This window comes from Actinoplanes utahensis, from assembly GCF_016862455.1.
Taxonomy (GTDB): Bacteria; Actinomycetota; Actinomycetes; order Mycobacteriales; family Micromonosporaceae; genus Actinoplanes; species Actinoplanes utahensis.
The window spans coordinates 114,824-172,494 of record NZ_BOMZ01000089.1; the positions used below are offsets into that span (position 1 = coordinate 114,824).

43 protein-coding genes are annotated in these 57,671 nt (G+C 71.8%); 30 read left to right on the forward strand and 13 right to left on the reverse strand.

Annotated features, from left to right (window positions below):
• Positions 1–201 precede the first annotated feature (201 nt).
• Positions 202–1,413, forward strand: a complete 1,212-nt coding sequence (locus tag Aut01nite_RS31765; protein WP_043525085.1) for an alkaline phosphatase family protein — start codon at positions 202–204, stop codon at positions 1,411–1,413.
• 68 nt (positions 1,414–1,481) lie between these two features.
• Here the strand turns inward: Aut01nite_RS31765 and Aut01nite_RS31770 are convergent, their stop codons facing one another.
• Positions 1,482–2,705 (reverse strand): 3-deoxy-7-phosphoheptulonate synthase, encoded by a 1,224-nt coding sequence (locus Aut01nite_RS31770; protein ID WP_052163717.1) that lies wholly within the window; start codon positions 2,703–2,705, stop codon positions 1,482–1,484.
• A gap of 696 nt (positions 2,706–3,401) precedes the next feature.
• On the opposite strand from Aut01nite_RS31770, the gene Aut01nite_RS31775 reads away from it, so the two are divergent.
• Positions 3,402–4,121 (forward strand): helix-turn-helix domain-containing protein, encoded by a 720-nt coding sequence (locus Aut01nite_RS31775; protein WP_052163718.1) that lies wholly within the window; start codon positions 3,402–3,404, stop codon positions 4,119–4,121.
• A gap of 191 nt (positions 4,122–4,312) precedes the next feature.
• On the forward strand, positions 4,313–5,872 hold the full coding sequence (locus tag Aut01nite_RS31780) for a S1 family peptidase (RefSeq protein WP_043525086.1): 1,560 nt from the start codon (positions 4,313–4,315) through the stop codon (positions 5,870–5,872).
• Positions 5,873–5,921: 49 nt separating this feature from the next.
• Here Aut01nite_RS31780 and Aut01nite_RS31785 read toward each other — a convergent pair whose 3' ends face one another.
• Positions 5,922–6,941, reverse strand: a complete 1,020-nt coding sequence (locus Aut01nite_RS31785) for an LLM class flavin-dependent oxidoreductase (protein ID WP_043525088.1) — start codon at positions 6,939–6,941, stop codon at positions 5,922–5,924.
• A 679-nt stretch (positions 6,942–7,620) separates the two neighbouring features.
• Between Aut01nite_RS31785 and Aut01nite_RS31790 the strand changes: the two genes are divergently transcribed.
• From Aut01nite_RS31790 to Aut01nite_RS31810, 5 genes are all read left to right on the forward strand, one after another.
• Positions 7,621–8,655 (forward strand): cysteine peptidase family C39 domain-containing protein, encoded by a 1,035-nt coding sequence (locus Aut01nite_RS31790; RefSeq protein WP_152628696.1) that lies wholly within the window; start codon positions 7,621–7,623, stop codon positions 8,653–8,655.
• Complete coding sequence (locus Aut01nite_RS31795; protein WP_043525090.1) at positions 8,652–9,794, forward strand: ACP S-malonyltransferase; 1,143 nt, start codon at positions 8,652–8,654, stop codon at positions 9,792–9,794. The genes Aut01nite_RS31790 and Aut01nite_RS31795 overlap by 4 nt, the downstream gene beginning before the upstream one ends.
• A 15-nt stretch (positions 9,795–9,809) precedes the next feature.
• Positions 9,810–10,646, forward strand: coding sequence for an ACP S-malonyltransferase (locus tag Aut01nite_RS31800; RefSeq protein WP_043525091.1), 837 nt, complete (start codon positions 9,810–9,812; stop codon positions 10,644–10,646).
• A 49-nt stretch (positions 10,647–10,695) separates the two neighbouring features.
• The gene (locus Aut01nite_RS31805) at positions 10,696–14,346 is read left to right on the forward strand and encodes an SDR family NAD(P)-dependent oxidoreductase (RefSeq protein ID WP_052163720.1); all 3,651 of its coding nucleotides are present in this window, start codon (positions 10,696–10,698) and stop codon (positions 14,344–14,346) included.
• A 105-nt stretch (positions 14,347–14,451) separates the two neighbouring features.
• Positions 14,452–15,786, forward strand: coding sequence for an MATE family efflux transporter (locus tag Aut01nite_RS31810; RefSeq protein ID WP_236642702.1), 1,335 nt, complete (start codon positions 14,452–14,454; stop codon positions 15,784–15,786).
• Between the two features lie 52 nt (positions 15,787–15,838).
• Here Aut01nite_RS31810 and Aut01nite_RS31815 read toward each other — a convergent pair whose 3' ends face one another.
• Positions 15,839–18,037, reverse strand: coding sequence for an MMPL family transporter (locus Aut01nite_RS31815; protein WP_236642699.1), 2,199 nt, complete (start codon positions 18,035–18,037; stop codon positions 15,839–15,841).
• A 136-nt stretch (positions 18,038–18,173) separates the two neighbouring features.
• Between Aut01nite_RS31815 and Aut01nite_RS31820 the strand changes: the two genes are divergently transcribed.
• Positions 18,174–21,635, forward strand: coding sequence for a PQQ-dependent sugar dehydrogenase (locus tag Aut01nite_RS31820; RefSeq protein ID WP_063958770.1), 3,462 nt, complete (start codon positions 18,174–18,176; stop codon positions 21,633–21,635).
• Positions 21,636–21,745: 110 nt separating this feature from the next.
• Positions 21,746–23,284 carry an FG-GAP repeat domain-containing protein gene (locus Aut01nite_RS31825; RefSeq protein ID WP_043525144.1) on the forward strand — a complete coding sequence of 513 codons (1,539 nt, stop codon included), beginning with the start codon at positions 21,746–21,748 and terminating at the stop codon, positions 23,282–23,284.
• Between the two features lie 9 nt (positions 23,285–23,293).
• On the opposite strand, the gene Aut01nite_RS31830 is transcribed toward Aut01nite_RS31825, so the two are convergent.
• The 7 genes from Aut01nite_RS31830 to Aut01nite_RS31860 form a co-directional block, all read right to left on the reverse strand.
• Positions 23,294–23,953, reverse strand: a complete 660-nt coding sequence (locus Aut01nite_RS31830; RefSeq protein ID WP_083998970.1) for a pentapeptide repeat-containing protein — start codon at positions 23,951–23,953, stop codon at positions 23,294–23,296.
• Entirely contained in the window at positions 23,946–24,755 is an 810-nt protein-coding gene (locus tag Aut01nite_RS31835; protein ID WP_043525093.1) for a hypothetical protein, read from the reverse strand. Before Aut01nite_RS31835 ends, Aut01nite_RS31830 begins: the two co-directional genes overlap by 8 nt.
• Positions 24,752–26,641, reverse strand: a complete 1,890-nt coding sequence (locus tag Aut01nite_RS31840; RefSeq protein ID WP_043525094.1) for an anthranilate synthase family protein — start codon at positions 26,639–26,641, stop codon at positions 24,752–24,754. The genes Aut01nite_RS31835 and Aut01nite_RS31840 overlap by 4 nt, the downstream gene beginning before the upstream one ends.
• A complete protein-coding gene (locus tag Aut01nite_RS31845; RefSeq protein WP_043525095.1) occupies positions 26,638–27,288 on the reverse strand; it encodes an isochorismatase family protein in 651 nt (216 codons plus the stop codon). Before Aut01nite_RS31845 ends, Aut01nite_RS31840 begins: the two co-directional genes overlap by 4 nt.
• 40 nt (positions 27,289–27,328) lie before the next feature.
• Positions 27,329–28,099, reverse strand: a complete 771-nt coding sequence (locus tag Aut01nite_RS31850; protein ID WP_043525096.1) for a 2,3-dihydro-2,3-dihydroxybenzoate dehydrogenase — start codon at positions 28,097–28,099, stop codon at positions 27,329–27,331.
• A gap of 27 nt (positions 28,100–28,126) precedes the next feature.
• The gene (locus Aut01nite_RS31855; RefSeq protein ID WP_052163722.1) at positions 28,127–29,335 is read right to left on the reverse strand and encodes a 3-deoxy-7-phosphoheptulonate synthase; all 1,209 of its coding nucleotides are present in this window, start codon (positions 29,333–29,335) and stop codon (positions 28,127–28,129) included.
• Between the two features lie 102 nt (positions 29,336–29,437).
• Entirely contained in the window at positions 29,438–30,661 is a 1,224-nt protein-coding gene (locus tag Aut01nite_RS31860) for a glycosyltransferase (protein WP_152628698.1), read from the reverse strand.
• Between the two features lie 214 nt (positions 30,662–30,875).
• Here Aut01nite_RS31860 and Aut01nite_RS31865 point away from each other — a divergent pair, with 214 nt between their 5' ends.
• The 7 genes from Aut01nite_RS31865 to Aut01nite_RS31895 all read left to right on the forward strand — a co-directional run bounded on the left by Aut01nite_RS31865 (position 30,876) and on the right by Aut01nite_RS31895 (position 38,189).
• Positions 30,876–31,415: an NADPH-dependent FMN reductase gene (locus tag Aut01nite_RS31865; RefSeq protein ID WP_307837532.1), complete on the forward strand. Its 540-nt coding sequence runs from the start codon at positions 30,876–30,878 to the stop codon at positions 31,413–31,415.
• Positions 31,416–31,467: 52 nt separating this feature from the next.
• Positions 31,468–32,655, forward strand: a complete 1,188-nt coding sequence (locus tag Aut01nite_RS31870) for an IS701 family transposase (protein ID WP_052163723.1) — start codon at positions 31,468–31,470, stop codon at positions 32,653–32,655.
• Positions 32,656–32,679: 24 nt separating this feature from the next.
• A complete protein-coding gene (locus tag Aut01nite_RS31875) occupies positions 32,680–33,657 on the forward strand; it encodes a glycosyltransferase (protein ID WP_043525099.1) in 978 nt (325 codons plus the stop codon).
• Position 33,658: 1 nt separating this feature from the next.
• Positions 33,659–34,936: an MFS transporter gene (locus tag Aut01nite_RS31880; RefSeq protein WP_052163724.1), complete on the forward strand. Its 1,278-nt coding sequence runs from the start codon at positions 33,659–33,661 to the stop codon at positions 34,934–34,936.
• A gap of 81 nt (positions 34,937–35,017) precedes the next feature.
• Entirely contained in the window at positions 35,018–36,070 is a 1,053-nt protein-coding gene (locus Aut01nite_RS31885) for an NADPH:quinone reductase (protein ID WP_083998976.1), read from the forward strand.
• The gene (locus Aut01nite_RS31890) at positions 36,067–36,606 is read left to right on the forward strand and encodes an SRPBCC family protein (RefSeq protein ID WP_043525101.1); all 540 of its coding nucleotides are present in this window, start codon (positions 36,067–36,069) and stop codon (positions 36,604–36,606) included. The genes Aut01nite_RS31885 and Aut01nite_RS31890 overlap by 4 nt, the downstream gene beginning before the upstream one ends.
• Before the next feature lie 23 nt (positions 36,607–36,629).
• Entirely contained in the window at positions 36,630–38,189 is a 1,560-nt protein-coding gene (locus Aut01nite_RS31895; protein ID WP_043525102.1) for a class I adenylate-forming enzyme family protein, read from the forward strand.
• 8 nt (positions 38,190–38,197) lie between these two features.
• Here the strand turns inward: Aut01nite_RS31895 and Aut01nite_RS31900 are convergent, their stop codons facing one another.
• Positions 38,198–39,031, reverse strand: a complete 834-nt coding sequence (locus tag Aut01nite_RS31900) for a helix-turn-helix domain-containing protein (protein WP_052163725.1) — start codon at positions 39,029–39,031, stop codon at positions 38,198–38,200.
• A 100-nt stretch (positions 39,032–39,131) separates the two neighbouring features.
• A complete protein-coding gene (locus Aut01nite_RS31905; protein WP_043525104.1) occupies positions 39,132–40,898 on the reverse strand; it encodes a glycoside hydrolase family 35 protein in 1,767 nt (588 codons plus the stop codon).
• A gap of 135 nt (positions 40,899–41,033) precedes the next feature.
• On the opposite strand from Aut01nite_RS31905, the gene Aut01nite_RS31910 reads away from it, so the two are divergent.
• The 12 genes from Aut01nite_RS31910 to Aut01nite_RS31965 all read left to right on the forward strand — a co-directional run bounded on the left by Aut01nite_RS31910 (position 41,034) and on the right by Aut01nite_RS31965 (position 54,532).
• Complete coding sequence (locus tag Aut01nite_RS31910; protein ID WP_236642700.1) at positions 41,034–42,239, forward strand: MFS transporter; 1,206 nt, start codon at positions 41,034–41,036, stop codon at positions 42,237–42,239.
• Positions 42,240–42,299: 60 nt separating this feature from the next.
• Positions 42,300–43,334: a ParB/RepB/Spo0J family partition protein gene (locus Aut01nite_RS31915; RefSeq protein WP_275409732.1), complete on the forward strand. Its 1,035-nt coding sequence runs from the start codon at positions 42,300–42,302 to the stop codon at positions 43,332–43,334.
• A 114-nt stretch (positions 43,335–43,448) separates the two neighbouring features.
• Complete coding sequence (locus Aut01nite_RS31920) at positions 43,449–44,432, forward strand: glycosyltransferase family 2 protein (protein ID WP_043525105.1); 984 nt, start codon at positions 43,449–43,451, stop codon at positions 44,430–44,432.
• A 117-nt stretch (positions 44,433–44,549) separates the two neighbouring features.
• A complete protein-coding gene (locus Aut01nite_RS31925; RefSeq protein ID WP_043525106.1) occupies positions 44,550–46,598 on the forward strand; it encodes an aldo/keto reductase in 2,049 nt (682 codons plus the stop codon).
• A 30-nt stretch (positions 46,599–46,628) separates the two neighbouring features.
• A complete protein-coding gene (locus Aut01nite_RS31930; RefSeq protein ID WP_152628699.1) occupies positions 46,629–46,988 on the forward strand; it encodes a DUF4286 family protein in 360 nt (119 codons plus the stop codon).
• A 57-nt stretch (positions 46,989–47,045) separates the two neighbouring features.
• Positions 47,046–48,173 carry a sedoheptulose 7-phosphate cyclase gene (locus tag Aut01nite_RS31935; RefSeq protein ID WP_236642701.1) on the forward strand — a complete coding sequence of 376 codons (1,128 nt, stop codon included), beginning with the start codon at positions 47,046–47,048 and terminating at the stop codon, positions 48,171–48,173.
• On the forward strand, positions 48,170–49,276 hold the full coding sequence (locus Aut01nite_RS31940; RefSeq protein WP_043525108.1) for a sugar phosphate nucleotidyltransferase: 1,107 nt from the start codon (positions 48,170–48,172) through the stop codon (positions 49,274–49,276). The genes Aut01nite_RS31935 and Aut01nite_RS31940 overlap by 4 nt, the downstream gene beginning before the upstream one ends.
• Positions 49,273–50,337 (forward strand): ROK family protein, encoded by a 1,065-nt coding sequence (locus Aut01nite_RS31945; protein WP_201775514.1) that lies wholly within the window; start codon positions 49,273–49,275, stop codon positions 50,335–50,337. Before Aut01nite_RS31940 ends, Aut01nite_RS31945 begins: the two co-directional genes overlap by 4 nt.
• Positions 50,315–51,214 carry an SDR family oxidoreductase gene (locus Aut01nite_RS31950; protein ID WP_043525109.1) on the forward strand — a complete coding sequence of 300 codons (900 nt, stop codon included), beginning with the start codon at positions 50,315–50,317 and terminating at the stop codon, positions 51,212–51,214. Before Aut01nite_RS31945 ends, Aut01nite_RS31950 begins: the two co-directional genes overlap by 23 nt.
• Positions 51,211–52,239: a VOC family protein gene (locus Aut01nite_RS31955; protein WP_052163728.1), complete on the forward strand. Its 1,029-nt coding sequence runs from the start codon at positions 51,211–51,213 to the stop codon at positions 52,237–52,239. The genes Aut01nite_RS31950 and Aut01nite_RS31955 overlap by 4 nt, the downstream gene beginning before the upstream one ends.
• 26 nt (positions 52,240–52,265) lie before the next feature.
• Entirely contained in the window at positions 52,266–53,552 is a 1,287-nt protein-coding gene (locus tag Aut01nite_RS31960; RefSeq protein WP_083998990.1) for a glycosyltransferase family 2 protein, read from the forward strand.
• The gene (locus tag Aut01nite_RS31965; protein ID WP_043525111.1) at positions 53,549–54,532 is read left to right on the forward strand and encodes an isopenicillin N synthase family dioxygenase; all 984 of its coding nucleotides are present in this window, start codon (positions 53,549–53,551) and stop codon (positions 54,530–54,532) included. Before Aut01nite_RS31960 ends, Aut01nite_RS31965 begins: the two co-directional genes overlap by 4 nt.
• A gap of 70 nt (positions 54,533–54,602) precedes the next feature.
• On the opposite strand, the gene Aut01nite_RS31970 is transcribed toward Aut01nite_RS31965, so the two are convergent.
• A complete protein-coding gene (locus Aut01nite_RS31970; protein WP_052163729.1) occupies positions 54,603–56,495 on the reverse strand; it encodes a glycosyltransferase in 1,893 nt (630 codons plus the stop codon).
• 130 nt (positions 56,496–56,625) lie between these two features.
• On the opposite strand from Aut01nite_RS31970, the gene Aut01nite_RS31975 reads away from it, so the two are divergent.
• On the forward strand, positions 56,626–57,666 hold the full coding sequence (locus Aut01nite_RS31975; protein WP_043525112.1) for a glucose 1-dehydrogenase: 1,041 nt from the start codon (positions 56,626–56,628) through the stop codon (positions 57,664–57,666).
• The last annotated feature ends 5 nt before the right edge of the window (positions 57,667–57,671 follow it).

Consider the following 57,671-nt stretch of genomic DNA (forward strand, 5'->3'; position numbering starts at 1 on the left):
GCTGTAGGCCCAGCTCAGAACCGCTTTTAGGCATGAAGAAAGGATCCGCGATCGTGGGATTGCGGATCAATTCACAGCATTGAGTTGTCACGTTTTCTATGCGTTCTCCAATCGTTGCCAGCTCGGGTATAGAAGCGCCTCGGAACATGGATCCGTGGCATTTCTAAGAAGCGTGCGGATCAACACCGGCGGTGACTTCGGATGAAGCCGCTGGTGATGCTGAACCTGGCCGGCCTGAACCGGCGGCTGCTGGCGCACATGCCGCATCTGTCGGGCATGGCGGCGTACGGCTGGCAGGCCGATCTGGGCACCGTGCTGCCCGCGCTGGCCTGCAGCGCACAGACCACCTACCTCAGTGGAACCGGGCCGGCCCGGCACGGTGTCGTCGGCGACGGCTGGTACTCCCGCGACCGTGGGCGGATCCTCTTCTGGCGGCGGCGCAACCTGCTGACGCCCGTGGACCGGATCAGCGACGCGGCCGCCGGGTACCACCCCGGCCACCCCGGCCCCGCGGCCACCGGCCCCGCCACCGCGGTGATCCGGGCGGCGCAGGCGATCCTCGACGGATCCCGCCCGTCCCTGCTCCTGGCCCGGGTCGACGAACTGGACCGGGACCTGCAGCGGTACGGGCCGGACACCCCGGCGGCGGTGACGGCCGCCGCCACCGTCGACGCCGCCGTGGCCGGGCTGACCGACCGCGCCGGCAGCGGCGACATCGACCTGGTGGTGCTCAGCGAGTACGGGGTCGGCGCGGTGCGCCACCCGGTCGCCGTCAACCGACTGCTGCGCGCCGAGGGCTTCCTCGAGGTGACCACCGGCACCGCCACCGGCATGGAGTACCTGGACACCGTCGCGTCGCGGGCCTTCGCCGTCGCCGACCACCAGGTGGCCCACGTGTACGTGCCCGACCCGGCCGACCACGCGAAGGTCCGGGCGCTGCTGGAGGCGGCCGACGGCGTCGACGAGGTGCTGGACCGGCACGACCAGGGCCGGCACGGGCTGGAGCATCCGAACGGCGGCGACCTCCTGGCGATCGCCCGGCCGGACGCCTGGTTCAGCTACTACTACTGGCTCGACGACACCCGCGCCCCGCACTTCGCCCGGGGCGTCGAGCCGCACCGCAAGCCCGGCTACGACCCCACCGAGCTGCTGGCCGATCCGGCCTCGCCCGAGCTGCTGGGCCGGGCCGCGCTCATCCCGGAGCGCCGCGGCACCGGCTTCCGCTACACCATGAACGTCGTCCCCCTCGACCCCGCTGTTGTCCGCGGCTCGCACGGCCGCCTGCCCGACTCCGCCGACCGCGGCCCGGTCCTGCTCACGTCGGCGGACCGGGTCCCGGCCGTCGCCGCCGGCGGCCGGGTGGCCGCCACCGACGTCCGTCAGGTGCTGCTCGCGCTGCGCGATCCGGCCTGACCGCACGACCCGGCCCGGCGCCCCCACACGGGGCGCCGGGCCTGTCGCGTCTCCGGCTCCGGGCACGGTCACACTTCGACGCCGGCGGCCAGCTCACCCCGCCGCGGCGGGGCGAGCCTCTTCTCGAGCAGCGCCGCGACACGCGTGGCGAGCTCGATCGACTGGGCGCGGTTCAGGCGCGGGTCGCAGGGCGACTCGTACCGCTGACCGAGGTCGGACAGGCCGACCGCGCCGCCGACGCATTCGGTGACCTCCGCGCCGGTGAGCTCCAGGTGCAGGCCACCGGCCACGGTGCCGAGCGCCTCGTGCACCTCCAGGAACCCCTCGATCTCGGCGAGCACCTCGCTGACCGCGCGGGTCTTGTGCCCGCTCGGCGCGGTCACCGTGTTGCCGTGCATCGGGTCGCACAGCCAGAGCACCCGGGCGCCGCTCGCGGTGACCGCCCGCACCAGGCCGGGCAGCACCTCGCGGATTCGGTTCGCGCCCATCCTGGTGATGAACGTCAGCCGGCCCGGCGTCCGCTCCGGGTCCAGCCGGTCCAGCAGCGCCAGCACGTCGCCGGCGCTGCTGGTGGGGCCGAGTTTGACCGCGACCGGGTTCGCCACGTCCCCCGCGAACGCGACGTGCGCCCCGTCGAGCCGGCGGGTGCGCTCGCCGATCCAGAGCAGGTGCCCGGACGCCGCGTACATCCGGCCGGTGGCGTCGTCGATACGGGTCAGCGCCTCCTCGTACGGCAGGACCAGCGCCTCGTGGCTGGTGTAGAGCTCGGGCATCATCGCCCGAACCAGATTCAGCGTGGCCAGCGACGCGTGATACGCCCGGCGCAGCCGGTCCGGGTCCGGGGTGCGGCCGGCCGTCGTGAACGCCACGTCGTTGGCGATGTCGCCCCGGTACACCGGCAGGGTCACCCCGTCGCGGGTCTCGGCCGGCGACGAGCGCGGCTTGGCGTACTGGCCGGCGATGCGCCCCACGTGCACCACCGGCCGCCCGGCCGCCTCCGCCAGCGGCTGCGCCATCCGGCGCATGGTGTCCAGGGTGGCGGCGATACGGACCGGGGTGACCCCGTCGAAGGTCTCCGCGCAGTCGCCGCCCTGCAGGACGAAGGCGTCCCCGGCGGCGGCCTCCGCGAGCCGTTCGCGCAGGCGGTCGCACTCGGCGGCGAGCACCAGTGCAGGCACCAGGGCCAGCTCGTCGGTGATCCTCTGCAGGGCTTCGCGGTCCGGCCAGGGTGGCTGCTGATCCATGGGCAGACGGCGCCACGGCGCGCGGTCGCCCGGCGTGATGACGTTCATCGGTGCTGCGCCCGGCGGGCGGCGACCGGGCCGGAGCCGGGGCGGGACGGCGGACGGTGATGTTCCAGGGCCATGATCACACCAACTTCTGGGTTGTGGTGACTCGGAGGTCGGGGAGGCGGCGGAGGACCCCGCCCGGGTACGACCTCGAGCGGCTCGCCCGCACGGAAGAACGGCATCGCGCCATGCCGGCGCGATGCCGCCTACCTGATGGAGTGGTTCCGGCAGTGGTGGTCAGACGGCCGTTCGCCCGCGCCGGCGGCGGTGGCCACCGGGTCTCGCCGGTCCGGATGCGGTACGGGCCGGTGATGTGCACGGGCCGGGATGCCGGGCCGGTGCCGGGTCGAGGATCCCGCGGATGCGGAAGGTGAGTGAGTCACGCATCGCCGTCCTCGCTTCGTCGGATCGGTAGGTCAGACGAAGAAAGCATGGTGGCCGGGAGGACGCCGGAAGCCCGCGGCGGCAGGTAGCTGTCACCGTGCCCGGCGGGCGGGCAGCTTCCTGCCAGATCCGGTGGGGTGATCGCGGCGAGTCCTAGGGGGCCGCGTGCCCGGGCTACGGGTTCCGCTCCGCCCCCGCGGGCGGCACAGTGGTCATCAGGCGCCTGCCGATTGGCGCCCGCCGCCTTCGGGCCGCGTCGCAAGAAGTGAGTCGGCCTGGAAAGGACGTTGCCGCATTCTACGGAAAGGACTCGCGGTGTCTGCACCGGCAGGGTTCGAATCGCTGCGGTACCACGCCGAACAACTCATCGAGATCGCCTCCGAGCTGCACGAGGCGCCGAGCGACCCGGTCCGCGACGCCGAGCAGCTGGTGTCCCGGCTGGTCCGCCAGTCACACCGGCGCTCGCTCACCGTCCGGGCCAGCTATGGCGCCGTGCCGGTCCCGGAGGGCCTGATGCCCCTCCGGCAACTGTCGACGGGCCTGTCTCTGGCCGGCGCGAAAGCGGCCGTGCTGTTCACGCGCGACGCGATGGTCGGTGAGGAGTCCGCGCAGTGGGGCCTGCGCCTCGCCGCCCGAGGCGCCGACGTGCGGGTCGCCGGCTCCTCGCTGCCCACCATGGCCATCATGGACAACCAGGTGGCGCTGGTCGCCGTCGCCGACGGCACCCAGTTGGCGAGCGTCTTCGAGCCGGTCGCCATCCAGGCGCTGCAGGCTCTGCACACGGCCATCTGGGACAGCGCGGTCGCGTTGTCGGAGGTCCGGGAGGCCGACATGTCCTGGACCGAGGCGCCGATGACCCGCCGGGTGCTCGGGATGCTGAACTCCGGCCGGATCGACGAGGTCGCCGCCCGGGAGCTGAACCTCTCGGTCCGCACCTACCGCCGGCACGTGGCCGAGCTGATGGCCCGGGTCGACGCCCGATCCCGTTTCCACGCCGGTGTCCGCGTCGCGCGGCTGGGCCTCGATCAGGAGTGACGGCCGTGCCGGCCTGCGCGCCGGGTCCGGCCGGCGCTCCCCGCCTCGCGAAATATTGACAAGGTTTATTGACAGTTGCATGTGGCAGTGGCGAAGCTCGATGTCAGAGAGCGCTCTCAATCCCCCGTGAGTGCGTGATGCGCCCGGCCGCGCCGAGCGCCGGGCGAACCGCGCACGGAGCAAGGAGCCGCATGAAACCCTCATCCCTGAAACTGGCCGCCGCCCTCGCGGCCGCCCTCGTCACCGTCGCGGTCACCCCGCACGCCGGATTCGCCGCCGGCACGCCCTTACCGGCGGCACCCGTCCCCGGGCCCCCGGCCGCATCGCCGCGACTCGACCCGGCCCCCGGCATGCTCGCGGCGATGCGCCGCGACCTCGGACTGGACGACACCCGGATCGCCGAGCGTCTGACCACCGAGGCGGCCGCGCCGGTCATCGAGAAGCGGCTGCGCCAGCGGCTCGGCGCCACGTTCGGCGGCGCCTGGATCCCGGCGTCCGGCAGCCGCCTCACCGTCGCCGTCACCGACCGGGCCGCAGCCGCCGTCGTCCGCGCGGAAGGCGCCGACGCCACCGTCGTGAGCCGTTCGGAAGCCGCCCTCGCCGCCATCCGGGTCAAGCTCGACCGCAACAGCGCGAAAGCCACCGACCGGATCCACAGCTGGTACGCCGACCCGGCGAGCAACAGCGTCGTGATCACCGCCGCGCCGGGCGCCGAGGCGGCCGCGCGGCAGTTCGCCCGCGACAGCGGAGCCGGCCCGGTCACCGTCCGGACCACCGCCGAGGCGCCCCGCCCGATGTACGACATCCGCGGCGGCGACCAGTACGTCATCAACGGCACCACGCTGTGCTCGGTCGGCTTCGCGGTGAGCGGCGGCTTCGTGACCGCCGGGCACTGCGGCGGCGCCGGGAGCCCGACGTTCGGCTTCAACAACCAGGCGCAGGGCACGTTCGCCGGATCGTCGTTCCCCGGCAACGACTACGCCTGGGTGCGCACCAACGGCAACTGGACTCCGCAGCCCTGGGTCAATGACCATTCCGGCGGCAACGTCGGAGTCGCCGGCTCGCAGGAGGCGGCGATCGGCAGTTCGATCTGCCGGTCCGGCCGCACCACCGGCTGGCGCTGCGGCACGCTGCTCGGCAGGAACGAGACGGTCAACTATCCGCAGGGCTCGGTGTCCGGCCTCCACCGGAGCAACGCCTGCGCCGAGGGCGGCGACTCGGGCGGCGCCTGGATCTCCGGCAACCAGGCGCAGGGCGTCACCTCCGGTGGCACGGGCAACTGCGCCACCGGAGGCACGACGTGGTTCCAGCCGCTCAGCGAGATCCTTCAGGTGTACGGGCTGACGCTCACCACCACCGGCGCGGGCGGTGGCGCCGCGATCGTCAGCAACTGGAACAACAAGTGCCTCGACGTGCCGGACGGGAACTTCTCCGACGGCGTACCGGTGCAGATGTGGTCCTGCAACGGCACCGCCGCACAGAGGTGGGAGCAGGTCGGCGGGACGCTGCGGACCGGCAACGGCAAGTGCCTGGACGTGCCGTGGGGCTCCACCGCCAACGGGGTGATCCTGCAGATCGTGAGCTGCAGCGGCAACCCGGCCCAGCAGTGGGTGCTCAGCGCCGCCGGTGACCTGGTCAACCCGCAGGCGAACAAGTGCGCCGACATCAAGGACTGGAACAGCGGCGACCGGGCGCAGCTGCAACTGTGGGACTGCGCCGGCACCGCCAACCAGAAGTGGCGCCGGGGCTGACCCGCACGGGCGGGTGGGTGCCGCGTGCGCGGTCACCCACCCGCCCGCCTCAGACGGTGGCGCCCAGCACGGCCTCGGCGGTCAGCCGCACCGACTCCAGCCGGTCCTCGATCAACGACGACTGGTGGGCGACGATCAGCTCGTCGGCCTGCGCCTTCTCGGCGAACGAGACGAGATAGGAGCGCACCTCGTCCGGTGTGCCGACCGCCGTGTACGTCAGCATCGCGGCGAGCTGACGGCCGTTCGCGGTGGTGAGGAACTCGTCGATCTCGGCGTCGCTGTACTCCACCGGCGCTCCGGCGGGACGCGCCAGAAGACCGCGGACCAGGGTGCGGCGGGTGATCTCGAACTGCTGCCGGGCCGACTCGGACGAGGCGGCGGCGACCACGTTCACCCCGGCGATCACGTACGGCTGCGACAGCTGTGCCGACGGGGTGAACTCCGCCCGGTACGCCGCGACCGCCTGCTCCAGCATCCCCGGTGAGAAGTGCGAGGCGAACGCGTACGGCAGACCGTACGCCGCGGCCAGCCGGGCACCGAACATCGACGAGCCCAGAATGTACAGCGGCACGTTCGTCCCGGCGCCCGGAGTCGCCCGCACACCCGGAACCCGGGACTCGTCACCCAGGTATCCCTGCAGCTCCAGCACGTCCTGCGGGAAGCTGTCGGCGGACCCCGGGTCACGGCGCATCGCCCGCATCGTCACCTGATCGCTTCCGGGCGCCCGGCCCAGCCCGAGATCGATACGTCCCGGGTACAGCGACGCGAGTGTGCCGAACTGCTCGGCGATCGTCAGCGGCGCGTGGTTGGGCAGCATGATGCCACCCGCGCCGAGACGGATCGTCGACGTCCGGCCGGCGATGTGGCCGATCAGCACACTCGTCGCGCTGGAGGCGATCCGCGCCATGTTGTGATGCTCGGCGTACCAGACCCGCTGGTAGCCGTGTCTCTCCGCGGCCTGTGCCAGGGCGACGGAGCCCTCGAAGGCCTGCGCGACGGTTCCGCCGGGCGTGATGGGCGCGAGGTCCAGGATCGAGAGGCGCGGCTCCGCCGGGAAAGTGCTCGTCATGGGTCCTATCAACGCCCGCCGGCGCCGGATCGTTCCAGCTGGTGCGCCACGACACACCGGTGCGCCCCATGGTGAGCCGGGGCGCGGCCGGACACGGGAGGCCGGCGGGCCGGTGTCCTGCTGAACCGGTCAATTCCCGTCCGTCCGGGCGCTGGCAGCGTTGTCCAACGCGGTCCAACACTGTCCAGGTTGCTGACGGTAGTGGGAGCGTTGCTCATAGCCTTCTGTCAATTCGCTTGGCGGGGACGCGTCCTTGTGTTCCGGAAACCTGGCTCTCGGAAATGAACTCGGTTCAACGGAGGTCGCGGCCCTTTTCATCGAATTCCGGTACGGCCGGCCGGTGGGAGACGCTCGCCCGCGCCGGGAGGCCGTGGAGTCAGCGCTGACTCCCTCCGATGGCTACTGCCGAGCGATTCGATATCGCGGCGCATCGGCGATGGTGGCGTTTCCTGATCGAGGAGTTCGCTGCGGCGTCGCTGACTGAGCGAGTGGACGAGTTCGTGCTGTTCGAGCAGTTGGGAATGCCGCGTCGGCGCGGCGTCCCCTCCCGCCGGAATCCTCGAGGGCGACATCTCCGGGCAGTCGGCCCGGGACGAATGTGGAGGAGTCGAGTGGTGCAACGAGTCGATGGGAATCCCGGTGGAGAGCGGCGAGAAAATCGCCGTACAGGGGGATGCTGATGACCGATGGTAAAACAACGTCGACTTATCTGCCCGATCTGGAATCGCTGGTCAGCCAGGACGACCTCAACCAGCTCAATTGCCGTACGACGCAGATCCTCACCTTCGCTGCCAGCCGTACGCGCTGGGCGGACCTGCTCATGTATTGCTCACTGGAATGCACCCTGGACGTCTTCCGGCACTGTTATCTGCGCAACGAGTACCGTTGGTCGTACCGGACCCGGTACGTCAACGAGAACGATCTGGCGCTTCTCGGATTCGATCTGATCCACATCCCGCAATGGGACGTCGACGACTTCCGGCGCGACCTGCCCGGGATCGTCTCCGCCGGTCACGCCGTGCTGGTCCATCTGCCGCGGGGGCATTTCGCCTACTGGCGGGATTTCCTGACCCGGTTCAGCGTGCCGGTCGCCGAGCACATGGATCTGCATTCGTTCCTGGTCTGCGGAATCGATCCGGCGGGTGACCTCACCGTCGTGGACAACGCCAACCAGGCACACGCCTTCCAGCGGTACATCCTGTCGGCGGCGGAGCTCGACACCGCCCTGTCCGCGGATGCCGGCCGCTGTCTGGTGGGCAACCTCGTGGTCAAGGACCGCCGGGACGAGCCGGACATCGCCGGGCTGCTCCGCCGGTACACCGACCTGATGACCGCCTTCGACGACTCCTTCGAGATCTACGACCGGATGGCGGAGTCGCTGAGCATGGAGCGGATCACCGCCGCCGAGACCTACCAGTCCCCGGCGGTCAACAGTCTCGCGATCCTCGCCGGCTCCCGGTCGTTCTTCAGCCGTTTCCTCGCGCTGACGTCCCACAGCGTTGCGGTCAAGCAGATCTTCGCCGCGAACGCCGAGGCCATCACCCGCGTCCTCAACCGGGCGAGCCAGTATCACGCCGGCGTCGGCGGCGTCTCGATGGACGCCCTCCGCCGGCAGTTGTCGCAGCTGCGGCGCCGTGAGCGACAGGCGCTGCACCTGCTCAAGACCGATCTCGGGCGGTCCCCGATCGGGGTCGTTCCGAGGGAAGGGACGTGACGGTGCTCGATCTACCAGGACGGGACCAGCGGTCGCTGTACGTCTTCGACGGCCTCGGCGCCGGCAACCCGTCGTTGGCACACCTGCGTGAGCTCCATCGCCGCCCGGAGAACGCCCGCTTCTTCGGGGCCCTGCTGGAGGCGATCGAGTCCGCCGTCGATCACGCCGGTGACGACGCCTACCGGGCGGGTCTGCACGACGGCCTGCCGCTGCGGTCGTGGCTGACCGGCACGGGGCGGGTCTCCCGGCGGATGCTGGAGCATTCCGTCGTCACCGCCGTCTGCACCCATTTCCACCAGCTGTGCATGCTTCTCCCGCGGTCCGGCCGGTCGGCGGGGGCGAGCGGTGGCCCGGTCGCGGCCATCGGCCACAGCCTGGGTCTCTATGCCGCGGTCATCGCCGCTGTCCGGGAGCAGAGCCCGCGCCGATATCTGGAGCTGTGCCGGCGGTCGATCGCCTTCGTCGTGCTGGTGACGGTACGGGCGCACCAGATCGCCCGTCCCGACGACGTCGACCCGGCTGTCATGGACCGGTACCGCCGGGCCGGCGCGTCCATGCCGGAGCCCGGTCCGATGGCGGCGGTGACCGGGATGGCGGCCCCGGCGCTGAGGGACGTGGTGGAACGGCACAACGAGCGGCTCGGCGTGGCGGCTGTGGAGATCGGCCTGCTCAACTCGCCGATGTTCCACGTGCTGAGCGGAAGAACCGAGTCGCTCGTCGAATTCTGGCTCGAGCACCGGCGATGGATCGACGAGATGGCCGGCCGATGGGAGTTCCTCGGCAACACCGCGCCGTTCCACAGCAGCGTGCTCCGGCCGGCGATCCGCCTGATCGAGGGCGACCGGCGGTTCATCGACTACGACATCGACGCGGGCCGGCTGACGGTGCCGGTCTACGGAACCGAGTCGGCCCGGAATCTGCAGGGCTCGGCCGACCTGTTCCGCGACGTCGCCGAGCAGCCGCTCACCCGGCCGCTCGACTGGAACGCCGCCGTCCGGGGCGCCTTCACGAGCCGGCGGCCCGACGTGGTGGTGGATTTCGGGCCGGGCGCCTCGGCCGGGCTCTTCACCCGGCTCTGCCTGCGCGAGTCGGGACACCGTACGCCGTTCACCACGGTCATCCGAAAACCCGAACGCTAGGACGGAAAGGCTGAGATGCACGCCCTCGTTTTCCCTGGACAAGGAATCCAGCGCCGTGGCATGGGCGGCGATCTGTTCGAGGAGTTCCCGGAGCTCACGGCCGCAGCCGACGAGATCCTGGGGTACTCCGTCGCGGATCTCTGCTCGAACAACGGCGACAACCGGCTGAGTGACACCCGGTTCGCGCAACCGGCGATCTACGTCGTCAACGCTCTCGCGGCCCACCGGCTCGTCCTCGAGCATCCGGGCCGGTACTCCTTCTTCGCCGGGCACAGCCTGGGGGAGTACAACGCCCTGGTCGCCGCCGGTGTGCTCTCGTTCGAGGCGGGGCTGGGCCTGGTACGGCAGCGGGCCACCCTGATGTCGAAGGTGACCGGCGGCGCGATGGCGGCCGTCTCCGGGATGCCGGCCACGCGGGTCGAGAGCACCTTACGCACCGTGGGCCAGCCGCACGTGTTCATCGCCAACCGCAACTCCGACTCGCAGACCACGATCGCGGGCGACCGGATGCAGTTGCAACTGGCGGCCCGGGCGATCAAGAACGCCGGGGCCGCGAACGTCGCGATGCTCAACGTGAGCGGGCCGTTCCACACCCCGCTGATGGCCCCCGCCGAGAAGTCGTTCGCCGCGACGTTGCGCGCCTGCCACTTCGCTGCCGGCCACACCCCGGTCGTCTCCAGCGTCACGGGGTCCGTGTTCGACCCGGCTCGCGCCGCCCGGGTGCTCGGCCGCCAGATCGCGTCGCCGGTCGACTGGGTCCGGACGGTGCACACCCTGCGCGGCGCCGGGGTGACCCGTTTCGAGGAGGTCAACGGAGCCATCCTCACCAAGCTGATCGACGGAATTCGATGACCATCATCCCCTGTCCCGAGGAGCACGCACCGTGAATGGAGCCAGCGCAGTGTCGAACGACATCGCCATCGTCGGAATGTCCGTCGAGGTGCCGGGAGCGAACGACATCGACGGTTTCTGGGACATCGTCAGTTCCGGCCGCAGCCTGACCCGCTCGTTCCCCATCCCTCGGCGCGGTGACATCGAGGAGTACGTCCGATACCTGCGGCATGTCTCCGTGGTGGAGGAGCTCGACCGTTCGGTCGACTTCTACGACGGCTGCTACCTCGACGACGCCGCCGCCTTCGACCACGAGTTCTTCGACATGAACCCGAAGCAGGCCGGTACCACCGACCCGCACCAGCGGATGATCCTGCGCAACATGTACCTCGCGCTCGAGGACGCCGGCTACACCGGCGAGCGGGTCACCGGCAGCCGTACCGGTGTGTTCATCGGATTCTCCTACTCCGGCGGCACGTACCTGGACTACGTGTGCCGGGTGGACTCCAGCCTGGCGCCGATCGCGCTGACCGGCAACATCCCCACCATGCTGGCCAACCGGCTCTCCCACTTCCTGAACCTGCACGGGCCCAGCATGGTGATCGACACCGCCTGCTCGGCCTCGCTGGTGGCCCTGCACCAGGCCAAGAACGCGTTGCTGCTGGGTGACTGCGACATGGCCGTGGTGGCCGGCTCCCGCCTGGTGACGGCCCCGATCCGGCACCCCACCACCAAGATCGGCATCGAGTCGTCCGACGGCGTCACCCGCACCTTCGACGACCGGGCCGACGGTACGGGCTTCGGCGAGGGCTCCGGCGTGGTGGTGCTCAAGCGCCGTGACCGTGCCGAGGCCGACGGCGACCGGATCTACGCCGTCGTCAAGGGCAGCGCCGTCAACCACGACGGAGCGACCGAGGTCGTCACCAACCCCGACTCCGACTCCCAGGCCCGCCTGCTGACGGCGGCGTGGGAGAACGCCGGGATCGACCCGCGCTCGATCGGCTACCACGAGGCGCACGGCACGGCCACCCGGCTCGGTGATCCCATCGAGTTCGAAGGACTCCGCCGGGCCTTCAGCCGGTACACCGACGACAAGCGGTTCTGCGCGGTCGGCACGGTCAAGGCGAACATCGGGCACCTGTTCGAGGGCTCCGGGGTGATGGGCCTGATCAAGGCGGCCCTGGTGCTGAACCGGCGGGCCATCCCACCGCTGGCCAACTTCGAGGTGCCGAACACCCGCATCGACTTCGAGCAGGGACCCGTCTTCGTCCCCACCGAGCTGCAGCCGTGGCCGGCCGGCGCCACCCCGCGCCGTGCCGGTGTCAGCGCCTTCGGCCTCGGGGGCACGAACTGCCACGTCGTGCTGGAGGAGTACGTCGACGAGCGGCCCGCCCGGACCGCGGCGCAAGGCCCGCACCTGTTCACCCTCAGTGCCCGGTCCGAGTGGTCGCTGCGCCGGCTGGCCCAGCGCCACGCGACCCACCTGCGGGAGAAGGAGATCGACGCCGAGCGGTTCGCCGACGTCTGCTACACCTCCAACATCTCACGCAGCCTGCACCGGCACCGCATCGCGATCATCGCCGCCGACCCGCAGGACCTGCGAGCCCAGCTGCTCGACGTGGTCGCCGGCGGGCAGCCCACCGCCCCGGCACGACGCCCGGACGGCGCGCGCGCCGCCGTACTCGCCGACGTCGCCGCGGACTACCTCGCCGGTGGAGACCTCCGGTGGCAGACCCTGTACGAGGGTCTGCAGCCGCGCGTGACCGACCTGGTGCCGTACGTCTTCGAGGAACACCGGTGCTGGATCGACTTCCCCGCCGACTGGCGCGACCGGTGGGCCGGGGGCAGCGTCCGGCAACGGCATCCGGCCACCCACGACATCCGTTTCGAGCCGGCGCCGCTCGCCGCCGAGGTCGACACCGGCGCGATGGTGCTGGCCCTGGTCGACCCGTCCACCGATGCCGCGTCGCTGCTCGGCGAACAGGAGGCGGACATCGAGATCCTGCGGCTGACCGATGACGCAACCGCGGACGCCGCCACGCACTTCCGCAACGAGGCCGCCGAATACGAGCGCATCGCCGACCTGGTCGTCGAGGGCGGGCACACCCACGTGCTGCACGCCCTGGCCTTCGACGCCGCACCGAGCACGGACCTGGCCGCTGTCGACGAGCGGGTGCACAAGAACCTGTACAGCCTCTTCCTGCTGACCAAGGCGCTGATGGCGGCCGGCGCCCGGGTCACCCTGGTCGTCCTGACCCGCAAGGCGATCGCGGCCCGGCAGAACGAGGACGACGTGGTGACCGAGAACGCCGCCCTCATCGGGCTGGCGAAGGTGATCACCCGCGAGTACCCGTACATCCGGACCCGCATGGTGGACGTGGACGGGGCGTCGCCGGCCACGACCGTCTGCCGGGAGCTGCTCGCCGACGAGCCCGGGCTGTACGTGCTGCGGGGCGAGGAGAAGCTGCACGAGGTCTTCGCGGAGATCCCGGACCTCGCGCCGGATCCGGACCGCCGGTACCTCAAGGCCGGCGGCACCTACCTGATCACCGGCGGCACCGGAGCGATCGGCCTGGAGATCGGGCGGACCTTCGCCGCTCAGCAGTCCGGCATCAACCTCGTCCTGCTGAGCCGGTCGGGTGCCCCGCCCCGGGACGAATGGGACCGGATCATCGCGTCGAGCGACGACCGCAAGCTGCTGGACCGCCTCCGGGCCCTGCGGGAGATGGAGCGGCTCGGCGCGAAGGTGCACGTGTACGCGGCCGACGCCGGCGACCCGCGGGCGCTCACCGCGGTGTTCGGTGACCTCCGGGCGCAGTTCGGCCGCGTCGACGGGATCGTGCACGCCGCCGGTGTGCCCGGGCAGAGCATCCTGGCGTTCCGGGAGCAGGCCGACTTCGCCGCCGTCGTCGCACCCAAACTGCACGGCGCGTTCATGCTCGATCAGCTCACCCGCGACGACCGGCCGGACTTCATCCTGCACTTCTCCTCCGTCGCGGCGGTGTTCCCGGCGCCGGGGCAGGGCGACTACGCCGCCGCGAACTACTACCTGGACAACCTCGCGCGGGCCCGCAGCGGCGACGGCTGCCATGTGGTGGCGATCGACTGGGTGGCCTGGCGAGAGATCGGCATGGCGGTCGACTACGGCAGCAACGTCGACACCACGTTCAAGGCTCTGCCCACCGCACAGGCGATGGCCATTCTCGACAGCGCGCTCCGGTCCGATCACACGCGGGTCTTCGCCGGTGAGGCTCACTACGACGGTGAGCTGGTGCACCTGCTGAAGGCGTACGACATCGCTCTGGCGCCCGAGGTCGAGGAGAAGATCGACGCGGCGGTGGGCATGGCGGCGGAACGTCTCGCCGCGATGGCCGACCGGATCAAGCGGACCGTCGACGCCGTTCCGGTGACGCTCACCGGGCGCCCGGACGGCGTGTACACCCCGACCGAGATCACCGTCGCCCGCTGCTGGGCGCACGCGTTCGGTTACGACACCCTCGGCGTCGAGGCGGACTTCTTCGACCTCGGCGGTGACTCGATCATGGCGATGTCCGTGGCGGGCAACATCGCGACCTGCCTGGGTGTGCCGTTCGACGTCGCCGACCTCCTGATGGAGCGGACCGTGACGGCGGTGGCGCGGCTGATCGACTCCACGAACGAGTCCGACGACTTCGGCGCCTTCGACGACTTCGGCACCTTCGACGAGGAGCCGGTGCTGTAGAGGTCGCCGTCGCGCCGCGGAACGCGCCCGAGAGAAACGCCACTGCGGTACGGCCGTCGGCAGGACGGTCGTACCGCCCCAGCGAAGGATGTGCAATTGACCGACATGACCAAGGGAACGGTGCTGCGGACCGTGGTCGCCTTCGCGGTTCCCTTGACTCTGGCCAATCTCCTCCAGCAAGCCTATCTGCTCAGCGACAGCATCATCGTCGGGCGTTATCTCGGGGCCGGGGCGCTGGCCGCGGTGGGCGCCAGTCAGCCGCTCTACTACCTGCTCAACGCCGTCTTCCTCGGTATCGGCACCGCGTTCACGATCCGGCTGGCGCGGCTGAAGGGAGGCGGTGAGACGGCGGGAATGCCGGCCGTCATCCGCGCGCTGACCGCCTTCACCCTCGTCTGGTCGGTGGCCTGCATGGCCTTGGCGGTGCTGCTGGCCGGGCCCATTCTCGGGCTGATGGGCATTCACGGTCAGCTGGCCGAGGACAGCCACGAGTTCCTGACCGTGCTGTCCATCGGGTTCGTGCCCATGTTCGGGACCGCCGCGATCAGCGCGTTCCTGCGCGGCCTCGGCGACTCGAAGACCCCCCTCTACATCCTGACGTTCAGCAGCCTGCTCAACATCGTGCTCGTCTTCGTGTTCGTCGGGCCGATGGGCCGGGGGCTGGCGGGGGCGGCTTTCGCGACGGTGCTCGCCAGCGTGGCCTCGCTGGTGACCGGACTGGTGTTCGTGTACCGGCGGTACCCGGTGCCGTGGCGCGGCACGGACACCACGCAGAGCAGACGGGAGCTCACCGGCGCTTTCCGGCTGGGGCTGCCGCTGGCCTCGCAGCACGTCTTCCTCGCGGTCGGCATCATGTTCTACGTCGGCATCGTCAGCCCGCTCGGTGAGCCGGTCCTCGCCGGCCTCACGGTGGTGAACCGCATAGAGCTGTTCACGGCGATGATCTTCCTGGATCTGTCGGGCGCGCTCACCGCCTTCGTCGCCCAGAACCTCGGCCGCGGCGACAGCGGCCGCATCGTCCGTGCCCTGCGGGAGGTGGTGATCCTCGCCGTCGGCCTCACCGTGGTCGTCTCCGGTGCGGTGATCGTCCTGCGCACACCGGTGGCCGCGGTCTTCACCACGGATCCCGCGGTACAGACCGTGATCGTCGACTACATCCTGATCACCTATCCGTTCTTCGTCCTCTACACCGTCATGGTGGTGATCCACGGATGCCTCAACGGACTCGGCCGCACCACCGTCCCGCTGATCTGCACCGTCCTCTCCTTCCTCGTCATCCGGCTGCCGCTGTCCTACCTGGTGCGTGACGGCTACGGGGTGCACGGTGTCATGTGGGCGGTCGACGTCGGGTGGCTCGCCGGCCTGGCGTACACGCTCGTCGCGGCCCACCGCCACGTGCCCCGGCCCGCCGGCCGGCAGACCGCGCCGTCGCAAGCCTGAGCCCGCCGCGTCGCGAGCGGCACAGCCGCGACGGCCCGGGAGCCCTTCCGGGTCACCTGCCGAGGGAGGGGGACCTCCGATCCCGCCCGGGCCGGCCGGTCGCCGGGACCGGGCCGGCCGGCCCGGTCCGGCCGCCGGCGAACCAGCGGTCGTGCAGGCGGCGCAGCGGGGCCGGCGCCCACCAGTTCCACGCGCCGAGCAGGCTCATCAGAGCCGGCAGCAGCAGGCCCCGGACCACTGTCACGTCCAGCAGCAGGGCCACCGCCATCGCGAAGCCGATCTCCTTGACCGCGATCAGGTCGCCGAGCAGGAAGCCGAGGAACACCACGCCGATGCACACCGCGGCGGCGGTGACCACCGGGCCGGACCGGCGGATGCCGTCGAGGACGGCCTCGTCGCCCGGGCGGCCGGTGCGATCCACCTGCTCCTTGATCCGCGCGAGCAGGAACACCTCGTAGTCCATCGACAGCCCGAAGACGAACACGAACAGCAGCACGGGGGTGGTGACGTCGATCGCGCCCCACGACTCGAAACCGAGCAGGGTGTCGCCGACGCCCCACTGGAACACGACGACCAGGACGCCGAGGGTGGCGAGCAGGGTGAGCGCGTTCATCAGCAGCGCCTTGAGCCCGATGACGACGGAGCCGGTGAGCACGAACAGCAGCGCCACCGTGGACAGCAGCACGACCAGCAACGCGACCGGGAACCGGTCGGCGACCGAGTCCCGGTGGTCCACGAGTTCCGCGGCGGCGCCGCCGACCAGCACCGGGAACGGCGGGTCCAGTGCCCGGATCGCGCGGACGGTGTCGCGGGACGGTTCGCCGGCGGTCGCGCCGTCCGGGGTCACGTCGAGGACGGCGGCGGGCCCGGGGATGTCGGGGCGCGGCTCCACCCGTACCACCCGGTCCAGGGTGTTGATCCGGTTGAGGTAGTCCCGGAACGCCTCGCCGGCCGGGTCGGTGTCGGCCACCACGACGATGGGGTCGGCCCGGCCGGCGCTGAAGTCGCGCTGGACCACCTCGTGCAGCCGGCGGGCCTCGGCCGGCGCGGGCAGCGCACGGGCGCCGGAGTTCTCCAGGTCGACGGCCGACAGGAACGGCAGCGACAGCGCGAGCAGCCCGCCCGCGACGGCGAGCGCGACCGGCCCCGGCCGGCTCTGCGCGAGGACGGCCAGCCGCGCGAGCAACGGCGAACCGGTTCGGCGCCGGAAGAGGGTGGCCGGGATACGGCGGTGGGCGACCGCGACGAGCGCGGGCACCAGGGTCAGCCCGGCCACGGTGGCCAGCAGCACCGCGACCGCCCCGCCGAGCGCCATCGCCCCGAGCAGCGGCTCGGCGAACGCGGACAGGCCCGCCATCGCCGAGGCGACGGCGAGACCCGAGATCAGCACGGTACGGCCGGCGGTCGCGAGGGTGCGGGCGATCAGCTCCGCCACCGGGACGCCGGGTTCCGCCTCGCCCCGCGCCTCGCCTTCCGCCTCGCGTTCCGCGGCGAAGCGGGCCAGGATCAGCAGCGCGTAGTCGACGGCGAGCCCGATCCCGAGCAGGGTCACCACGTTGACGGTGAACTCGCTGACCCCGGTGACCGCGGTCAGCCCGAACAGCCCGAGCAGGGTCACCGTCACGGTGGCCAGCGCGGCGGCGAGCGGGATCAGGCCGGCCACGACACCGCCGAGCATCGCGATCAGCACCACCAGCAGAACGGCGAGGGCGACCGATTCGCCGAACGCCGCGTCGGCGACGGCCTGGTCGGCGAACGCCCGTTCCGCGAGCTTCTCGCCGCCGACCAGCACCTGCGGCGCGTCGATGCGGTGCAGCGCGGCGGCGACCGCGTCCTCCACCTGTTCGCGGCGGTCGCCGGGCAGGCCACGGTCCAGTTCGACGCGGATCAGCGAGCTCCGGTTGTCGGCGCCGATCCGGCCGCCCGGCGCGCTGTACAGGTCCTCGACCTCGGTGACGCCGTCCATCCCGCGGATCTCGCCGGTGACCGCGCCGACCGCGGCGACCAGCGCGGGGTCGTACACGTCCCGACCGCCGACGACGGCGACGATCACCGGCCCCTCGGGTTGCAGCCGGTCCACCCGCTCGTCGGCGCGGTGCGACTCGGCGTCCGGGCGCAGGCTGCCGGTGGGGGTGAGCCGGTCGAAGACCTGGCCGCCGAGGACCGCTCCGGCGGTGAGCAGGACGAGCCAGGCGCCGAGCACCGGCCACCGCAGGCGGGCACACGTACGGCCGAGCGCAGCCAACATCATCCGGACATGCAAGCACGAACGCCGCGCGCGCATCGACGGGCATCAGCCGGACGTACGACCGATTGTGACCGGTCGGCGGGCGGTCGAGTCGGACAGCCGACGGCCCGGACCCCGACACTCCTTTTAGGATCGTTCAATGTCTCGCGGGGGAAAGCGCGCACTCGGTTGGCTCCTCACCCTGATCACCGTGGTGACGATGTCGTGGTTCACCGGTTCGCCGGCCGCGACCGCGGTCGCGCTGCCGGCCGGTTTCCAGGAGCAGATCGTCTTCAGCGGCCTCAGCTCACCGGTCGACCTGGAGTTCGCGCGGGACGGGCGCGTCCTGGTCGCCGAGAAGGGCGGCCGGATCAAGGTCTTCGACGACCTCGCCGACACCACCCCCACGGTGTTCGCCGACCTGTCGGCCAACGTGCACAACCAGTGGGACCGCGGCCTGCTCGGCATGACCCTGGCGCCGACCTTCCCCGCCGACCCGTACGTCTACGTGCTCTACACCTACGACGCCCCGCCCGGCCGGACCGCTCCGGTGTGGAACGACGTGTGCGCCAACGCCAACGACGGGCGCTGCGTGGTCACCGGCCGGCTGTCCCGGCTGCGGGCCGACGGCGACACGATGACCGGCGCCGAGCAGGTGCTGCTGCACGACTGGTGCCAGCAGTTCCCCAGCCATTCGGTCGGCGACATCGCCTTCGGCGCCGACGGGATGCTGTACGTGGCGGCCGGTGACGGCGCCAGCTTCAGCGCCGTCGACTACGGCCAGTTGCCGTCCGGCGCGCCGGCCAACCCGTGCTCCGACCCGGCGAACGAGGGCGGCGCGCTGCGTTCCCAGGACATCCGCACCTCCGGCGATCCGGCCCAACTGGACGGCACCCTGCTGCGGCTGGACCCGGCCACCGGCGCGGCCGCGCCCGGCAACCCGAACCTCGGCGCCACCGACCCGAACGTGCGCCGGATCGTCGCGAACGGGCTGCGCAACCCGTACCGGATCACCATGCGGCCGGGCACCAGCGAGACCTGGATCTCCGACACCGGGTGGAACACCTGGGAGGAGGTCAACCGGGTCACCGACCCGACCGCGGGCGTCACCAACTTCGGCTGGCCGTGCTGGGAGGGCAACGCCAGGCAGTCCGGGTACGACAGCGCCAACCTGCCGATCTGCGAGACCCTCTACACCGCCCCGGCGGGCACGCACACCACCCCGTTCATCGGGTGGAACCATGCGAGCCGGCTGGTCGCGGGGGAGGCCTGCCCGACCGGCGGCTCGTCGTCGACGGGTGTGGCGTTCTACCCCGCGGCGGGCGGCTCCTACCCCGCCGCGTACAACGGCGCGGTCTTCTTCGCCGACTACTCGCGGCGCTGCATCTGGGCGGCGCTGCCGTCCACGCCGGGCGGCCTGCCCGACCCGGCGAACCTGCGGACGTTCGTCTCGGACGCGGCCGGCCCGGTCGACCTCGAGGTGGGTCCCGGTGGCGAGCTGTACTACGCCGACCTGGGCGGCACCATCCGCCGGGTGCGGTACTTCCCGGGCAACCAGCCGCCGACCGCGGTCATCGACGCCACCCCGACGCAGGGCCCGGCGCCACTGACCGTGACGTTCAACGGCACCGGCTCGGGAGACCCGGACCCGGCCGACGAGGGCCGTCTGCGGTACGCCTGGGACTTCACCGGCGACGGGGTGACCGACTCGACCTCGGCGACGGCGACGTTCACGTACACCACGGCCGGCTCGTACACCGCGCGGCTGACCGTCACCGATACGCTGAACGCCACCCACACCAGCACGATCGCCGTCACGCCCGGCAACGAGGCGCCGACCGCGATCATCGACACGCCGGCCGTCGGCGCCACCTGGAAGGTCGGCGACACGCTCGCCTTCACCGGCCACGCCACCGACCCGCAGCAGGGCGCCCTGCCCGCGTCCCGGCTCGACTGGGACCTGGTCATGCACCACTGCTCCGCGCCGGAGAACTGCCACGAGCACGCGATCCGCAGCTGGACCGGCGTGGCGTCCGGCTCGTTCGTGGCGCCCGACCACGAATATCCGTCCTATCTGGAGCTCACGCTGGTCGCGACCGACCAGGAGGGCCTGACCCACACCGTGACGCGCCGGCTCGACCCGGAGACCGTCGATCTGACCTTCACCACGGTGCCGGCCGGCCTCCAGCTCACCGTGGGTTCCACAGCGGAGACGACACCCTTCTCGCGTACGGTCATCCAAGGCTCCGTCAACACGGTGTCCGCGCCCTCGCCGCAGGGTTCGTCGACGTTCACCTCGTGGTCCGACGGTGGCGGGCAGACCCACGAGATCACCGCGCCGGCCACGGCCACCACCTACATCGCCGGCTACACGCCGCCCCCGGCGCCGCAGCGGATCGGGCACCCGCAGATCGGGGCCTCGCTCGACACCGGCGACGTCGACCACATGAACGGTTCCCGCTTCGTCACCGGCTCCGGCCCGGCGACGGTCACGTCCATGTCGGTGTACTCGAAGTCCGTGCAGGCGGCCCCGAACGACCAGTACCAGCTGGCGATCTACGCCGACGCGAACGGCTCGCCCGGCGCCCGGATCGCCACCAGCACGTCCGGCACCCTGACCGCGAACGCGTGGAACACCCGCCCGATCACCGCGGCTCTGGCGGCGAACACGGCGTACTGGCTGATGTACAACACCAACGGCGACAACAACCTCAGCTACGACGCCGGCGCCGACAACCAGGGCGCGTGGAGCGCGTCCACCCCGTTCGGCACCTGGCCCGCCACGTTCGGCGCCGCCAGCCGGTGGAACGCGAAGTTCTCCATCTACGCCACCACCGGCGCGGACACCACCGCGCCGACGGTGACCGCGACGACCCCGCCCGGCGGCGCCACCGGGGTGGCCCCGGCCACGCCGGTCACCGTCCGGTTCAGCGAGGGCATGGCGGCCGGCACCATCACGTCGGCAAACCTGGAGCTCCGCGGCCCGGGCGGCGCGCTCGTCGGCCGGGCCGTCACCTACGACGCGGCCGAGCAGACGGCGACGATCACCCCGGCCGCGGCGCTGGCCGCCGGCACCCCGTACACGGTGACGGTGCGGGCCGGCGTGACCGACGCGTCCGGCAACGCGCTCGCCGCGAACCACCAGTTCTCGTTCACCACCGCCGACCCGGCCGCCCCGCGGCTCGGTTTCGATCAGGTGGGCGGCACCGTCGACTCCGGCGCCACGAACTTCAGAAACGGTTCCCGGTTCGTCAACGGAGCCACCGCGCTGGCCGTCAGCCGGCTCTCCGTCTACCTCCGCACGGTCCAGGCGGCCCCGGCCGACCAGTATCAGGTGGCGATCTACACCGACGTCAACGGCTCACCCGGCACGCTCGTGGCGGCGAGCACGTCCGGCACGCTGACCGCGAACGCGTGGAACAGCCGTCCGGTCACCGCCACGCTGGCGGCGAACACGGCGTACTGGCTGGTCTACAACACCAACGGCGACAACAACATGAGCTACGACACCGGTACGGCCAACCAGGGCGCCTGGAGCACCGCCACACCGTTCGGGACCTGGCCGTCCACGTTCGGCGCCGCCAGCCGCTGGACCGCCAAGTTCTCGATCTACGCCTCATGAGACAGGACAGGGGCCCCAGGGGTACTCCTTTCGGATGATGGCCCGGGTATGACAGATTGATGCGGCAGGCGGGCATCAAGCGGAGGTTCGGAAACGACATGGTGCGTGTCATGAGGAAGCCGGGAACCGGCCGGCGGGTGGTGTCGGCGGTGACGCTCGCGGCAGCGGTGCTGGCCCCGGCCGCGCCGGCCCAGGCGGGCGCGGCGCCGGCCGCCACCCGGCTCGCCGGCAACGTCCCGTGCCAGGTCGGCGCGGTGACCGCGACCGACCGGGAGATCGCCGCCCAGCTGCGCCCGTCGATGACCGGCCCGCGGCTCGGCTCGGCCATCAGCGGCGACAGCATCGCCTGCGCCCGCGCCATCGTCGCCGCCGTGCAGGCCCGCGGGCTCGGCCCCCGCGCGGCGGTCATCGCCATGACCACCGCGATCGCCGAGAGCACCCTGCGCAACAGCACGGTCGCCACCGACCACGACAGCGTCGGACTGTTCCAGCAGCGGCCCTCGCAGGGCTGGGGACGTGTGGAGCAGCTGGTGAACCCGAAGTACGCCACCGACGCCTTCCTCACCTCGATGCTGCGCTTCTACCCCGGCGACCGGTGGATGACCGCCGACATCGGCACGGTCTGCCAGACCGTGCAGCGCTCGGCGCATCCGGCGGCGTACGGCCGGGAGGCGCACGACGCCGGCCTGATCGTGTCGCGGCTGTGGTACCAGCAGCCGGCGTCCGCGCCGGCCGGCGACGCCCCCGCCCCGGCGCAGCCGAAACCGCAGCCGAAACCGTCGGCGACCACGGCGCCGACCGGCCCGTACCAGAAACCGCTCGTCGTCGCCGCCACCCAGCTGGGCCCCCTCGACGGCCGGCACGAGCTGGCCCTCGCCGACTGGAACGGCGACAAGCACCCCGACCTGATGGTCGTCAAGGGCGAGGGCACCGCCACCGGCAAGACCGAGGTCCGGATCATGGACGGGGCCACCGGTTTCTCCGCGCTGCTGGTGACCGCGACCACCGCTCTCGGCGCCACCGACGACCGGCACGCCTACGCGGTGACCGACTGGAACGGTGACGGCCGCCCGGACCTGATGGTGGTGCAGAAAGCCGGTACCACCAGCGGCCGCACCGATGTGACCGTGCTGGACGGGGCGTCCTCGTTCCGGCAGATCCTGGTGGAGACCAGCACCGCGGTCCCCGGCACCGACGACCGTTTCCAGTTCGCCGCCACCGACTGGAACAGTGACGGCCGCCCCGACCTGCTGATCGCGCAGACCTCCGGCACCGTCAGCAACCGGATGGAGATCCAGGTCCTCGACGGCGCCTCCGGTTTCCAGAAGCACCTGGTCCCGGTCACCGCCACCCCCGAGTCCGTGAGCACCGCCGATCGGGTCCTGGTCGCCGACTTCAACGACGACCGCCGCCCGGACCCCGTGGTGATCCGCAAGGCCGGCACCGCCGACGGGAGGACGCGGGTGCGCGTCCTCGACGGCGCGAACCCGCGGCGTTCCCTGCAGACCGCCGACACCGCGCCGGGTGCCACCGCCCACCTCGACATGCTGATCACCCAGTGGAACGACGACAAGCGCCCGGACCTGATGATGGTCCAGAAGACCGGCACGCTGAGCGGCCGTTCCGAACTCGTCGTTCTCGGCGGCTGACCGGCCGGGTCACTCCAGGGGCGGCGCCAGCCGGATGTCGGCCGTCCCGGGTTCCTGGTCGTGGACGGTGAGAACACCGGTCGATGCGCGGTGTGACATCGCGGCGATCGCCTCCGCGGTGTCGTCCGGCCAGCGGGTCCGGTCGGTCCACCGTGCCGCCGCCAGCAGTGTGCCGCGCAGGCTGGCGCCCGTCAGGTCGGCGCCGGCCAGGTCGGCTTCGCGGAGATCGGCGCCGTCCAGGCGTGCCTGTCGCAGATCGGCGCCACGCAGATCGGCATCGCCCAGGAACGCCCCGGACAGGTCGGCGCCGTTGAGGAAGGAGCCGCTCAGGTTCGCCTCACGAAGATCCGCCCCGCGCAGATTGGCGCCGCTGAGGTCGGCCTCACTCAGCTTCGCCCAGCCCAGGAAAGCGCCGCTGAGGAAGGCCATGCCGGCATCCACGCGGCTCAGGTCGGCCGACGAGAACGACGCCCCGGACAGATCGGCGGTGCGCAGGACGGCGCCGATCAGGGTCGCGTTGGAGAAACTGATCCCCCGCAGGCCCCGCCCGGAGAGATCGGCGCCGCCGGCGTCCGCGCCGCCGAGATCCGCGCCGTGGGTGAACTCGTCCCCGGCTGTCCGCGCCGAGGCGGGCGATCGCCACGCCACTGCGTGATTCGCGTCAGGCATTGCTGCTCCTCACTTCGGGTCGGGTGTTCTCGCGGACGGCCGCGCGCACCGGGTCCTCCGCGCTCCGGCGGACCGGGCTGAGAAAGAAGGCGTCAGCGGCGGAGTGGGCCGCGGCCAGGTCGAGTTCGGACTGGAAGGGCCGGAACCGGTTGAGGGCGGTCAGATGGCCGGGGTAGCCCCGGGACCGGACGCCCAGGCTGTCGGCCAGCGTGGGAAACAGCAGCTCCGGCAGCGAGTGTGAATGCCCGGGACGCTGGTTGCGCTCGGCGAAGTCCCGCAGCCGCGGATAACGATCACTGGCGAGCAGAGCGTCGATGTAGCGCCGGCCGAAGACCTGAGCGGTGCCGAAGGCCCGGTTGACGTGCTCGATGCCCAGGATGCCGGCCAGCTCCTCGCGTTCCGCGCCGAGCAGGGTGCGGTACGGCGGCCACATCGAGATGCGGGGCACGCGGTGCCGCAGGCCGGTCGCCAGATAGTCGGTGTCCCGCAGCTGGAACGCGACGAAGTCGAGGAAGCCGGGCTTGACGAAGGCCAGCTCGGCGTCGACGTTGACGACGCAGTCGTAGTCACGGCCGGCCGCCCACTCGAAGATGTCGAAGAACGCCGGCGTCGTCTTCCAGCGTTTCAGCGGCCGGTGCGGGACGACCCGCTCCAGCCCGTCCGGGGCGTCCCGGCACCGGCCTGAGTCGTACCAGGCGACGGCCGCGCCCGGGCAGAAGACCTCGATGCTGTGGACCAGATCCTCGAAGGACTCGTCCACCACATCGCCGATGGCCACGAAGCAGGCTTTGACCGTGGTCACGACGGGCTCCTTCCATATGCCAGGTGTGCCAGCGTCTCGGCGAGGATCTCCATGCCGTCGCGGCTCAGGATCGACTCCGGATGGAACTGCAGCGAGGCGAAGGCGGGGGCCCGCAGGGCGTACACCTCCCCGGTGACCGCATCCCGGCTGACCTCCACCACATCCCCGGCCGGGGTCTCGATCTTGTCCTCGGTGCTGTACGCGGCGAACGCGTTGTAGAAGCCCACGGCGCGCCGCCGCCCGAAGATCTCCACCTCCAGCTGGATCCCCTGGTGGGGTTGGGGACGGCGGCGGACCGGGAGCCCGAGAGCCGCGCTGAGCACCTGGTGGCTCAGGCAGACCGCCAGGAACGGACGGCGGCGCCGGACCAGATCCTCCGACAGCCGGCGCAGCCGCCGGATCTTCGCCATCGAATGGTCGTCCGGAGCGCCCGGCCCCGGCCCGAGAACGACCAGGTCATAGGCGTCGGTGTCGAACTCCTCGTCGTACCGGCGGATGTCCGCCGCCCAGCCGAGCGAGCGCAGCTGGTGGCCGAGCATCGAGGTGAAGGTGTCCTCGGCGTCGACCACGATGACCCGGCCGGGGCCCTCGCCGTTCTCGCGCCGGCCGGCGAACCAGTACTGCGCCGCGGTGTCGTTGCGCCGCGCCAGCGCACCCCGCACCCGGTTGTCGTGGACCAGACCGGCCGCCGCGGGGACCGGCCTCGATGCGGGGTCCGGCTCGTGGCGCAGTGCCGAGAGCAGCGCCGCGATCTTGGTTTCGGTCTCGGCGGTCTCGGCGTGCGCGTCGGAATGGCGCACCAGGGTCGCTCCCGCGCTGATCCGCAGCCGTCCGGTGGCGCTGATCTCGGCGGTGCGGATCAGGATGGCCGAGTCGAGATCGCGACCGTGCCCGGTGTCGCGGCCGATCAGTGCCGCCACCCCGCTGTAGTAGCCGCGGCCGCTCTTCTCGTGCCGGGCGATGACCCGGCAGGCGTTCTCCAACGGGCTGCCGACCACCGTCGGCGCGAACATCGTCTCCCACAGGATGTCGCGGGGGTCGTGGTCGGTGGGCCCGGCGATGAAGTACTCGCTGTGGGCCAGCCGGGCCATCTCGCGCAGGTACGGCCCGTGCACCCGGCCCCCGCCGGCGCAGATCCGGCCCATCACCTTGAGCTCCTCGTCGAGCACCATGGAGAGCTCGTCGCGCTCCTTGCCGTCGGCGAGGAAGCCCAGCAGCCCTTCCACGGTCGCGCCCTCGGGGGGGTAGCGGTAGGTGCCGCTGATCGGGTTCATCACCGCGGTTCCGGCGTCGACGCTGATGTGCCGTTCCGGGCTGGCGCCGACGAACGTGCGGTCCCCGGTGTGGATGAGGAAGGTCCAGTGCGACCCGGACTCGCTGGTCAGGAGCCGGCGGAACAGTGAGAGCGCCTGGGCGGGGGAGTATCCGGCGAGTTCGCCGAGGAAGGACCGGCGGATCACGAAGTTGGCGCCCTCCCCGGTCGCGATCTCGTTGTCGATGACGCTGCGCACGTCGTCGGCGTACTCGTCCTCGCTCTGGTCGAAACGGCCGTGCGACAGCGCGGGGGCGACCGCGGGCAGGGCCTCGCGCATCCGGTCGAGGGCGACCAGTTCCTGCTCGTCGACGATCAGGGTGAGCAGCGGCTCGTGATCGTCGCGGCAGGCGTAGCCGCGCTCGGCGATCTGGCGGTAGGGGATGACGGCGAGGACGTCGTGCGAGCGTTCCCGCCGTCCGGTGCGCAACGGGATGTCCGCCACCGTGGGCACCGCGCGTATCTCGCCGGTGAGCACCTCCACGTGCTCGCCGTCGCCGGTGTTCGGGCGGTACACCAGCGCGTACGCCGGGAGACAGCCGTCGAGCACACGGCTCAGCAGGTCGCCGGTCATCGCGCCGCCTCCTGGAGCCTCGCCAGCAGCCATCCGGTCGGCTGGACCACCGCGCAGGTCCGGGCGGTGTAATCGAGCGCCAGCCGGTGCTGCTCGGCCGAGAAGTCGGCGACGGCGTCGGACACGACGAACGCCTGGATGTCGTTGGTGAACGCCTCCATCGCGGTCGAGAGCACGCCGACGTGGGCGTACACGCCGCAGACGATGAGCTGGTCGCGACCCTGTTCGCGGATCCGGTCGCGGAGGGCGGAACGGAAGAACGCGCTGTACCGCCATTTGGTCAGCTGCCAGTCGCCGGGGGCCGGCCGCAGCGGCGCCACGACGGCCCGGTCGGACGCCGTGGTCCGCATGCCGGGTCCCCAGAAGTCGGCGAGCAGACCGCGTTCGGCGGTGGTCATGCCACCCGGCTGGGCGGTGTAGGCGACCGGGATGCCCAGCCCGGCACAGCACTCGCGCAACCGGGTCACGTTGCCGACGAGCTCGCGGCGGGGCGAGCCGGTGGCGTCGAACGGGCGCAGGAAGTACTCCTGCATGTCGTGGATGAGCAGCACGGCACGGCGTGGGTCGGGTGTCCAGGGTGCGATGGGGGAGGGCAGATCGGCCACGGCCGGCATGGGGTAGGACGCGATCGGGGCGATTCCGGGCATGGTTTCCTCCTGGGACATCGGGGGACGGCGGGCGGTGTGCTCACGCGCCGAGCGTGGCGCCCCCGTCCACGGTGAGGTCGTGCATGGTGATGTGGCCCGCGCGGTCCGAGAGCAGGAAGACCACCGCGTCGGCGATGTCGGACGGATCCGCGATCTTCCGCAGCGGGATCCCCACCTTGTACGCGTCCGGGTCGCCGCCGATGGTGACGCTCGCGCCGTCGCCGCCGGCCCACATGCCGCGCAGCATCGGTGTGTCGGTCGAGCCGGGGGCGACCACGTTGCACCGGATCCCGTAACGGGCGACCTCGAGCGCGAGGCTCTTGGTGAACATGATGGCGGCGGCCTTGGACGCGCCGTACGCGGCCATGCCCTGCCGGGCGACGAACCCGGCGTTGGAGGCGACCGTCACCACCGCGCCGCGGCGGCGGGGCACCATCCGGCTCACCACCGCGCGGGAGACGTGCATGACGCCGGTGGTGTTGACGGCGAACGTCGACGACCAGTCCGCGTCGCCGAGGTCGAGGGCCGGTCCGGTGCGCAGCACGCCGGCCGCGTTGACGAGCAGGCCGATCGGGCCGAGTTCGTGTTCGACGGCCGCCACGGTGGCCTCGACCCGGCCGGCGTCCGTGACATCGGCGGGGAAGGCGGTGACCGGGAGGCCGCCGGCGCGGAGCCGGGCGGCCTCGGCGGCGAGGCGGTCCTCCGCGACGTCGACCGCCGCTACCCGGATTCCTTCGGCGGCGAGGGCGCGGGCCGTGGCGGCGCCGATGCCGCCGGCCGCGCCGGTGACGAGTGCTGTTCGATCTTCCACGGTGCTCCTCCTTGCCGGCGGGACGGCTCAGGCGTTCCAGGCGTCGATGACGCGCAGCGCCTGGCCGGGGTTGAGACGCGGATCGCAGAGCGACGTGTACTTGTCGCCGGCCAGGTCGGCCTGGCCGGGACACGCGACGCATTCGGTGACGTCGTCGGGGGTGGTCTCCAGGTGCAGTCCTCCGGCGGTGACGCCGTTGTCGCGCAGCGCGGCCTGGAAGTCGCGCACCTCGCGCAGGACCGTGCTGAGGAAGCGGGTCTTCGTTCCCGAGTCCGCGACGAACGTGTTGCCGTGCATCGGGTCGGTGAGCCAGATGACCGGGTGGCCGGAGTCGCGTACCGCCCGGACCAGTTCGGGGAGGCGGGCGGCGGCCTGCTCGGCGCCGAGCCGGGCGATCAGCGTGAGCCGACCGGGCCGGCGATGCGGGTCGAGCCGGGCGCAGAGCGCGAGCAGCTCCGGCACAGTCATCCGCGGACCCACCTTGCAGGCCACCGGATTGTCGACCGCCGCCAGGAGCGCCACGTGCGCCCCGTCGAGCTGCCGGGTCCGTTCACCGATCCACGGCCAGTGCGTCGAGGTGAGGAAGAGCCGCCCGGTCACGTCGTGCCGCAGCTGCGGCAACTCGTAGTCGAGCAGGAGCGCCTCATGGCTGGTCCAGACGGGCGCCCCGGCCCGCGCCGCGGCGCCGTCCGGCCATCCGAGGTGCCGCAGGACCGTGGCGGCGGCGCCGTGGCCGTGCACCAGCCGCCTCGCGTCGGCGCGGCGGCTGCGGGGATCCGGTTCCGGGCTGTTGACCAGATGGCCGCGGTAGACGGGCAGCTCCTGGCCGCCGACGGCCTCGGTGTCCTGGGTGCGGGGCTTGGCGAACTGTCCGGCGATCCGCCCGGCGCGCAGCACCGGACGCCGGGTGCGCCGTTCCATCCGGTCCGCGAGCACGTCCAGCAGAGCGGCACGGCGCATCACGTCGCCGGCGCCGCAGTCGGCCGGATCCTCGGCGCAGTCGCCGGCCTGGACGACATGGGCCGTACCGGCGGCGACCCGGGCCAGCTCCCGGCCCAGCGCTGATATGTCGGCCGGCTCGACCAGCGCCGGGCGGGTCCGGAGCTGCTCGCGTGCGACGGCGAGCCGGCCCGGGTCGGCCCAGGCGGGCTGCTGCCGGGCGGGCCGGCTGCGGATTTCGCGGACGACGTCGGATGTGCGGGCCGGTGAAAGAATGTTCGTGGAGGAGGCGGTCATTTTCGCGGCTCTCCTTCCTTGCGTTTCGGCACTTATATTCTGGCGATGAGATCATCCTTTCCCTGAATTCGGGGAGAGGACAATGAAGTGACGATGAATGTGTCAGGTGCGATCGGCGGACAATGGCGGCCGGACGGGAGATGACGCGGCCGGGCCGGTCGCCGGGCCGAGGGGCGAGGCGGCGAGCGGCAGCGCGCTCAGGTGCCGGGCCGCGGCGTCGGCCCCCTCACTACGGACGATCAGATCGCCCAGCCGCCGTGCGTTGGACCGGTACCCGGGGTCCTCGAGCAGCGCCTGCGCCGCCGCGCGGATGTCCGCCGGGCCGGCGGTCGCCGGCACGCTCACGCCGACCCGGTGTTCCTGGACGAAATCGGCGGTACGAGGCTGGTCGAACGCGACGACCCGCTGATCCTCCGCCTGGCCGGTGATGCACAGGACGCCGATGCCGTGGGTGAGGGCCCGCATGACCGTGCCGTAACCGGCGTGATTGACCACGAACGACGCCCGGCTCATCACCGGGCCGTGGGTGGCGAACGCGACGGCGCGGGCGTTGGGCGGAACGGTGATCCGGTCCGGGTCGACCGTCCCGGTCGTGGCGAGCACGTGGATCGGCAGTGTCTCCAGCGCTTCGAGGGTGCGCTGCAACTTGACGACGGAGTTCTGGATCTCGTCGGTGGTGAAGCTGACCAGCGCCAGCGGGGTGGGGTCGTCGGCGTCCCAGGGCAGCTCGTACGGCCGGCAGTGGGTGTCGTCCTCCAGGATCGGGCCGCCGTATCGCATGTTCGGCCAGGGGTTGCCGCCGCCGCCGTCGAAATCGTCGATCGTGTTGATCATGAACAGGTCGCGACCGCCGAACAGCTCGTCGAGCCCGGGCAGCGGATCGAAGCCGAGCGCCTGCCGGGTCCGGCTCTGGTGGCGCATCATCTCGTGCCAGCTCGGCAGGGTACGCCGTAGGAAGGAGTGCAGGATGACCGCGGTGGGCACGCCGAACCGCGGGGCGACGGCCAGCGCGCCGCCGAAGTTGGAGTCGATCACGACCGCGTCCGGGCGCTCGGCGGCGGCCACCGTGAGCAGTTCCTCGGCGACCGCGGGCGACGTGAGATACGCCAGCGCGCGGCCCCGGGGGTCGTCCTGGTAGCGGTCGGCGTCGGTGTACGCCTCTCGTAGCTCGACGGCGTCGAACTCGGTCGGCCCGACCTTCGCCGTCATCTCCGGGCGGCCCGCGAAGACCACCCGGTGGCCGCGGCGGGCCAGGGCGCGGGCGACGCCGAGCCCGTACGGCATGTTCCCGCCGCCGTCGTAGCAAGCCCACAGGAATGTTGCCATGTCGTTCTCCCCACCTCGGGTGACGCACGATTCAGCAAGATCGTTGATCGGTGCGCAGGGATCGAGGTACGACAATTGCCGAAGATGTCGCGGGGATGTCGTCCGGGCCTTCGAATCTGTCAGGTTTGAACGGCTGAAGGGTGGGTCAAGTCTCCGGAGTCCACTTAGAACAGTCGGAGGAATTCCCTTGTCTGAGTACCCGCTTCGCCTTGCCGTGATCATCGGCAGTGTGCGAAAAGATCGTTTCGGGCCGACCGTCGCCACGTGGCTGATGACCCGTGTCGAGGGCCGCGACGGACTGGAGACGGACGTCATCGACCTGGCGGATCTCCAGCTCCCGGCGGACCTGGGCGGCGGCGGTGACACCGCCGGCTTCCTGAAGCGGATCGACCGCGCCGACGCCTTCATCGTGGTCACCCCGGAGTACAACCACGGCTATCCCGGAGGGCTGAAGACCGCCATCGACACCGGGCGTGACGAGTGGAAGGCCAAGCCCGTCGCCTTCGTCTCGTACGGCGGTACGGCGGGCGGTCTGCGCTCGGTGGAACAACTGCGGCCGGTCTTCGCGGAGCTGCAGGCCGTGACGGTCCGCTCCGCGGTGAGCCTGCACTGGGCCGACTCGCTCTTCGACGAGCGGGGCCGGATGCTCGACCCGGAGCGGCCCGAGTCCGCCGTGGACACCATGCTGCGACAGCTCGAGTGGTGGGGCCATGTGCTGCGCGCCGGTCGTGGCCGGGGCGACTGTCCCGGCTGACCGCCGAGCCGGCGGCGCTCATGTCGAACCTATCGATGAAGAGGGGAAGGACGTGCGGGGGAACGGCAAGCACAGCGACGGAGAGTCGATACATCGGACCACCCGCCGGGGCGAGACGGGCCATGAGGTCGAACAGCTGTGCGGCACGCTGTTCGCCTCCCTGCGCCGGCGCGACCAGCGTGACAAGGCCCGCAGTTACGTCACCGGCCTGCTGCGGACGCCCGGGCGTAAGTCCGTCCGCAACATCGCCCAGATGTTCGGCGGGTCCGGCACGGAACAGAGTCTGCACCATTTCATCAGCGATTCGAACTGGGACTGGAAGCCGGTCCGCCGCGCTCTGCTGGAACACGTCTGCGCGAGCCGGCCGGTACGCGCCTGGGTGGCCGAGCCGATGGTCGTGCCGAAGACCGGTGAGCAGTCCGTCGGGGTGGTCCCGTCCTCCTTCAACGATGCCGGCCGCGTGCTGAACGTGCAGCTCTCCTTCGGGATCTGGGCCGCCTCCGAGCGGGGCAGCGTGCCGGTGGCCTGGTGGCTGCACGTACCGCGGGAATGGCTGGCCGACAGCGAACGGAGATCCCGCGCCCTGGTGCCCGAGGATCTGCGGCCGGCCACCCTCGAGGGTGACGTCGTGAAGGCGTTCCAGGCCGTGCTCGCCGACGGCGCGGACGCCGGCATCCCGTTCGTGCTCGACGCCACCCGGCTCGACGCGTCCACGGTGGCCCGCCACCTGACCGCGGCCGGCACGCCCTACCTGTTGCGCGTCGGGCAGGACACTCCGCTCGTGGTGCGCGATCCGGCGCTGCCCGGCCGGGACGGCACGGTGATGACCGCCGGGCAGATCGCGTGGGCCAGCCGATCGAGGCGTTCCCCGGTGACGTGGGCCGATCCGTGGGAGGACGGCGCCGCCCTGCACGCCAACGTCGTCGCCCCGGTCTCGGTGCGGCTGCCCCGCGTCCGATCCGGCCTGAGGCTGCTGTGCATCGGGGGAGCGCGACCGAACTCCGCCCCGAACATCTGGCTCACCAATCTCACCGAGCAGCGGCTGCCGGAGGTGATGTACTCGGCCAGCCTCGTGCGGCGGGTCCGGCAGGAGGGGCTGGAGATCGCCGAGCGGGTCGGCATCCGCGACTACTCCGGGCGGACGTTCACCGGCTGGCACCGGCACGCCACCCTCGCCTCGGTCGCGCACGCCCTGCTGGCCAAGCGCCTGCCCCGCCGTCAGCTGCGAGAAGCCGGCTGATCGCCGTCCTGAGAGGAGCCCGATATGACGACACCGATCCTGAGCGTCATCGTCCCGATGTTCAACGTCGAACCGTACCTCTCCGCCTGTCTCGCGTCTCTCACCGGCCAGCGGCTCGCCGACCTCGAGATCGTCGTCGTCGATGACGGCTCGACCGACGGCAGCCGGGCGATCGCCGACCGGTTCGCTCGCCGGGACCGCCGTGTCCGCGTGCTCGAACAGGCGAACGCCGGGCTCAGCGCCGCGCGGAACACCGGCGTCCCCCCGGCGCGGGGACGTTACCTGGCCTTCTGCGACAGCGATGACATCGTCCCGGCGGACGGCTACGCCGCGCTCGTCGGATCGCTCGAAGCCAGCGGGTCCGACATGGCCTCCGGGGACGTCCGCCGTTTCGACAGCACGGGAACACTGCCCTTCCGCTGGTACGGGGAGACCTTCGCCTCCCGGGCGGTATCGACGCACATTCGTCGCCGTCCCGCGCTGGTGCGGGACCGGATGATCTGGAACAAGGTGTTCCGCCGCTCGTTCTGGGACGCCGAGGGACTCGCGTTCACCCTGCCGGTCTTCGAGGACGCGCCGGTGACGATCCGCGCGCACATCGCGGCCTCCGCAGTCGACGTGCTCACCGATGTCGTCTACCGTTGGCGCGTCCGGGACGACGGTGAGCTCTCCATAACGCAACGGAAGTACGAGCCGGACAAGTTCGAGGCCCGCATGCACATGGTCCTCGACACCTTCGCGATCGTCTCGGCGCTCGCCCCGGAGCTCGTCGCGCCGTACGCGGACGACATGTGCCGCGGCGACATCCCGGACGCGCTGCGCGCCCTGAACCTCTACGACGATGCCCGTCTGAGCGAGGCGCTGTCGCTCGCCCGCACCTTCGTCACGAGCGTCCCCGGCGAGGTGGTCGCCGCGCTCCCGACGACGGAACGGCGGCTCCTGGCGTGCCTGGCGGGAGGCGAGACGGCGGAGTTGCGACGGCTGGTTAAGGAGTCGAACTGAAATGAGCCGTGATGTGATCGCGAGCACCCGGGCCGGCAGCCCGGGTCCCGGCCGGTCGCGCCGGTCCGTCTCCGCCTGCATGCTGGTGGTGCTGACGATCGACTCGCTGGCGGCCGGCTCGTTCGCGCCGCTCGCACTGCTCTACCTGACGGAGAGCACGGACGCGCCGGTCGCGCGTATCGGGCTCCTTCTGACCGTGGCGAACCTGATAGCGCTGCCCCTGCCGCTGTGGGTGGGCCGGCTCGTGGACCGCTGGGGCGCCAAGCCGGTGGTGCTGGTGTCGCAGGTGCTGCAGGCGGCGGCCTTCGCCGGGTACGTGTTCGCGTCCGGCACGGCGTCCGTGCTGGTCGTGGCCACCGTGATGGCGCTGGGCTGGCAGGCCTTCTGGGCCTCGATCTACGCCCTGATCAGCAACTTCACCGACGGGGACCCCGATCCCCGGGCCCGGGACCGATGGCTCGGGATCTCCGGCGCCCTGCGCGCGGGTGGTTACGGTGTCGGCGCGGCGATCGCCGGTGTCGCCCTCTCGGTCGGTTCGCTGGTCATGTACAACTGGCTCGTCGGCGGGCTCGCGACCCTGATCGTGATCGCAGCGATCCTGGTCCTGGCCGGTGTGCCCGGGTACGGCAGTGCCCCGGCGGAGGCGGTGGAGGGGCGCGGATACCGGGTCCTGCTGCACGACGGCCCGTTCCTCTCGCTGATCTCGCTCAACACGCTGTACGCGCTGTGCAACATGCTCCTGAGCGTCGGGTTCCCGCTGTACGTGGCGACCGCGATGCCCGGGTTGACCTGGGCCGTGGGACCACTGCTGGTGATGAACACGGTGGTGCAGGCGGTCCTGCAACCGGCCGTCGTGCGCTGGACGCGGCACCTGTCCCGGCACGTCCCGCTCGTGCTGGCGGGTCTGCTGTGGGCCGGTTGGAGCCTGGCCACCCTCGGCGCCCGGCACGTTCCCGCGGCCCTCGCCGTGGCCACCTGCGCGGTCGCCATCCTGTGTTACTCGGCCGCCCAGATGCTGCACGCGCCCGCCTCCACCGCGATGGCGGCGGACGCGTCCCCGGCCGACGTCCGGGGGCGCTACCTGGCCTCGTTCCAGTACTCCTTCTCGATCGCCAACATGGTCGCGCCGCTGATGTTCTCCACGCTGCTGGCGGTGGGGCCCGACGTGCCCTGGCTGGTGATCGCGACGTGCGCCGTCGCGACCGTCCCCCTGTTGATGGTCATCGCGCCGCGACTTCCGGCGGTGGCCCTGACCGGCGCCCGGCAATCGTCGCAATGACCGATGTGAATAGTGTGCGACCTGACGAATGTCCCGCCGGTGCGCTGAGGTATTCGGCGAATCCTGCCAGAATCATCACTCATGTATGCCGCCTATATCGAGGAATTGGGACCGCCCGGCGCGATCCGGTACGGAGAACTGGCCGCACCGCGTCCCGGCCCGGGTGACGTCCTCGTCGACGTCGTCGCCACCACGGTCAACAATGTCGACACGTTCGTCCGGTCCGGGGCCTGGCGCACCCCGGTCACCTTTCCCTTCGTGGTCGGGCGGGATCTGGCCGGCACGGTCGCCGTGACCGGCCCCGGCGTCGTCGGGTTCGAGCCCGGCGACCCGGTGTGGTCGAACAGCCTCGGTCACGCGGGCCGCCAGGGCGCCGCCGCCGAGCAGGTGGTGGTCCCGGCCGAGCGGCTCTATCGCCTGCCCCGGGGAGTCCGGCCGGAGGACGTGGTCGCCGTCGCGCACCCGGCCGCGACCGCGTACCTCGCGCTGTTCACCCACGGCCGGCTGCGGAGGGGCGAGACGGTGGTCGTGGTCGGCGCCGGCGGCAACGTGGGCGCGGCGGCCGTCGTGCTGGCCGTCGCGGCCGGCGCCCGGGTGGTGGCCACGGCGAGCGCCGCCGATGCCGGCTTCTGCCGCGGGCTCGGGGCGGCCGCGGTTCTCGACTACCGGGACCCCGCGCTGGCCGAGCGTCTCCACGCGGCCTGTCCGGGGGGCGCTGACCTCTACGTCGACACCGCGGGCGCGAACGACATCGAGACGGCGGTGGACCTGCTCGCCCGGCGCGGACGGCTGGTGCTCCTGGCCGGCCTGCGCAGCCGCAAGGTGCTCCCGGTGGGCCCGCTCTACTTGAAGGACTGCTCGATCGCCGGCTTCGCCATCTCGCAGGCCACCGCGGGTGAGCTGGCGGAGGCGGCCGGCGCGCTGAACCGGTTGCTCGCCGAGGGGCGGCTGCGTCCCCGGATCGCCGAGATCCTGCCGCTGAGCGCCATGGCCGAGGCGCATCGGCGGGTCGAGGCCGGCGAGACGCACGGCCGCCGGCTGATTCTGCGGACCGAGCGTGCCACCCCGCGACCTGACGGATCGTCAAGCGATTCTTTGACCCTTCCGGATTCAATAAGCAACATAGAAGTATGACGATATCAATTGTGGAGAAGTCGCCGCTGTTCGATCTGTCCGGAAGTATTGCCGTCAAGGCCGGCCCGGATCAGGTCTACGCAGTGGTCAGCGATCTGCGGCGAAGCTCCGAATGGAGCCCGGAATGCCGCGGGGGTGAATGGGTCTCCGGCGAGCCGGCCACCGTGGGCGCGATCTTCCGGGGCGAGAACCTGCGCGGCGAGGACGTGGTGGCCTGGGCGCCCCTGGTTCGCGGCGTCTGGTACACCGAGGCCCGGATCACCGCGGCCGAGCCGGGACGGACCTTCGCCTGGGCCATGCTGACGCACACCGGCGAGAACCAGCAGAGCGTGTGGGGATTCGACATGCGGCCGGCCGCGGAGGGCTGCCTGTTGACGCACCGCTTCCGGATGGACGAGCCCACCGAGGGCATCTACAAGATCGTCGCCGGCCTCGACGAGGAAGCGCGCGACCGGTTCGTCCGGGAGTGGTCGGACAAGCTGCGGCAGGACATCGCCCGGACCCTGGAGCGGATCAAGGCCGTCATCGAAGGCTGACGAGCGACGGAAAGGAACGCCTGATGTTGCTGCAGAGGATCGGAAACCGGGGCATCCGGCTGGGTACCCTCTTCGACCGCGTGGCCGGTCGCTACCCGGCCAACCTGCTCGTCCTCGACCACACCCTCGACATCGCGCCGGAGCGAGGACGCCGCCTCACCATGACCGAGGTCGCCGACCTGGTGGACGACTTCGCCTCCCGGCTGTGGGCCGCCGGCGCGCGCGCCGGCGACCGGGTGGTCATCCACAAATCCAACAGTTTCGACATCACCCTGATGGCCTGCAGCGCCGCCCGGATCGGTGCGGTCCCGGCGCTGCTGTCGCCGAAGCTCGACGGCGACACCGTCGTGGAGCTGCTGCGCCGGCTGGACCGTCCGTACCTGCTCACCGATCAGGCCAAGCTGGAGAAGGACCTGCCCGACGCGGTCTTCGACCACACCTGCCGGGTCCTGCTGGCCGCCGGCAGCCATCCCGGCGCCACCGAACTCGCCTCGTTCGCCGGCGTGCGCCGCGTGCCGCCCGCGAACCTGCCGCCCAGCCATCCGACCCTGATCACGCACACCTCCGGCACCACCGGCACGCCCAAACTGGCCGTGCACACCGGATTCACGTTCCAGTCGCGTTACCGCCCGCAGGGCGCCGTCGCCTCGCTGGTCCGCAGCCGTGAGCCGGTCGCCATCCACGTCTCCTTCGTGCACTCGCGGATGTTCACCGCGATGCCGATCGCGGTGCTCCAGGGACACCAGCTCATCGTGCTCGCCGACGACGACCCCGACTCGGTCGCCGACGTGTTCAGCCAGGCTCCGCCCGGGCTGATCGAGGCGCATCCGAACTCCTTCATGCGGTGGGAGGAGCTGATCGGGGACAAGCGCGAGCCGCTGCGCAACGTCAAGGTCTTCAGCAGCACGTTCGACGCGATCCATCCGCGTACGGTGCACCGCCTGCTCGGCGCCTCGCGCCGGAGATCGCCCCTGTTCATGCAGATGTACGGCCAGAGCGAGGTGGGGCCGATCGCCGGGCGCCCGTACAGCAGGCATCGCGGCGCGGACGCGGACGGCCGCTGCGTCGGCGTGCCGTTCCCCGGCATGACCGACGTGCGAGTGGTGAGCCGTGATGGCGCCGCGCCGTCGAAGTCCTCACCCGGCTACATCGAGGTGCGCAGCGACGGCCGCATCGTCACCTACCTCGACGAGGAGGAGCGCTACGCCCAGCAGGTCAACGACGGCTGGTGGCGGATGGGCGACGTCGGGTACCGCACACGCTGGGGCTGCCTGCACCTGCTCGACCGCGAGGTGGACCTGATCCCGGGTGTGGACAGCACGCTCGCCCTGGAGGACACGCTCTTCGCCCGGCTGTACGAACTGGTCGAGGTGATCATCGTGCCCGGGCCGGACGGCACGGCGGTGCCGGTGGTCAGCACCCGCGACGACGAGCCCCTCGACCGGGCCCGCTGGGACGCGGCCGTCGCGGGCCTGCCACGGATGGCCGAGCCGGTGCAGTGGCGGCTCGAGGATCTGCCCCAGACCGCCACCACGAAGATCAAGCGGCTCGAGCTGGCCCGCCGGCTGGCCGGTAGTTCGTGACCGGGCGATCAGGCCGGATCGGGCTCGGCGGGCAGGAGGATCGTCAGGTGGTTGCCCGGCGCCCGCTGCGGTTCCAGAGTGACCAGCTGGACCGGCTGGATCCGGCGGCGATGGCACGGCAGGCAGAGTGAGCGCCGGGCGTTGTCCGGGCGGACGTGGGCGGTCGGATGGTCCCAGAACCTCCGGGCGTCCGCGTTGCCGTGCAGAATCTCGGCGAGGACCTCGGTGAGGCGCTCGTTGCCCGGGGTGCGGGCATGCGCGAAGCGCAGCTGGGCCAGCATCTGCGGCCCCCAGTCGGTCTCCCACCGGTGCAGCTGCCGACGGGCCTCGGGCGCGGTGAAGATCCAGCGCATCACGTTGGTCTCCGGCCCGGCGACCCAGGGGAACCACTCCCGCATGTGGTCGTTGACGGCGACCAGATCCCAGGCGTCGTCGACGATGTAGGCCGGCCACGGCTGGGCGTCGAGGAGCCGGCGGACGTCGGCGGTCGCCGTCATGACCGGGTGCCGGCCGGCCATCGGTGGCTCATGGCCGGCGGCGAGCAGGAAGAGCAGTGTCTTCTCGTCCGAGCTGAGGCGGAGGGTCTCCGCGACGCGATCGAGGAAGTCGATGCTGTAGTTCTGCCGGTCGCCGCGCTCGAGGCTGCTGATCCATCCGACGCTGTAGCCGATGAGTGCGGCGGCCTGCTCCTGGCTCACCCGCTTGCGCCGCCGGGACCGCGCCGTGGGGGCGAGGTGGCCGGGCAGGTCGTCGGGGTCGAGGCGCTCGCGCCAGCAACGGACCAGGCGGCCCAGTTCCTCCCCGGGCGTGAGCGTGAGGGCCGGCAGCGGCGCTGGTGTCATCGCGTCCCCCCGATGCGGTGCCCGCCGGGCAACCATGTCGATCTACGGGTCTTTGACGGCGAAGGTAGCAGCGCCCATCCACGACTGCCGGTGTTCCCGGTCACTCCTCGAGCGGCCCCAGCCGTGGCGCGGGGACGAAATCGACCTGCGTGGTGCCGCTGGCCTGCAGCTCCAGGACGACCAGCCGGTTCCCGGAGGGGCGGAGCACCGGGCCGGGCACGTGCAGGGTCTGCTGCGGGCCGCGGGACCAGTACCGGCCGAGGCAGAACCCGTTGATCCAGACCACGCCCTTGCCCCAGGCGCTCGTGTCGAGGAAGAGGTCGCCGGGCGCCGGGAGGTCGAACTCGGCCTCGGCGAAGGCCGGGCCGGCGAGCACGGTCACCTCTTCCGGCGGCCGGGCCGCGAACGCCTCGGTTATCCCGGGGATGGTGACGAGGTCCAGGGGCCGGATCTCCCACCGGCGCAGCGGTTCGCCGTTCACCGTCACGGGCCCGATGAGTCCCTTCGGCTCACCGAGCCGGGGTCCGTAGTCGACCCGGCCCTGGTCCTCGACGAGCAGCTCCAGGACGCCGCGGGCGCCGGCGGGCAGGGCGAGCGACCGGTCCTTGTGCTCGCGTTCGAGAGTGCCCAGGGCCTGCCGGTCGAGGAAGACCTGGGCACGGTCGCGCACCTCGGCGATGTGGAGGACGCCCGGCCCGGCGAGGTCGATCTCGGTCCGGTACAGCGCGAGGCCGGCGGACTGGCCGGCCGCGTCCATCGTGGGCGGCTCGTCGTGCTCGCTGCCCTTGCCCAGCCGGTCGAGGACGTCCCAGAGCGGAAGGACCTTGCCGAGACGTACGCCGAACGCCGGTGCCGGGGCGGCGGCGGCGGGAACGTCGTCGCTCAGCGGCGCGTATCTGCCGATGACCTCCCGGTACGCCCAGTACTTCGCGGTGGGGTCGCCCGCCTCGTCCAGCGGCGCGTCGTAGTCGTAGCTGGTGGCGATCGGCCGGTAGGTGCCCTTGTCGTTGGCGCCGTTGGTGAAGCCGAAGTTGGTCCCGCCGTGGAACATGTAGATGTTGACCGAGGCGCCGCACTCCAGCAGCTCGCCGAGTTCGCGGGCGCACTGGTCGGCCGGGGTCACATGGTGCACGCCACCCCAGCTGTCGAACCATCCGTTCCAGAACTCGGAGCACATCAGCGGCCCGGTCGGCTGGTGCCGGCGCAGCGCGGCCAGCCGCTCGGCCGCCCGCGAGCCGAAGGAGGCCGTCTTGTGCAGCCCGGGGAGGCTGCCGCGGTCGAGCATGTCGTCCAACGGCTGGTCGACGGTGGTCAACGGCACGGTCACGCCGATCCGCCGGGTCAGTTCGGTGAGCTTGCGCAGGTAACTCTTGTCGGCGCCGTACGCGCCGTACTCGTTCTCGACCTGGACCAGGATGATCGGGCCGCCGCGGTCCACCTGCCGCGCGACGACCACCGGCGCCAGCTGCTCGTAGTAGCGGGTCACCGCGGCCATGAACCGGGGCTCGTCGCGCCGGATCCCGACCGCCCCGTCCCGGAACAGCCAGGCCGGGAGGCCGCCGTTGGCCCATTCGGCGCAGATGTACGGCCCGGGGCGCACGATCGCGTACAGGCCCTCGGCCGCGACCAGATCGAGGAACCGGCCCAGGTCCAGCCCGCCGGTCAGGTCGAAGTCGCCGTCGGCCGGCGCGTGCGCGTTCCAGGCGACGTAGGTCTCGATCGTGTTGAGGCCCATCTGCCGTGCCTTGCGGATCCGGTCCGCCCACTGGTCGGGGTGGACGCGGAAGTAGTGCAAGGCGCCGGAGATGATCCGGAACGGCTCGCCGTCCAGCAGGAACTCCCGCTCGCCGATGGCGAAGGACCCCACGGTCTCTCCTTCTCCGAGGAAAATGTTTACGCAAACATCGGTCCCGACCGTGGCACAGCGGCCGAATGATCGTCAAGAGGTTCGGCTACCCTGCCGTGAGCGCTCACCTGCGCGCCCACGGCCCCTGGGAGAGCGATGAATCTCGCCGAACGGCGACCGCGTCCGTCCGTCCCCGGCACGCCGGGGCGCCTGCCCGCCGGGCTGGTCGCCCTCGCGCTCGGCGGCTTCGGCATCGGCCTGACCGAGTTCGTGATCGCGGGCCTGCTGCCGCAGATGAGCGACGACCTGGACGTCTCCGTCGCCGCGGCGGGGTGGCTGATCTCGGGATACGCGCTCAGTGTGGCGGTCGGGGCGATCCTGCTGACGGCCGTCACCACCCGTTTCAACCGCAAGACCGTCCTCGTCGGCCTGGTGGCGCTCTTCGTGCTCGGCAACCTGCTGTCCGCGTGCGCGCCGAACTACGCCGTCCTCCTGGCCGGCCGGATCGTCGCCGCGCTGTGCCACGGCTCGTTCTTCGGCATCGGCTCGCTCGTCGCCCGGCGCCTGGTCGCGCCGGAGCGCGCCTCCCGGGCGGTCGCCGTGATGTTCGCCGGGCTGACCATCGCCAACGTGCTGGGCGTGCCGTTCGGGGCCCTGGTCGGTGAGCGGTGGGGCTGGCGGGCCACGTTCTGGGCGATCACCGCGATCGGCGTGCTCGCCCTGGCCGCCCTGGCCGTGTGGGTTCCGGCCGCCGCCGGGACGGTGACCCGCGCGCCCGGAGCGAGTGTCGCCCACGCCTTCCGGTCGTCGCAGGTCTGGCTCACCCTGGCCGCCACCGCCCTCGGCTACGGCGGCATGTTCGGGGCGTTCACCTACATCGCGTACACGTTCACCCGGGTGTCGGACTTCTCCGGCACGGATCTGGCCTGGCTGCTGATCGTCTACGGGGTCGGTCTCGTCGCCGGCAACATCGCCGGTGGACGGGCGGCCGATCTCGACCGCGACCGCACGCTCATGGCGGCGCTGGCCGGCCTCGCGATCACGCTCGGGCTGTTCGGACTGCTCGCGCACAGCCAGATCGCCTCCGTGGCGCTGGTCTTCAGCCTGGGCTTCTTCGGGTTCGCGAGCGTCCCGGGCATGATCACCCGGGTCACCGACGCCGCCGGCGGCGCACCCCTGGCGGCCAGCGCCAACGTCTCCGCGTCCAACGTCGGCAACGCGCTGGGCGCCTGGCTCGGGGGCCTGGCCATCAGCGCCGGGCTGGGTTACACGGCGCCGCTCTACGTCGGCGCCGCGATCGTCCTGGCCGCCCTGGCCATCATGATCATCGCCGCGCGCGCCGCCCGCTCTCACGCTCTGTGATCATCTAAGCCGCAGTGACACTGTCGGCACTGGCACTGTCTGGCCGAGGATCGTGGCCGGGTGCAGGCTGTCTCCCTGGTTCTGGTTAGTACACGTGTTCTAACGACTGGGAAGGGTGGGGCCGCCGGTTTGGCACCGACGATTTCTTCGCAGATCTTCTCCGTACCGATAGACGAGCTGGTGGACGCCGATCCGCTGCGGGCGAACGGGGTCGATCCCGAGCACGCTCGGCTACTCGCCCAGGTCGCCGGGGAGTTGCCCCCGATCCTGGTCAACAAAGCGACCATGAGCGTGATCGACGGCATGCACCGGCTCCGCGCGGCGCAGCTCAACGGCGTCTCGACGCTTGCCGTGCGGTTCTTCCAGGGCAGCGACGCCGACGCCCTCCAGCTCGCCGTCAGTGCCAACGTGACCCACGGCCTGCCGCTCTCCCTCGCCGATCGGCGGGCCGCCGTGCGCCGCCTCATCCGCGCCGAGCCGCGCCTGGCCGACCGTGCGGTGGCCACCATCGCCGGTCTGGCCCCCGCCACCGTCGCGGCGATCCGCGCCGACGTCCAGGACGGCGCCGAGATCACCGAGCGGATCGGCCGGGACGGGCGGGTCCGCCCGCTCAGCACCGCCGAGGGGCGCCGAGTGGCCGGCGAGGTCATCGCCCGGCAGCCGCAGACGCCGCTGCGGGAGGTCGCTCGCGCGGCCGGCATCTCGGTGGGCACCGCCCGTGACGTCCGCAGTCGGGTTCGCGCCGGGCGTGACCCCGTGCCGGCCGGCCAGGCGGCCCGATCCGGCCGGCTGGTGAATCGCCCGGCCCGCGCGGTGACCGGGTACCCGCCGGCCACCGCGGTTCCGGCCGACACCGGCGTGCTGCTCGAGGGCCTGCGCCGGGATCCCTCGCTGCGCTACTCCGAGGCGGGCCGGCATTTCCTGCAGTTCCTCGGCACCCGGGTGGTCGAACCCGGTCAGCTCCGGGAGGCCGCCCGTGAGCTGCCTCCACACTGCGCCATCGTGGTCGCCAGGATCGCCCGGGAGTGCGCGCGGACCTGGATGGGCATGGCCGAGGCCCTCGATCGCGAGGCGGAGCACGCCGGCCGCGGCTGACGGGCGGCGTGCAACCACTCACCTTGATCGGTTGCACACATCGGGCGGCGTGACCGGCGCGACCGAGATCGCCCGGGCCGCCGCGAATCACCACGGAGAAGGGCTTCATCGAGCATGCATCCGAAACTCAGCGTCGTGGTCCCCATGTACAACGTCGAGAGCTACCTCCCACTGCTGCTGGCCTCGATCGCGGAGCAGGATCTGACGGACATCCAGGTCATCCTGGTCGACGACGGGTCCACCGACGCCACCGGGCGGATCGCCGCCGCACAGGCCGCCCGGGACCGGCGGTTCCGCGTGATCACCCAGGACAACAACGGGCTCAGTGCCGCCCGGAACGCGGGCATCCAGCGGGCGACGGGGGAGTTCCTCGCCTTCGCCGACGCCGACGACGTCGTGCCCGCCCACGCCTACCGGGTGCTCGTCGGGTCGCTCGAGGAGAGCGGCTCGGACATCGCCTCGGGGGACGTGCGGCGGCTGACCTCGAAAGGCGTGAGCCGATACCCGGGGTACGCCGAGACGTTCGCCGTCGCCAGGCGCCGGACCCACATCACCCGGGACGAGGCGCTGATCGCCGACCGGATGGTCTGGAACAAGGTGTTCCGCCGATCGTTCTGGGACGCGCACGGCTTCGCGTTCCGGCTGCCGCAGTACGAGGACGGCCCGGTGACCATCCGTGCCCACATCACCGCCTCCGCGGTCGACGTCGTGCCGCGGGTGGTCTACCTGTGGCGGATCCGGGAAGGGGGCGAGCCGTCGATCACCCAGCGGCAGTACGAGGCCGCCAACATCGGCCGGCGCATGCGCATGATGGTCGACATCAACGAGATCATCCGGGACCTCGCTCCGGGACTGTCCGCGGCGTACGCCCGGGACATGCTGCTCGGCGACATCGGTGTGGCGATGACCGCCACCACGCGCAACAGCGCCGACTCCCTCGCCGGCACGGTGGCGCTGGTCAAGGAGTTCGTCAGCACCATCGATTCCGGCGTGCTGGGCGAATTGACCCCGGAATACCGGCGGCGCGTCTATCTGCTCGCCGACGGTCAGGTCGAGGAATTGCGTGAGGAATTGCTCGGCGACCACCGACCCCAGTAGGGTCGGAAAAGTAGCGGCGCGACGCCGTTCCCCCACCTTCCGGTAATGCCGTCGGCAGCCCGTCCGAGAATTCGCGCGGGCAGTTCCGTGCGGCCTTCGAACAGGAGGAAATGCATTATGAAACGTTTACGTCTGGCCGTTCTCGGCGCGGGGAACATGGCGCGGCGATTCATTCCGCAATTGAGCGCCAGCAAGCATTGTGAGTTGACCGCGATCGGTGACCTGACCGCGGACGGTGCCCGGACGCTCGCCGGGGAGCTCGGACCGCGGGAGCGGCCGCTGCTCTGCGGCACCTTCGACGACATCCTGGCCTCGGACGCCGTCGACGCCGTCTACATCGCCACGGTGCACACCACGCACGCCCGGATCGCGATGCGGGCGATCGAGGCGGGCAAGCACGTGCTGTGCGAGAAGCCGCTGGCGGTCAACCACGCCCAGGCGATGACGCTGGTGGACGCCGCCCGGCAGGCCGGGGTGCGACTCGTCGAGGCCATGATGTTCCGCTTCCACCCGCAGACGACCGCGGTGCTCGGCCTGGTCGCCGACGGGACCATCGGCGACCTGCGCCACGTCGACGCCGGCTTCGCGTTCTACGTCCCCAGCCGCCCGGGCGAGCAGACCGAGATCAGCCCCGGGCTGACCATCGACGCCGGCGGGCTCAGCGGCCGGCTGTTCGACCCGGCGCTGGCCGGAGGCGGCATCCTCGACATCGGCTGCTACCCGATGGCCATGGCCCGCGCGGTCGCCGGCGCCGCCACCGGGCGGGCCTTCGCGGAACCGGAGACCCTCACCGCCGCCGGGTCGATCGGCGAGTCCGGCGTCGACGAGTGGGCCACCGCCGCCCTGACGTTCGCCGGCGGGGTGACGGCCGCGCTGCGTACCGGGATCCGGATCGCCGATCGCAACAGCGTGACCATCGTCGGCTCCGCGGGCGCCATCGAGATCGAGGACCCCTGGACGCTGACCGCCGAACCGAGCATCGTCATCAACCGGGTGGGTCATGCGCCGGAGCGGCGTTCCTATCCCTGCGCGGGCGCCTACGCCATGGAGGCGGATCTGTTCGCCGCCGGCATCGGCGGCCCCGAACCGGACGCGATGACCACCGCCGATTCGCTGGGCAACGCCCGGATGCTGGACCGGTGGCGGGCCGCGATCGGCCTGCGCTACCCGTTCGAGGCCGACGGGGCCGTGATCCCGACGGTGTCGGGCCGCCCGCTGATCCTCGGTGGCGCGGCGGGCCCCGAGCCCGTCCCGGCGACCGCGCGGGGACGGGTGCCCGGCCTCGACAAGGCCGTCTCCCGGGTGGTCATGGGCTGTGACCACCCGGCCGACGCCTCGACCATGTCCGCCCTTCTGGATCAGTACTTCTCGCTCGGCGGCAACGCCTTCGACACGGCGCACTTCTACCAGGACGGCCGGGCCGAGCGGCTGCTCGGGCGATGGATCGCGAGCCGGGGAGTCCGCGAGCAGGTGGTGGTGATCGCCAAAGGGGCGCACACCCCCAACTGCGATCCGGCGTCGCTGTCCCAGCAGCTGCTGGAGTCCCTGGAGCGTCAGCAGAACGACTACGCCGACATCTACCTGCTGCACCGCGACAACGAGGACGTGCCGGTGGGCGAGTTCGTCGACGTGCTCGACGAGCACGCCGAGGCGGGACGCATCCGAGTCTTCGGCGGCTCCAACTGGTCGCTGGAGCGAGTCGCGGCGGCGAACGCCTGGGCCGCCGAACACGGGCGGCGGGGCTTCGCCGCGGTGAGCAACTACTTCGGTCTCGCCGAGCCCCGGGAACTGCCGTGGCCAGGCTGCCGGGACGCCACCGGCCCCGCCTTCCGGGAGTGGCTCACCCGGCACCGGTTCCCGCTGTTCGCGTGGTCGGCCCGCTCGCGCAACTTCTTCAGCGGGGCCGGCCGTGACGACCGGGGCAACGCCGAGCTCGTGCGGTGCTTCCACAGCGAGGCCAACCTCGAACGCCGGCGGCGTGCCGTGGAACTGGCCGCAAAACACGACGTGTCGCCGTCGGTGATCGCGCTGTCCTATGTCCTGCATCAGCCGTTCCCCACTTTCGCTCTGGTGGGGCCCAAGACCCTGGAAGATTCGCGGGAGTGCATGGGGGCTCCGCGCGTCACACTCTCGGATGAGGAGATCCGCTGGCTGGAATCGAGCTGACCGCTCATTCCGTGATGCCGGGCGATGGAAATGGACACGAATACCTCTTACGCATTGCTGGTCCGTACCAGTCCTTTTCCCGGGCGCGAGGACGAATTCGCCGAATGGTACGACGGAATCCATCTCGCCGAGGTTCTCGCCCTGCCGGGTTTCGTGAGCGCCCGGCGTTACGCCGCCCCCGCGGGCCCGGACGGGCGGCGCCGGTTCCTGGCGATCTACACGATCGCGACCGGCGACATCGAGGCCACCCTGGCCCGGTTCGAACAGGCCAGGCCGTACATGTCGACCACGCCGGCGCTGGACCCGGCGAGCGTCGAACTCGAATTCGTGACGGCGGTGACCGGCGTCGTTCTGCCGGCCGCCACCCCGCCACCGACGATGGAGGACTGACTCATCGAAACCCCGACGATCACCGAACCACGATGGCGGATCGAGGCCACGCGGCCCGTGAGCTACGAGGTCCGGCTGTGCCAGGACCTGTTCGATCACTCCAACGACCAGCTGGTGACCGCCGGCGCGGAGGACGTCCTGCCCAGCCGGCGGCGCCTGATCGTGGTGGACGCCCGGGTGCACGCCCTCTTCCGGGAGCGGCTGCGAGGGTACCTGGACGCGCGCGGCATGTCGTACCGGCTGTGCGTGCTGGAGACCACCGAGCCGGCCAAGACGATGGACGCGGTGTTCCGCGTGCTGTCGGCCATGGACGACTTCGGCCTGTCGCGGCGGCGCGAGCCCGTATTGGCGATCGGCGGCGGCGTGCTCACCGACATCGTCGGCCTCGCCGCCAGCATGTACCGCCGGTCGACACCGTACGTGCGGGTGCCGACCACGTTGATCGGCATGGTGGACGCCGGCATCGGCTCGAAGACCGGGGTCAACTTCAACCGGCACAAGAACCGGCTGGGCTCCTACCATCCGGGCGCCGTGACCCTGATCGATCCGGCCTTTCTGGCCGCTCTGCCGGCCCGGCACCTGCGCAACGGGCTGGCCGAGGTGCTCAAGATGGCGCTGATCCGCGACCGCGGCCTGTTCCGGCTGCTCGCCGCGGACGGCTCACGGCTCGTCACCGAGCGTATGCAGTCCCGTGGCAGCGCGGACGACGGGGCGGCCGCACAGACCGTGATGCGCCTGGCCATCGACGGCATGCTCAAGGAACTGCAGCCGAATCTGTGGGAACAGCGGCTCGACCGCATCGTCGACTACGGGCACACGTTCTCACCCACCCTGGAGATGCGGGCGCTGCCCGAGCTGCTGCACGGCGAGGCGGTCGCGGTGGACATGGCGCTGTCGCTCGTCCTGGCCCGGCGCCGCGGGATGCTGACCGACGACGAACTGACCGGAGCCCGTACCGTGCTGGCGAACCTCGGCCTGCCGGAGTGGCATCCGGTGTGCCGGCCCGCCCTGTTGGCCGAGGCGCTGGCCGACACCGTACGCCACCGCGACGGACGCCAGCTCATCCCGCTGACCGAGGGCATCGGCCGGGCCCGGTTCGTCGACGACGTGACCGTCGCCGAGCTGACGGCGGCGCTGGCCGAGCTCCGTCCGGCTGCGGGCGCGGCCGGGGACGGTGCCGCATGAGAGGCGTACGGGCGGTCCTGCTGGCCGGCGGCCGCGGCGTTCGGATGGGCCGTCTCGGCGCCGGCCGGTCGAAGCCGCTGATCCCGTTCGGCGGCACGGCCCGGCTGATCGATTTCAGCCTGCGCAACGCCCGTGAGTCGGGTCTCGGCGAGGTGCTGCTGCTGTCGCAGTACGAGGAACGCATGCTGATGGACGACCTGCAGCGCGTCTGGAACCGGGAACCGGGATTCCGGGTCCACTTCGGGCCGTACGACGAGGCCTACCGCGCCGCGGCGCCCGCGGCGCTGCCGGCCACGCTGCCGGACCGCCGGGGGCCCGCGGAGCGGGGGACCGCCGACGCCCTGCTCAGCAAGGAGCAGTGGGTGTTCGGCGAGGGCGTCCGGGACATCCTGGTGCTGCACGCCGACCACGTCTACGACTTCGACTACCGCGAGATGCTGGCCGGGCACCGCCGGTCCGGCGCGGCGCTGACGGTGTCGTACCAGCGCGTCGAGCGCCGCTACGTGCACCTGTTCGGCATGGTGGAGTTCGACGCCGGCAACCGCCTGACCCGGTTCGTCGAGAAACCCGCCGACCCGTCGAGCGACCTGGTCTTCGCCGCCTTCTGCCTGTTCGACGCGCGGATCCTGCGCCGCTATCTCACGCTGCTGCGGGGCACCGCCTGGCAGCACGATCTCAGCCGTGACGTCATCCCGGCCATGCTCGCCGGTGGCGAGCTCATCCGGGGGCACGAGGTGCCGGGCCACTGGGAGGACATCGGCACCGTGGACCGCTATCTGCGGGCGCACCGCCGGCTGGTCGCCGACCCGCCGTCGATCCCGCCGGCCCGGCTGCCCCGGACGCTGCGCCCGTGGGTGCGGCGCGGCATCGTCGACGCCGCCCCCGGAATCCACCGCTCGCTGATCCCGGCCGACCTGGTCAACCACGGCGAGATCACGGACAGCGTGGTCTATCCCGGGGTCCGGGTCGGCGCGGGCGCGCAGGTGTCCGGCAGCGTCCTCCTGCCGGACGCGGTCGTGCCGCCCGGTGCGGTGGTGACCGGCGCTGTCGTGCTCGAGGACGGGTCGGTGCAGGCCGGCGAGCCGGCGGAGGTGCGATCGTGAGCGGCCCGGAGTTCCTGGTCGCCGACCTCGGCGGCACGAACCTGCGGGTCGGCCGGATGGCCGCCGACGGGGACGGCCGGCCGGAGGGCGTGCGCCGGACCGCGACCGAGGGACTCGGCCGGCACCCCGGCGGCCCGCCGGCCGAGCTTCGGCGTCGGGTGCTGCGGCAGCTCGAGACGGAGCTGGCCGCGGCCCTCGCGGAACCGGCGGCCGAGGGCGTCCGGGCGGTGGGCCTGTCCTTCGCCGGCCCGGTCACGGCCGCCGGTGTCGCGCTGGCCGCACCCACCGTCTGGGGCGGCTGCGCCGAGCCGGTCCCGCTCAGCGCCCGGCTCGGCGCCTGCCTCGGACTGCCGGTCCTCGCCGTCAACGACATCACCGCGGCGGCATGGCGGTACGCCACGCCGGACAACGACGCCTTCGGGCTGTTCACCGTCAGCTCCGGGATCGGCGGCAAGATCTTCCGGCGCGGCGAGGTCCTGATCGACGACGAGGGGTTCGGCGGTGAACTCGGCCACTGGCGGGTCGATCACAGCGCCACCGCGCCGCTGTGCGACTGCGGCGGCCGAGGGCATCTCGGCGCCATCTCCTCGGGGCGCGGGGTGCTGCGAGCCGTCCGGCAGGCTGCCCGCGACCACCGGCGGGAGTTCGCCGGATCGGCGCTCGCCGTTCTCACCGGCGGCCGCGTCCAGGCCATCACCAACGAGGCCGTCGCCGCGGCGGCGAGGGCCGGTGATCCGTTCACCGACCGGCTCCTGCACGCCGCTCTGCGGCCGCTGGCCATCGCGGTGGCCGGCGTGTTCGCCGCGATCGGCGTCCGGCGCTACCTGTTCATCGGTGGTTTCGCCGTGGCGGTGGGTGAGCGGTTCGTCGAGATCCTCGGTGACGAGCTGATCGCGCTGGGCTGCTTCGGGCTCTCCCCGGCCGAGATCCGCGCGATGCTCGCGCTCGGCGCCGCCGACGACGACCACAGCCTCATCGGAGTCGGCCGGATGCTCGCCGCCGTGGTCCCCGGCCCGCGCTCAGCGAAGGAGAGAGCGTATGCGAACGCTGATCGTCGGTAGCGGATTCGTCGGCGGCGCGATCGCCGCCCACCTGGCCCGGCAGGGCGGGGAGCCGATCCTGGCCTCCCGCCGGCCGGTGGCCACCGCGACGCGGTGGACGGCGCTGGACGTCACCGACCCGGTGGCGTGCGCCGCGGTGGTGCGGCAGCTGGCGCCGGACGCCATCGTGCTGGTGCACGGTCCGTCCGACGTCACCTGGTGCGACGCGAACCCCGGCGCGGCGATGACCGGGCACCGGCTGGCCGCCCGCAACATCGCTGCTGTCGCGGGGAATCGCCGTACGGTCCTGATCTCGACGGACAACGTCTTCGACGGCGCCGCCGCCGGGAACGACGAGGCGACGGCGGCGGCGCCGCACAACGCGTACGGGCGAGCCAAGCTCGCCGCCGAGCGGGAGCTCGCCGCGGTGGCCGCCGCGACCGTCCTGCGGGTGAGCGTCGTCTACGGGTGGGAGCCGCCGGAGAGTGGCAAATGGCTGAACTTCTTCGCCGCCTGCGCGTACCGCCTGCGGGCCGGCGAGAAGGTGGTCGCGCCGGACGACCAGTGGACCACCCCGGTTCTCGTCGACGACGTGGCCGCCGTGACCGGCGCCGTCCTGACCGCCCGCGACCTGCCGCTGCTCCATCTCGGCGGGCCCGGGCGGATCTCCCGGGCAGACTGGGCGCGCCTGATCGCCGAGGGGCTGGGCGCCGATCCGGCGCTGGTGGCGGCCGAACCCCGAGCTCGGGGACGGTACGCCGGCCGGCCCGCGAACACCTGCCTGACCAGCACCCGGCTCGGCCGGCATCCGGCTACCGCCGGCCTGCGCATCCGGGACGTCCGAGCCGGGGCGCGACTGCTGGCGCCCCGGTTCACCGGATCGGAGGCACGTCGATGACGGCCGCCGGCCTTCCCGGCGCCCAGTGCGTCGATCACGTGGCGCTCACCGTCGCCGACCTCGACACGGCCGTCGCCTTCACCACCGAGGTGCTCGGCGGCGAGCTCGTCTACCGGCTCCCGCCACTGGCCCACGACGACGACTGGATGACCGGGCACCTGGACGTGCCGCCCCGGATGGCGGCGGAGATCGCCATGGTGCGGTTGGGCCGTACGACGAACCTCGAACTGTTCCACTACACCGGAGCCGGCCGGAACACCGTTCCACCGCGATGGGGCGATCCCGGGCATCAGCATCTCGGCTTCCGGGTGCCGGACGCGGCCGAGGCCGCCGCCGCGGTCGCCCGGATCACCGGCCTGTCCCGGGAACCGGTCCGGACGGCGGGAAGGACGTCGCCGCTCGCCGGCATGACCGGCGCGCGGTTGCGGACGCCATGGGGATTGTCCCTGGAGTTCCGGTCGTTCACCGGGGACGTCCCGGCCGGGCGCCATCGGGTGCCCGGACCCGGCGACGGCGACGGGCCCGGCCGGACCGCGGCTCCGGCGGTCCCCGGGCTCCGGGGAGTCGACCACATCGGTTACGCCGTCGCCGGCCTGGACGACGCTCTGGCGGTCTTCGCGGGTCCGCTCGGCGGGCGGCTGCTCGCCCGTGGCTTCGACGGCGCGGTGGAGACCGCCGTGCTGCGGTTCGGCCCGTACGACACGATCGAGTTGTACGCCCACCCACCCGCCGGGCCGGCCGCCCCACCGCGCAACTGCGATGTCGGCGGCCGGCACCTGGCCCTGCACGTGCGTGACGTGGACACCGCGGCGGCCGAGCTCGCCGCCCACGAGGGGTACACGGTGCTCGGCGGGGTGGAGACCATCGCCGCCGGGCCGATCGCCGGAGTCCGCTGGGTGTACGTGCGTACGCCGATCGGGCTGCACATCGAACTCGTCCGGGCGCCCGACGGCGACCTGCCCTACGAGAACGCCACGTCCGCGCGGCGCCGGCCCGCCGGAACCGCGCGCTGGACCGACGAATGATCACGTACCAGCCGGAGGAGGCGGAGATGACTCTCCTGAAACCCTCGAACCCCGACACGCTCGCCTCGGCCGTGGTGGACAGCCTGGTGGTCGCCGCGGATCCGCAGGCCCCCGAGTCGAGCATCTTCTACTGGGACCGCGGGGCGCCGTACACCCGGGCCGTGGTCGCCGCGGCCCGGGAGGTGGACGACCCACGGCTGCACGATCTCGCCGCGGCGGTGCTCGCCGACACCCGGGACCCGCGGGCGTACGCCGCCCTGCACGGCGCCCTGGCCGCGGTGGCCCCCGCACCGCCGACCGACCGGATCCGGAACCTGTTCACCCGCGGCTGGGAGGCCGAGTCCAACTCCCGCCTCGGCTGCCACCTCGGGGCCCGGTACGGCCGGGATCCCGTACCCCGCTGGCGGTCCTATGCGGAGTTGTCCGCGTTGCGGCCCGGCCCGGCGCAGGCCGCTCCGGAACGCGCCGAAGTGCTCGTCGTCATCCCGTTCCGCGACCGCACCCCGGATCGGGCGCGGTTGCGCAACCTGCTGGCCTGCCTGATCGCGCTGCGGGACCAGTCGGCGCCCCGCGAGACGTACCGGGTGATGGTGGTCGAGGAGGACAGCGAGCCCCGCTGCCGGGCGGTCATCGAGCCGTACACCGACGACTACCTGTGGATCCGCAAGGACGGGCTGTTCAACAAGTCCTGGGCGGTCAACGCGGGAGTGATGAACGCGCCGTTCGAGCCCGGGGTGATCTGCATCCTCGACGCGGACGTCCTGGCCGACCACGAGTTCGTGGCCCGCAACGCCCGGCGGTTCACCCGGCCCGGAACGATGGGGCACCTCAGCTACCGCGACATGTGGTGCCTGGACGCCGATGCGACGGCCTGGGCGGTGGAGCAGCGCCTCGCCCACGGCAGCGGCCGGGTCGACCCGGCACGGCTGCGGGCGTTCGTGCTGCGCAGCCCGCCGGGGTGCTGCGTGTGGGTGCGCCGTTCGGCCTTCCTGCGGATCGGCGGAATGGACGAACGTTTCGAGGGCTGGGGTGGCGAGGACAACGACTTCGCGTACCGGATGGACATCAACGCGGCGTTCCAGCGCTACGACGACCCGTTGCTGCACATGTACCACCCGTCCTCGGCGCTGCTGCGCGCGGACGGAGAACTGATCAACGCACACATCCCGGCTCTGAGCTGGAAGCCCGGGTCACCGATCGGTGACCCGGAACGTTTCGCCGGCGGATCCTCCGCGCCGGCGTACGACGGCGAGGTGCGGCCGGCGACCATGCCGTCGCACCGCGACACCGGAAAGGCGGGCAGCACCGCATGACGACCCGGATTCCCACCCTCGACCTGCACGACTGGCGATCGGCGAGCCCCGCGCGGCGGGCCGCGATCACCACCGAACTGGACGCCGCGCTGCGGCGGACCGGCATGTTCCTGCTGGCCGGCCATGACATCCCGGCCGAGACGACGGCCCGGATGCGGACGACCGGCCGCGCGTTCATGGGCCTGCCCGCCGAACGCAAGAAGGCGTACGCGGTCGGCCGTCCCTACGACAACGGCTGGCGTGGCCTCGGGGCGCTGCAGGCCGGTGCCGTCGGTGATCCGGACGGCGGGTCCGGCGCCCCGGACCTGCACGAGGCGTTCCACACGGGCCCGGAGCACCGCACCGGCGATCCGGCGTTCGACCGGCGGTACTACCCGGCCAACAAGTGGCCCGCCGAGGTGCCCGGGCTGCGGGAGGTGACCGTCGAGTACACCGCCCGGTTGAACCGGATCTCCCTCGAACTGCTCGGGGTCCTCGCGGCCACGCTCGGGATCGAGGAGGACTTCTTCAGCTCCCGGTCCCAGCGGGCGACCTGGACCCAGAACGTCAACTGGTACCCACCGCTGTCCATGGTGGGCGCGTTGCGGGAGGGGCAGATGCGGGTCGGCCCGCACACCGACTTCGGCACGCTGACCCTGCTCGACCGGCAGCAGGGCGCCGGGGGACTGGAGGTGTGGAACGCCACCGACGGCTGGTTCAAGCCGCCGTTCGTCCCCGGCACCCTGGTGGTCAATCTCGGCGACATGATGCACGAGTGGACCGACGGCCGGTGGCGGGCGCTGCGGCACCGGGTTCTCGCGCCGCCGGCCAGCGACCCCGACGAGGAGCTGGTGTCGCTGGTCTTCTTCTTCGAGGCCGACCCGGACACCGAGGTACGCCCGTTGCCCGCCCCCGTCGGCGGGGGAGCCGGGATGCCGTCGTTCGTCGCCGGTGAGCAGATCCTGGCGAAGGTCGGCGACAGCCTGACGCTGACCGACTGACCACGGCATGACAGCGAGCCACCGGGAACCCGCCCCGCGCGGGTTCCCGGTGGCTCGCTGTCATGCCGTGTCACGGGCGGGCGCCGGCCTCCACCCAGACACACCGGCCGTCGCGCTCGGTGATCAGCAGCGGAACCGGGCCGGCGGCCACCGGCGCGACGCCGGTGAACGTGCCGTGCCCGTCGCCGCGCAGCGCGACCACCCGCACCGGATCGGTCGCGACGACCATCTCGATCCGGTCCGCCCCGGGATGGCGCCACCGCACCTCGACACCCTCCGGCCCGGTGGTCGCTGTTCCGCTGCCGGTGGCCGCCGCTCCGTCGCCGGCCGGCCCGGTCTTCGTGCCCGGCGGTCGCCCGGCCACGCAGGCCGAGAAGATCTCCAGGAACCGGTCGGCCGCGTTCGACCAGGTGAACTGCCGGGCGGTCGCGACGGCGCGGGCCCGCAGCGTCTCGATCAGCGGGGAGCCGGCGTGCACCAGGTCGAGCATGTGGGCGAGCCCGTCGTGCACCGCGGCGGTGAGCTCGGGGTCGGCGACCCGGAACGAACGGCGTACCGCCAGGCCGGTGGCCGTGGGATCGTCCAGGCGGAAGGCGTGCCCGAAGTGACGCATGCCCTGCTGTGCGGTGGCCACCGGCACGGCTCCCGCAGCCATGGCCTCGCCCATCGCCATCAGGAACGTGTCCATCTCGAACTTGGCGGGAAAGACACAGAGGTCGCTGGAGGCGGCCCAGTCGATCAGGTGCGCGGGGCGTACCGCGCCGGTCCGCACCCGAACCAGCTCCGGGTGGTCGCGGGCGAGCGCGTCGAGGTCGGCGTCGTGCAGGATGTGCGGTGTGAGCACGTGGAACAGCACGTTGAAGCGCCGGCCGGCGTCGAGCAGCCGCCGCACGGCCTGGAACAGCTCCCGCAAGCCCTTGTGCTCCACCGAGTAGCGGCCGTTGTGGTAGATCGTGGGCAGCGCCGGGTCGAGCCCGAGACCGGTCAGGGTGCGCCGGCGCCGCTGCGGGGTGCGCTCGACGGCCAGCCATTCGTCGCCGATCGCGCAGCCGCCCACCGTCATCCGGTCGATGTGCCCGTGCAGCACCCGGCGCACGGCCAGGTCGGCGAAGAGCTGGGCGAACGGGGTGCCGCCCTGGGTGAGCACGTGCTCCAGCTGCCCTTCGGACAGGAAGTCCACCGCGGCGGCCGAGCGGGTGACCAGGGCGAGCGCGCTGACGCGGTCGTGACCGGGCCGGCCCGGGTCGTCGCGGTGGAGCCGGGTCCGCGGAAGGTAGGCGCGCATGGCGCGTTGCAGCGGGGAGTCCAACGGCGGGTCCTCGAGCCCGTCGGCGACCGACGGGTCGGCGCCGAGATCGCGAAGCAGCGCGCGGACGGCGGGGGCGTACACCTTCGTGTCGACCGGCAGGTTCGTCTGCACCGTCGAGACCACCCGGTAGCCCTGGGCGCTCAGCGCCGCCGGCAGCAGGTGATGGAACACCGGCTCGTGCAGGTGCACCACGGTGTCCGTGGTGTCCCGGCCGGCCAGATAGCGGGCGGCGAGAAACTGGAAGACCAGCGGCTTCAGGTACGTCAGATCGCGGCCCTCCGCATCCTCCGGTGGATAGAGGGACGCGGAATGCGTGTCGAGCATGTCATTTTCGATGAGGATCACCTCGATACCCTCGACGACCATTCGGTAGGCCGCGGCGGAACCGTCGACGACCACTGTCCGCGGATGGTCAGGCCATTTATCCGGGTCCAGCGGAATCGTGATCTTCCCCGTCAGCCGCCAACCCGTGTCGGTCACCCGGAACTGCTCCCGAAGTGCCGGGAGCAGGCCATGCGACGCGGTCAGCGTGGTCACCCGGTGTCCCCGGTCCCGGAACTGCCGGACCAGGTTCCACAGGTAGACAGAGGTTCCGGCGCGAACCAGCCGATGGTCGAATCCGGTGCATTCGAAGTGGCATTCGATGATGTGCACTTGCGATTCCCTTCGCATTCCTGCGAGCATTCACCTCGCTCGGGACGGACGTTACCGCGTAGGGCGCCCCGGACGCCATGCCGATAAACAGAACATATTCCGGAATGGATTTCGACAATGCGGAGGACTCATGCGAGCATTGACCGTGGTTCCCGGCGTGCCCGGCAGCCTGGCCCTGCGGGACATCGCCGACCCCGCCGCCGGCGACGGCGACATCCTGGTGGAGACGCTCGCGGTCGGCCTGTGCGCCACCGACGCCGACATCGTGGACGCGGAGCTCGGCGAGGCGCCGAGCGGCTCGCGGCGCCTGGTCATCGGCCACGAGAGCCTGGGCCGGGTGCTGTCCTCCGGCGATTCCCGGCTGCGGCCCGGCGACCTGGTCGTGGGCATCGTCCGGCACCCCGACCCGGTGCCCTGCCCCGCCTGTGCCGCGGGCGAGTGGGACATGTGCCGCAACGGCGGGTACACCTCGCGGGGCATCACCCGGCTGCACGGTTTCGCCAGGGAACGCTGGCGGTCCACCGCCGAGGCGCTGATCCCCGTCGCTCCCCGGCTGGGACGGGCGGGGGTGCTGGTCGAGCCCGCTTCCGTGGTGGCCAAGGCCTGGGAGCAGATCGAGCGCATCGGGGGGCGCGCGTCCTTCCACCCCGGCGTCGTCGTGATCACCGGCGCCGGGCCGGTCGGACTGCTCGCGGCGATGATGGCGACCCAGCGCGGCTACCGGGCGCACGTCTTCGACCTCGTCACCGAGGGCCCCAAACCGGACCTCGTCCGGGCGCTGGGCGCCCGGTACCACACGGATCCGGGCGACCTCCCCGCCGACGCCGACATCATGATCGAGTGCACCGGCTCCGCCGAGGTGATCGCCGGGCTGCTCGACCGCGGTGGCCCCGGCGCCATCACCTGCCTGCTGGGCATGTCGCCGGGCCGGGCGGTCCTCCCGGTCGACGTGGCCGCGCTGAACCGCCGCCTGGTCCGCCAGAACGGCGTCGTGTTCGGCAGCGTCAACGCCAACCGGCGCCACTACGAGGCGGCGACGGCGTCGCTGACCCGCGCCGACCCCGGGTGGCTCGACCGGATGATGACCCGCCGCGTCGCGCTGGCCGACTACGCCGAGGCGTTCCGGCGCCGCCCCGGGGACGTGAAGACCCTGATCGAGGTCGCCCACTGAGCATC

What these genes read in the sequence shown, in the direction of transcription:
- Aut01nite_RS31765 (WP_043525085.1), top strand. Translation starts at nt 202, where the DNA reads ATGAAGCCGCTGGTGATGCTGAACCTGGCCGGCCTGAACCGGCGGCTG.
- Aut01nite_RS31770 (WP_052163717.1), bottom strand. Translation starts at nt 2,705, where the DNA reads ATGAACGTCATCACGCCGGGCGACCGCGCGCCGTGGCGCCGTCTGCCC.
- Aut01nite_RS31780 (WP_043525086.1), top strand. Translation starts at nt 4,313, where the DNA reads ATGAAACCCTCATCCCTGAAACTGGCCGCCGCCCTCGCGGCCGCCCTC.
- Aut01nite_RS31785 (WP_043525088.1), bottom strand. Translation starts at nt 6,941, where the DNA reads ATGACGAGCACTTTCCCGGCGGAGCCGCGCCTCTCGATCCTGGACCTC.
- Aut01nite_RS31790 (WP_152628696.1), top strand. Translation starts at nt 7,621, where the DNA reads ATGACCGATGGTAAAACAACGTCGACTTATCTGCCCGATCTGGAATCG.
- Aut01nite_RS31800 (WP_043525091.1), top strand. Translation starts at nt 9,810, where the DNA reads ATGCACGCCCTCGTTTTCCCTGGACAAGGAATCCAGCGCCGTGGCATG.
- Aut01nite_RS31810 (WP_236642702.1), top strand. Translation starts at nt 14,452, where the DNA reads ATGACCAAGGGAACGGTGCTGCGGACCGTGGTCGCCTTCGCGGTTCCC.
- Aut01nite_RS31815 (WP_236642699.1), bottom strand. Translation starts at nt 18,037, where the DNA reads ATGATGTTGGCTGCGCTCGGCCGTACGTGTGCCCGCCTGCGGTGGCCG.
- Aut01nite_RS31820 (WP_063958770.1), top strand. Translation starts at nt 18,174, where the DNA reads ATGTCTCGCGGGGGAAAGCGCGCACTCGGTTGGCTCCTCACCCTGATC.
- Aut01nite_RS31825 (WP_043525144.1), top strand. Translation starts at nt 21,746, where the DNA reads ATGAGGAAGCCGGGAACCGGCCGGCGGGTGGTGTCGGCGGTGACGCTC.
- Aut01nite_RS31830 (WP_083998970.1), bottom strand. Translation starts at nt 23,953, where the DNA reads ATGCCTGACGCGAATCACGCAGTGGCGTGGCGATCGCCCGCCTCGGCG.
- Aut01nite_RS31840 (WP_043525094.1), bottom strand. Translation starts at nt 26,641, where the DNA reads ATGACCGGCGACCTGCTGAGCCGTGTGCTCGACGGCTGTCTCCCGGCG.
- Aut01nite_RS31845 (WP_043525095.1), bottom strand. Translation starts at nt 27,288, where the DNA reads ATGCCCGGAATCGCCCCGATCGCGTCCTACCCCATGCCGGCCGTGGCC.
- Aut01nite_RS31855 (WP_052163722.1), bottom strand. Translation starts at nt 29,335, where the DNA reads ATGACCGCCTCCTCCACGAACATTCTTTCACCGGCCCGCACATCCGAC.
- Aut01nite_RS31860 (WP_152628698.1), bottom strand. Translation starts at nt 30,661, where the DNA reads ATGGCAACATTCCTGTGGGCTTGCTACGACGGCGGCGGGAACATGCCG.
- Aut01nite_RS31875 (WP_043525099.1), top strand. Translation starts at nt 32,680, where the DNA reads ATGACGACACCGATCCTGAGCGTCATCGTCCCGATGTTCAACGTCGAA.
- Aut01nite_RS31880 (WP_052163724.1), top strand. Translation starts at nt 33,659, where the DNA reads ATGAGCCGTGATGTGATCGCGAGCACCCGGGCCGGCAGCCCGGGTCCC.
- Aut01nite_RS31885 (WP_083998976.1), top strand. Translation starts at nt 35,018, where the DNA reads ATGTATGCCGCCTATATCGAGGAATTGGGACCGCCCGGCGCGATCCGG.
- Aut01nite_RS31890 (WP_043525101.1), top strand. Translation starts at nt 36,067, where the DNA reads ATGACGATATCAATTGTGGAGAAGTCGCCGCTGTTCGATCTGTCCGGA.
- Aut01nite_RS31895 (WP_043525102.1), top strand. Translation starts at nt 36,630, where the DNA reads ATGTTGCTGCAGAGGATCGGAAACCGGGGCATCCGGCTGGGTACCCTC.
- Aut01nite_RS31900 (WP_052163725.1), bottom strand. Translation starts at nt 39,031, where the DNA reads ATGACACCAGCGCCGCTGCCGGCCCTCACGCTCACGCCCGGGGAGGAA.
- Aut01nite_RS31910 (WP_236642700.1), top strand. Translation starts at nt 41,034, where the DNA reads ATGAATCTCGCCGAACGGCGACCGCGTCCGTCCGTCCCCGGCACGCCG.
- Aut01nite_RS31920 (WP_043525105.1), top strand. Translation starts at nt 43,449, where the DNA reads ATGCATCCGAAACTCAGCGTCGTGGTCCCCATGTACAACGTCGAGAGC.
- Aut01nite_RS31925 (WP_043525106.1), top strand. Translation starts at nt 44,550, where the DNA reads ATGAAACGTTTACGTCTGGCCGTTCTCGGCGCGGGGAACATGGCGCGG.
- Aut01nite_RS31930 (WP_152628699.1), top strand. Translation starts at nt 46,629, where the DNA reads ATGGACACGAATACCTCTTACGCATTGCTGGTCCGTACCAGTCCTTTT.
- Aut01nite_RS31940 (WP_043525108.1), top strand. Translation starts at nt 48,170, where the DNA reads ATGAGAGGCGTACGGGCGGTCCTGCTGGCCGGCGGCCGCGGCGTTCGG.
- Aut01nite_RS31950 (WP_043525109.1), top strand. Translation starts at nt 50,315, where the DNA reads ATGCGAACGCTGATCGTCGGTAGCGGATTCGTCGGCGGCGCGATCGCC.
- Aut01nite_RS31955 (WP_052163728.1), top strand. Translation starts at nt 51,211, where the DNA reads ATGACGGCCGCCGGCCTTCCCGGCGCCCAGTGCGTCGATCACGTGGCG.
- Aut01nite_RS31960 (WP_083998990.1), top strand. Translation starts at nt 52,266, where the DNA reads ATGACTCTCCTGAAACCCTCGAACCCCGACACGCTCGCCTCGGCCGTG.
- Aut01nite_RS31965 (WP_043525111.1), top strand. Translation starts at nt 53,549, where the DNA reads ATGACGACCCGGATTCCCACCCTCGACCTGCACGACTGGCGATCGGCG.
- Aut01nite_RS31975 (WP_043525112.1), top strand. Translation starts at nt 56,626, where the DNA reads ATGCGAGCATTGACCGTGGTTCCCGGCGTGCCCGGCAGCCTGGCCCTG.